Origin of the sequence: Glutamicibacter sp. ZJUTW (assembly GCF_008370855.1) — a bacterium.
GTDB classification, from domain to species: Bacteria; Actinomycetota; Actinomycetes; order Actinomycetales; family Micrococcaceae; genus Glutamicibacter; species Glutamicibacter nicotianae.
Genome location: NZ_CP043624.1, coordinates 682002 through 739672, shown reverse-complemented (window position 1 = coordinate 739672; position 57671 = coordinate 682002). Strand labels below are relative to the sequence as shown.

The 57671-nt window shown below is 58.3% G+C and carries 52 protein-coding genes and 1 pseudogene (1 of these 53 only partly in view); 29 read left to right on the top strand and 24 right to left on the bottom strand.

The genetic code is table 11. From position 1 onward, the window contains the following. The first annotated feature begins 113 nt into the window (after positions 1 to 113). Positions 114 to 782 (top strand): helicase associated domain-containing protein, encoded by a 669-nt coding sequence (locus F0M17_RS03540; protein ID WP_149596423.1) that lies wholly within the window; start codon positions 114 to 116, stop codon positions 780 to 782. A 371-nt stretch (positions 783 to 1153) separates the two neighbouring features. On the opposite strand, the gene F0M17_RS03535 is transcribed toward F0M17_RS03540, so the two are convergent. From F0M17_RS03535 to F0M17_RS03500, 7 genes are all read right to left on the bottom strand, one after another. Continuing rightward, positions 1154 to 1549: a hypothetical protein gene (locus F0M17_RS03535; RefSeq protein WP_149596422.1), complete on the bottom strand. Its 396-nt coding sequence runs from the start codon at positions 1547 to 1549 to the stop codon at positions 1154 to 1156. Between the two features lie 218 nt (positions 1550 to 1767). Continuing rightward, positions 1768 to 2262 (bottom strand): SHOCT domain-containing protein, encoded by a 495-nt coding sequence (locus F0M17_RS03530; protein ID WP_149596421.1) that lies wholly within the window; start codon positions 2260 to 2262, stop codon positions 1768 to 1770. 982 nt (positions 2263 to 3244) lie between these two features. Continuing rightward, positions 3245 to 3781, bottom strand: a complete 537-nt coding sequence (locus F0M17_RS03525) for a hypothetical protein (protein ID WP_149596420.1) — start codon at positions 3779 to 3781, stop codon at positions 3245 to 3247. Then, a complete protein-coding gene (locus F0M17_RS03520; protein WP_149596419.1) occupies positions 3765 to 5120 on the bottom strand; it encodes an RNA-directed DNA polymerase in 1356 nt (451 codons plus the stop codon). Before F0M17_RS03520 ends, F0M17_RS03525 begins: the two co-directional genes overlap by 17 nt. Before the next feature lie 551 nt (positions 5121 to 5671). Then, on the bottom strand, positions 5672 to 6205 hold the full coding sequence (locus tag F0M17_RS17590) for a hypothetical protein (RefSeq protein ID WP_149596418.1): 534 nt from the start codon (positions 6203 to 6205) through the stop codon (positions 5672 to 5674). Next, a complete protein-coding gene (locus F0M17_RS03510) occupies positions 6153 to 7148 on the bottom strand; it encodes a hypothetical protein (protein WP_149596417.1) in 996 nt (331 codons plus the stop codon). The genes F0M17_RS17590 and F0M17_RS03510 overlap by 53 nt, the downstream gene beginning before the upstream one ends. A 418-nt stretch (positions 7149 to 7566) precedes the next feature. After that, positions 7567 to 8349, bottom strand: a complete 783-nt coding sequence (locus tag F0M17_RS03500) for a hypothetical protein (RefSeq protein ID WP_149596416.1) — start codon at positions 8347 to 8349, stop codon at positions 7567 to 7569. 253 nt (positions 8350 to 8602) lie between these two features. On the opposite strand from F0M17_RS03500, the gene F0M17_RS17375 reads away from it, so the two are divergent. From F0M17_RS17375 to F0M17_RS03460, 9 genes are all read left to right on the top strand, one after another. After that, positions 8603 to 8779 (top strand): hypothetical protein, encoded by a 177-nt coding sequence (locus F0M17_RS17375; protein WP_168201940.1) that lies wholly within the window; start codon positions 8603 to 8605, stop codon positions 8777 to 8779. Between the two features lie 223 nt (positions 8780 to 9002). Then, positions 9003 to 9407 (top strand): restriction endonuclease, encoded by a 405-nt coding sequence (locus tag F0M17_RS17810; RefSeq protein ID WP_371737258.1) that lies wholly within the window; start codon positions 9003 to 9005, stop codon positions 9405 to 9407. Between the two features lie 313 nt (positions 9408 to 9720). Continuing rightward, entirely contained in the window at positions 9721 to 10800 is a 1080-nt protein-coding gene (locus tag F0M17_RS03490; RefSeq protein WP_149596414.1) for an IS110-like element ISAar29 family transposase, read from the top strand. Positions 10801 to 11113: 313 nt separating this feature from the next. Further along, positions 11114 to 12349 (top strand): IS110 family transposase, encoded by a 1236-nt coding sequence (locus F0M17_RS03485; RefSeq protein WP_149596413.1) that lies wholly within the window; start codon positions 11114 to 11116, stop codon positions 12347 to 12349. A 306-nt stretch (positions 12350 to 12655) separates the two neighbouring features. Further along, the gene (locus tag F0M17_RS17640; RefSeq protein WP_246857124.1) at positions 12656 to 13801 is read left to right on the top strand and encodes an EcsC family protein; all 1146 of its coding nucleotides are present in this window, start codon (positions 12656 to 12658) and stop codon (positions 13799 to 13801) included. Further along, entirely contained in the window at positions 13798 to 14526 is a 729-nt protein-coding gene (locus F0M17_RS03475) for a hypothetical protein (protein WP_149596412.1), read from the top strand. Before F0M17_RS17640 ends, F0M17_RS03475 begins: the two co-directional genes overlap by 4 nt. Positions 14527 to 14927: 401 nt before the next feature. Next, the gene (locus F0M17_RS03470; protein WP_149596411.1) at positions 14928 to 15506 is read left to right on the top strand and encodes a recombinase family protein; all 579 of its coding nucleotides are present in this window, start codon (positions 14928 to 14930) and stop codon (positions 15504 to 15506) included. Between the two features lie 18 nt (positions 15507 to 15524). After that, positions 15525 to 16328, top strand: a complete 804-nt coding sequence (locus tag F0M17_RS03465; protein ID WP_368495719.1) for a hypothetical protein — start codon at positions 15525 to 15527, stop codon at positions 16326 to 16328. Positions 16329 to 16576: 248 nt separating this feature from the next. Continuing rightward, positions 16577 to 17902, top strand: coding sequence for a sel1 repeat family protein (locus F0M17_RS03460; protein WP_149596409.1), 1326 nt, complete (start codon positions 16577 to 16579; stop codon positions 17900 to 17902). Positions 17903 to 18039: 137 nt separating this feature from the next. On the opposite strand, the gene F0M17_RS03455 is transcribed toward F0M17_RS03460, so the two are convergent. Genes F0M17_RS03455 through F0M17_RS03440 form a run of 4 tightly spaced genes read right to left on the bottom strand, consistent with a single transcriptional unit; the run spans position 18040 to position 24681 of the window. Further along, positions 18040 to 21075, bottom strand: coding sequence for a type I restriction endonuclease subunit R (locus F0M17_RS03455; protein ID WP_149596408.1), 3036 nt, complete (start codon positions 21073 to 21075; stop codon positions 18040 to 18042). Then, complete coding sequence (locus F0M17_RS03450) at positions 21072 to 21914, bottom strand: GIY-YIG nuclease family protein (protein WP_149596407.1); 843 nt, start codon at positions 21912 to 21914, stop codon at positions 21072 to 21074. The genes F0M17_RS03455 and F0M17_RS03450 overlap by 4 nt, the downstream gene beginning before the upstream one ends. Beyond that, positions 21911 to 23116, bottom strand: coding sequence for a restriction endonuclease subunit S (locus F0M17_RS03445; protein ID WP_149596406.1), 1206 nt, complete (start codon positions 23114 to 23116; stop codon positions 21911 to 21913). Before F0M17_RS03445 ends, F0M17_RS03450 begins: the two co-directional genes overlap by 4 nt. Continuing rightward, positions 23113 to 24681 carry a type I restriction-modification system subunit M gene (locus F0M17_RS03440; protein ID WP_149596405.1) on the bottom strand — a complete coding sequence of 523 codons (1569 nt, stop codon included), beginning with the start codon at positions 24679 to 24681 and terminating at the stop codon, positions 23113 to 23115. The genes F0M17_RS03445 and F0M17_RS03440 overlap by 4 nt, the downstream gene beginning before the upstream one ends. A gap of 225 nt (positions 24682 to 24906) precedes the next feature. Here F0M17_RS03440 and F0M17_RS03435 point away from each other — a divergent pair. Further along, positions 24907 to 25278 (top strand): annotated as a pseudogene (locus F0M17_RS03435) (LexA family protein). After that, positions 25260 to 26573 (top strand): Y-family DNA polymerase, encoded by a 1314-nt coding sequence (locus F0M17_RS03430; protein WP_149596404.1) that lies wholly within the window; start codon positions 25260 to 25262, stop codon positions 26571 to 26573. Before F0M17_RS03435 ends, F0M17_RS03430 begins: the two are co-directional and overlap by 19 nt. Before the next feature lie 520 nt (positions 26574 to 27093). Here the strand turns inward: F0M17_RS03430 and F0M17_RS03425 are convergent. Then, on the bottom strand, positions 27094 to 27336 hold the full coding sequence (locus F0M17_RS03425) for a hypothetical protein (protein WP_149596403.1): 243 nt from the start codon (positions 27334 to 27336) through the stop codon (positions 27094 to 27096). Positions 27337 to 27854: 518 nt separating this feature from the next. Here F0M17_RS03425 and F0M17_RS03420 point away from each other — a divergent pair. After that, a complete protein-coding gene (locus F0M17_RS03420; protein WP_041648428.1) occupies positions 27855 to 28058 on the top strand; it encodes an SDR family oxidoreductase in 204 nt (67 codons plus the stop codon). A 308-nt stretch (positions 28059 to 28366) separates the two neighbouring features. Here F0M17_RS03420 and hxlA read toward each other — a convergent pair whose 3' ends face one another. Both hxlA and hxlB read right to left on the bottom strand, forming a co-directional pair. Then, the gene (hxlA, locus tag F0M17_RS03415) at positions 28367 to 28990 is read right to left on the bottom strand and encodes a 3-hexulose-6-phosphate synthase (RefSeq protein WP_149596402.1); all 624 of its coding nucleotides are present in this window, start codon (positions 28988 to 28990) and stop codon (positions 28367 to 28369) included. 57 nt (positions 28991 to 29047) lie between these two features. Then, positions 29048 to 29644: a 6-phospho-3-hexuloisomerase gene (gene hxlB, locus F0M17_RS03410; RefSeq protein WP_149596401.1), complete on the bottom strand. Its 597-nt coding sequence runs from the start codon at positions 29642 to 29644 to the stop codon at positions 29048 to 29050. A gap of 161 nt (positions 29645 to 29805) precedes the next feature. Between hxlB and F0M17_RS03405 the strand changes: the two genes are divergently transcribed. Both F0M17_RS03405 and F0M17_RS03400 read left to right on the top strand, forming a co-directional pair. Continuing rightward, positions 29806 to 31104, top strand: coding sequence for a LuxR C-terminal-related transcriptional regulator (locus F0M17_RS03405; RefSeq protein WP_149596400.1), 1299 nt, complete (start codon positions 29806 to 29808; stop codon positions 31102 to 31104). A gap of 282 nt (positions 31105 to 31386) precedes the next feature. Then, positions 31387 to 31956, top strand: a complete 570-nt coding sequence (locus tag F0M17_RS03400) for a YdeI family protein (RefSeq protein WP_149596399.1) — start codon at positions 31387 to 31389, stop codon at positions 31954 to 31956. 43 nt (positions 31957 to 31999) lie between these two features. On the opposite strand, the gene F0M17_RS03395 is transcribed toward F0M17_RS03400, so the two are convergent. Next, positions 32000 to 32161 carry a hypothetical protein gene (locus F0M17_RS03395; protein WP_210416692.1) on the bottom strand — a complete coding sequence of 54 codons (162 nt, stop codon included), beginning with the start codon at positions 32159 to 32161 and terminating at the stop codon, positions 32000 to 32002. A gap of 253 nt (positions 32162 to 32414) precedes the next feature. On the opposite strand from F0M17_RS03395, the gene F0M17_RS03390 reads away from it, so the two are divergent. Beyond that, the gene (locus tag F0M17_RS03390) at positions 32415 to 33281 is read left to right on the top strand and encodes a 2-hydroxyacid dehydrogenase (protein WP_149596397.1); all 867 of its coding nucleotides are present in this window, start codon (positions 32415 to 32417) and stop codon (positions 33279 to 33281) included. 135 nt (positions 33282 to 33416) lie between these two features. Beyond that, on the top strand, positions 33417 to 34949 hold the full coding sequence (locus F0M17_RS03385; RefSeq protein ID WP_149596396.1) for a deoxyguanosinetriphosphate triphosphohydrolase family protein: 1533 nt from the start codon (positions 33417 to 33419) through the stop codon (positions 34947 to 34949). 73 nt (positions 34950 to 35022) lie between these two features. Here F0M17_RS03385 and F0M17_RS03380 read toward each other — a convergent pair whose 3' ends face one another. Next, positions 35023 to 36048: an RNase H family protein gene (locus tag F0M17_RS03380; RefSeq protein ID WP_149596395.1), complete on the bottom strand. Its 1026-nt coding sequence runs from the start codon at positions 36046 to 36048 to the stop codon at positions 35023 to 35025. Positions 36049 to 36243: 195 nt separating this feature from the next. Here F0M17_RS03380 and F0M17_RS17580 point away from each other — a divergent pair, with 195 nt between their 5' ends. Continuing rightward, complete coding sequence (locus F0M17_RS17580) at positions 36244 to 37239, top strand: hypothetical protein (RefSeq protein ID WP_210416691.1); 996 nt, start codon at positions 36244 to 36246, stop codon at positions 37237 to 37239. Between the two features lie 58 nt (positions 37240 to 37297). Here F0M17_RS17580 and F0M17_RS03370 read toward each other — a convergent pair whose 3' ends face one another. Next, entirely contained in the window at positions 37298 to 39520 is a 2223-nt protein-coding gene (locus tag F0M17_RS03370; protein ID WP_149596394.1) for an NADP-dependent isocitrate dehydrogenase, read from the bottom strand. Between the two features lie 212 nt (positions 39521 to 39732). Continuing rightward, a complete protein-coding gene (locus F0M17_RS17370) occupies positions 39733 to 39894 on the bottom strand; it encodes a hypothetical protein (protein ID WP_168201938.1) in 162 nt (53 codons plus the stop codon). 165 nt (positions 39895 to 40059) lie between these two features. On the opposite strand from F0M17_RS17370, the gene F0M17_RS17365 reads away from it, so the two are divergent. The 8 genes from F0M17_RS17365 to F0M17_RS03330 all read left to right on the top strand — a co-directional run bounded on the left by F0M17_RS17365 (position 40060) and on the right by F0M17_RS03330 (position 49454). Next, the gene (locus F0M17_RS17365) at positions 40060 to 40497 is read left to right on the top strand and encodes a hypothetical protein (RefSeq protein WP_168201937.1); all 438 of its coding nucleotides are present in this window, start codon (positions 40060 to 40062) and stop codon (positions 40495 to 40497) included. Between the two features lie 416 nt (positions 40498 to 40913). After that, on the top strand, positions 40914 to 42596 hold the full coding sequence (locus F0M17_RS03360) for a formate--tetrahydrofolate ligase (protein WP_149596393.1): 1683 nt from the start codon (positions 40914 to 40916) through the stop codon (positions 42594 to 42596). A gap of 164 nt (positions 42597 to 42760) precedes the next feature. Next, entirely contained in the window at positions 42761 to 43003 is a 243-nt protein-coding gene (locus F0M17_RS03355; protein WP_149596392.1) for a hypothetical protein, read from the top strand. Positions 43004 to 43232: 229 nt separating this feature from the next. After that, complete coding sequence (locus tag F0M17_RS03350; RefSeq protein WP_149596391.1) at positions 43233 to 43991, top strand: LamB/YcsF family protein; 759 nt, start codon at positions 43233 to 43235, stop codon at positions 43989 to 43991. Beyond that, positions 43988 to 45589 carry a carboxyltransferase domain-containing protein gene (locus F0M17_RS03345; RefSeq protein ID WP_149596390.1) on the top strand — a complete coding sequence of 534 codons (1602 nt, stop codon included), beginning with the start codon at positions 43988 to 43990 and terminating at the stop codon, positions 45587 to 45589. Before F0M17_RS03350 ends, F0M17_RS03345 begins: the two co-directional genes overlap by 4 nt. A 9-nt stretch (positions 45590 to 45598) precedes the next feature. Beyond that, positions 45599 to 47335, top strand: a complete 1737-nt coding sequence (locus tag F0M17_RS03340; RefSeq protein WP_149596389.1) for a biotin carboxylase N-terminal domain-containing protein — start codon at positions 45599 to 45601, stop codon at positions 47333 to 47335. 52 nt (positions 47336 to 47387) lie between these two features. After that, positions 47388 to 48062, top strand: a complete 675-nt coding sequence (locus F0M17_RS03335; RefSeq protein ID WP_149596388.1) for a GntR family transcriptional regulator — start codon at positions 47388 to 47390, stop codon at positions 48060 to 48062. A gap of 396 nt (positions 48063 to 48458) precedes the next feature. After that, complete coding sequence (locus F0M17_RS03330) at positions 48459 to 49454, top strand: adenosine deaminase (protein ID WP_149596387.1); 996 nt, start codon at positions 48459 to 48461, stop codon at positions 49452 to 49454. A gap of 53 nt (positions 49455 to 49507) precedes the next feature. Here the strand turns inward: F0M17_RS03330 and F0M17_RS03325 are convergent, their stop codons facing one another. Together F0M17_RS03325 and F0M17_RS03320 are read right to left on the bottom strand one after the other, a co-directional pair. Further along, positions 49508 to 50317 (bottom strand): putative hydro-lyase, encoded by an 810-nt coding sequence (locus F0M17_RS03325; protein WP_038989971.1) that lies wholly within the window; start codon positions 50315 to 50317, stop codon positions 49508 to 49510. Positions 50318 to 50330: 13 nt separating this feature from the next. Then, a complete protein-coding gene (locus tag F0M17_RS03320) occupies positions 50331 to 51548 on the bottom strand; it encodes an NRAMP family divalent metal transporter (RefSeq protein ID WP_149596386.1) in 1218 nt (405 codons plus the stop codon). Between F0M17_RS03320 and F0M17_RS03315 the strand changes: the two genes are divergently transcribed. Then, positions 51547 to 51753, top strand: coding sequence for a hypothetical protein (locus tag F0M17_RS03315; protein ID WP_073706541.1), 207 nt, complete (start codon positions 51547 to 51549; stop codon positions 51751 to 51753). The genes F0M17_RS03320 and F0M17_RS03315 overlap by 2 nt on opposite strands. A gap of 307 nt (positions 51754 to 52060) precedes the next feature. Here the strand turns inward: F0M17_RS03315 and F0M17_RS03310 are convergent, their stop codons facing one another. From F0M17_RS03310 to F0M17_RS03300, 3 genes are all read right to left on the bottom strand, one after another. After that, complete coding sequence (locus F0M17_RS03310) at positions 52061 to 52306, bottom strand: antitoxin VbhA family protein (RefSeq protein WP_121866242.1); 246 nt, start codon at positions 52304 to 52306, stop codon at positions 52061 to 52063. A 458-nt stretch (positions 52307 to 52764) separates the two neighbouring features. Continuing rightward, positions 52765 to 54435: a bifunctional phosphoribosylaminoimidazolecarboxamide formyltransferase/IMP cyclohydrolase gene (gene purH / locus F0M17_RS03305; RefSeq protein ID WP_149596385.1), complete on the bottom strand. Its 1671-nt coding sequence runs from the start codon at positions 54433 to 54435 to the stop codon at positions 52765 to 52767. 97 nt (positions 54436 to 54532) lie between these two features. After that, entirely contained in the window at positions 54533 to 55270 is a 738-nt protein-coding gene (locus tag F0M17_RS03300) for a hypothetical protein (RefSeq protein WP_149596384.1), read from the bottom strand. Positions 55271 to 55457: 187 nt separating this feature from the next. Between F0M17_RS03300 and F0M17_RS03295 the strand changes: the two genes are divergently transcribed. Beyond that, entirely contained in the window at positions 55458 to 56795 is a 1338-nt protein-coding gene (locus F0M17_RS03295; protein ID WP_149596383.1) for an MFS transporter, read from the top strand. A 47-nt stretch (positions 56796 to 56842) separates the two neighbouring features. On the opposite strand, the gene F0M17_RS03290 is transcribed toward F0M17_RS03295, so the two are convergent. After that, positions 56843 to 57412: a TetR/AcrR family transcriptional regulator gene (locus tag F0M17_RS03290; RefSeq protein ID WP_149596382.1), complete on the bottom strand. Its 570-nt coding sequence runs from the start codon at positions 57410 to 57412 to the stop codon at positions 56843 to 56845. Between the two features lie 202 nt (positions 57413 to 57614). On the opposite strand from F0M17_RS03290, the gene F0M17_RS03285 reads away from it, so the two are divergent. Then, positions 57615 to 57671, top strand: the 5' end (the start) of a protein-coding gene (locus tag F0M17_RS03285) for a histidine phosphatase family protein (protein WP_149596381.1). It continues 612 nt past the right edge of the window; 57 of the gene's 669 nt are visible here — the first part of the coding sequence; the start codon lies at positions 57615 to 57617; the stop codon falls past the right edge of the window.

The window sequence follows — 57671 nt, the reverse complement described above, 5'->3', positions numbered from 1 at the left end:
CCGGTCGGTAGTGTTGCCGAGTATGGCGAGAATTGAACGGGAGAAGACGCGAACAGAGTGTGAGCGACTCGGGCGAGCGGGGTCTTCGATCTTCGGCAGGGTCAGGTGTCGCAATGCTCTTCAAATGGGGAGTGCTGTGCAGTAGCTTGGTGTTCATGGTCGGTTGGGACGTCTCGAGGCACCCGGAATGGGACATGATGTTTACCGCGGGCCTCACTGCGCGCGAAATCGCCGACCGATGCAAACAGAACATTGCCACCGTCCACCTGCACCTGAAAAACCGCGAAAAATACGACCCAGAATTCTTCGCCAAACACACAGCAGCGCTAGAAGCTCGAGGACCGCACCGAATCACCACGAAATGGCGAAAACGCCTAAACGAAGCTCAGGAATACTATGCAACGCATGGGCGCCTGCCGAGGCGTACTGGCAATCCTGAAGAGCATTCGCTCGCAGAATGGGTTGCTGAACAGCGCCGTCTCGTCGAGCGAAATGAACTGCCGCAAGCCAAAATCGTCTTGCTTTACCCTCTCCCAGGCTGGAACATCAACGCACAGACACAAGAGCGTGAAATACGATGGCGGAACAGGCTTTCGCTCTTAGTAGACTTCGTGAACACTGAACATCGCATGCCCAGATATAGAACCTACGCCACGGAAGAAGAACACCTTCTTGGTGTATGGCTTCATAACCAGCATCAACGACGCTCCGAGAGTCGGCTCGAGCTGTGGAAACTGAAAGCGCTCAATGAAGCGGTACTCGACTGGCGAAGCAGAAACTAAGCCTGGAAGCATGCCCCCGAGCAGGTTATGGCTAGTAGCCTCTGACGAGTGCACGGAATTTCCAGAAGTTGAGCCCGGTAGGATTACCGTTTCGTCCCGTATCGTAGATACAAGTAGCACTCGGAGGGTTTGGAACATGATGATAGATGGCCACCCGCTGAGCATTACAAGGTTCCATGTGATGCAGAAAGAGCGCAAGGATCACACACTGGAAAAGAAGAGCATACAGCGCGCGAAATGACGATACGACAATTTCTCTGCTTTGAATAAGTCGACTGTCAGCTCGAAGCGGAATCTTTCCGGGAAAGAAAATTCCGGCACGTGCGCGGTTTGCGCGAAGTGCCGGAATTGAGATTAATCTATATTGTGGATTACTTTGCGCCGTCTATCGACATCTGAATGTCGATAGAATCGGAGATTTTCTTCATTTCACTGTTAGGGCCAATGATGTGGAACTTCTCGCCTCGAACTGAGTACAGCGGGACGCCAACTTGCTCGTGAATTTCTGCGAGGCTGGCATAGCTTTCTGCCTCCGCTTTAGCAGTGTCATACCAGATCACGCCACCCGACCAGCCGCATCCCATCTGTGTTTCTCCTGGATGGTCGGGATCAATGAAAGGCTCTTCACACGAGTAGCCAGCATTTTCAATCGCTGTAGTGAGGTCATCGAGGGTTTCGTATTTAGAAGACGATCCGCAGGAAGCCAGGGTAAGCGCTAAAGCAGGCGCTGAGAGTGCGGCGAGGAGACGAGTGATGCGCAATGTCATTCCTATTCATTTTCCGGCAGCTGAGTGCGCGAATTTAACTTTTTCATTTGATGAAATACAGGGTTTGGAGGGTGTTGGCGAAACGAACTAGTCTTGTTTTGGAACATAATGGAGAACAGGTTGCCTGGCGATATACATTACCTTGAGAAAATTCGAGACCAAACGCATAATCCAGCGGCTTATTCGCCGGCAATGATCTTAATCAGTTTTCCTATGGATTACATGTTGTCGAGTATTTTCTGGCGCTTCTTATCGAATTCTTCCTGGGTGATCAGTTTGCGATCTAGAAGGTGCTGAAGCTCTTCAAACTTCTGAGCGGCCGATTTTTCTGGAGTCGGAGCCGGTGCTGACACCAGAACGGATGCTGGGCGTCCCGCGGTGTTCTTCAAGATGAATGCAGCAACGATCATCACGACACCAAGGATGATGAAGATCCAGGTTGGAATCGCCTGAGCTGCAGCCTTCGCTTCGCACTTCGCCTCTGAGCGACCATTCCCCGCCATTGTGTCGTAGAACCCGGCAGCCATGTGCTGCCCGTTAAACACAGTGCCACAAAGATTCCCCACTTCAACGTTGCCGAGAATCAGTCCGATGATTCCGGAAATCAGACCAAAGCCCAGAAGCCAAGCCCAAACTTTGCTGCTTGGCTCTTTGTTCTTATTTTTGATGATCGGCGGATTGATGTTTGGCTGATCCGGTAGATTTGAAAACAAAATAATTCCCTAAAATTGCAAGTGACTACACGAGATAATGTCGCTTCAACGATCGAAAGTCAAATACGAGGAAGGGATTTTTAGCATCGCTGAATCTTGCCAAGTTCCACCTTGTCTTCCAATGCGTCGTTGACTGACTCGGTGAGACCGAATCCGGTGTTTGCAACATTGGTTCCGTCTGTATGGTGAGCAAATTGCGCCTTGACGGTAACGACGAGCTTACTAGTTGTCGCAGTAAACACCCGTTCGCCTGCCCAGAACAACACCGCAGGACGAAACCAGGAACCGTATCACTCACGACGCCCCCATAAAACCATGGAAATGCAGGAGCCCTACGCCCTCAAGAGCTCCAGAGGCAAGAGCAGCCACCGATCCTAAGAGCGGCGAAGCATAAGAAGTCCGCTTGACGGCCGATACGTTGGATTTGCTGATGTACGGGGTTCTCGCAGCTACTTCTACTCCCGTAAATGAAAAGCCGATAACCCACGTTATGTAAAGTAAAGGCTTTCGCGTTACAAAATAACTTCGCGTCAAAATATTCTTACTTATTTAATTTTCGTGTGTTATTTTGTGCTTCGATAGACCCGTTCAATCCCGGCTTGATATGCGGCGCCGGCTCTTATTCGAACTGATGTGGTGACCAGCTCGGGTCCGATTGAAGACTACTAAGAAGCTTGTCCTTTGGGGATCATATTCGTTAGAGATTGGGAAAGGTTCTAAGCGATCCATCATGGTAAGCCGGAGGAACTAGTGCCATTTTAAGCTAATCCAAGATGGCCACCGCAGCACTTTGGTTGCTTCTGAGCCCCCAACTCTTAACAGAACATTCATCGTTGTGCCGCAAAGAGGGAATTTACTGTGTCACGCCCCTGGTGCTTCGCTACTTGGCTTCCAGCCGGCGGCAGGAACGCCGTATCTGTCCGACTCTTCGAATGTTCTAAAATGCCTGCTACTCAAGCTGGGGCGGATGAATCTGTAGGCACTATTGGGAACCCATACATTTTAGATCTGCCTCGACAAGATATTTACTGGCAGCATCACAAACCTTGATGCGGTTGAGTCCGTCAAGTAGCAGCTTTTGACCTTGAACTTCGACTGAAAGATCTACGCCTAGTTTTTTCTTCAGAGTCAAGACTGCTGTGAGGCTCTGGGATTGTTGGCTCGTAAATGAGCCGTTTCCATGCATCAAGGCGTTCCTCACATCGACAAGGAGCTGGAAGTCTTGGCCGATTTTTGAACCGCTAACGCTGAACCCAAAAACGTCCTTCAGGATTTTCTCGCGTTCCTTCCAGGACTGAAAGTAAGAGTCAAGGTTGTCTTTGATTAGGAAAGAACCAAGAGCTGTGGGAGCAAACTTGGCTCTGCTAACCAGTTCCCGGATCATCTCCTCAATCCTCGACTCAACCTCAGGAACAACAGTGAGGATCAAGTCTCGTGCGGTGATGGTGCTTATTCCCGCTTCTCTGATTCGACCGATCGTCAGTTCTGTAGCGAGAGTTACATTAGGAATCCTTGCCAAAGGATTCACCCCATTCGAAGGCGCAGGTGTTCAATGCTGAATCATTTCTTATTGCCTTGTCCGCTTTTCCGTATGGCGTTTGGCTTACTCGCCCAGCGACAGCAGCGAGTCCGATTTGGGAGGTTCTGGAGGCACGGGAATACAAACTCTGCACTTCTTCAGAAGTTATGTATTCGTTAACGGCGAGTAGCCATGCGGCCTCCAGCCTTACTGCTTCGTGACTATCTTTGAGCTGCTGCGATGCAAAGTCTAGAAATTCGGTTTTTGCAGTGCTGTCGTTGTCCCCAAGTCTGCTCGCGGTTGAAAAGAGCCAAATCTTGTGCCAGGGAGTGCTTCGTTCCTGCGCGGCGATTTCGTTGAGAAGTTTCCAATTATCTGCTTCAGCAGTGCGCGTCAGCAGATACTCCATCACCTTTCGAAGCCGGACTGGTTCCTTATCGACTATTCTGGCCAAGATTTCATTTGGTATCCGTTCACCAAGTGATTTTGCCCCTGAAAGCGCGACAATTCCAGCGTGGGACATGGCTCTACTACGCGCGTTATCCGGGTCACCCCAATCTGACAGGAGCTGTTTGACAGCCGCAAAATCAACATCTTCCTGATCGGGCTCTTGCAATTCGACTTCCCAATCGTCATAGCCACTTGAAACTAAGATAGCTTTAGCGAGATCTCCATATACCCGCTTTGTGTACTCTTCACTTAGCCCAGAACGTTTCTTGATATCCGCGGCTATTTCAGGAGCTTTTCTAACATGGATCTTTTGCTCAGCTAGTGCGAGATGTACTCGCCGCGCTTCCTCCATAGCAATGTCAATTACCTGAAATGCTTCTTTACGCGAGTGTGTAATTACGCGAAAGTCGTCTGCGTAGCGCCCTACTGTGTATCCGTGGCGAGTCAGACTTCGCTCAATCACGTCTAAGTAAGCGTCGGAAAGTCTATGGCTCGATGCCACTCCCTGGGGGAGACCGATTTGTCTGCCATGTACAGCGCCGAGCGTTCTCCGAGTGATTTCCACTGCGTCGGAATTTGCACCTTGAAGAATCAATTCTCCGGCGAGCACACTATGATCAATGAATTCGTAGCAAGCTGCTATATCGAAGTCGACTAACCAGGCCTCGTGGTCTTCTGTTCCAAAAGCCTCAAATTCTTGAAATTTGATGGAGCGTGAGCTGGGAGGCAGGGAGTCTTCTAGAAGTGCTATTAATGCTTCAAGCACGACTCGCGTTTGAGGGCTAAGAACAGCCAGAGGTCTATTACCGAAGCCCAGCTTAGGCATAGAAACTAATTCAACAGAGGGTATCAGTCCTGTCTGGAGCTCTGATTTTGTTTGTTTCGCCAAGTTTCCCTGAGCCTTTTCTAAGGCTCTGTCCGAGAGTAATCTCGGCAGATCAGTGAGTGATTTCGTTGTAACCAGCTCGGCGGCCTTGCCGAGATCAAGTTTTGCTACGACGGAAGCCTCTCCGGTGACCCTGTGAGAGGGGGACTGACTTGAGAAATTCGTAAAATAACCCTACCTGCGATTTCGTGCGGATCAGACAAAGAGAATGAATCCCAGAATTCTTGCCTCCGTACCTGTCGCTAGCGGGATCCCACTGGCTATTACAGGCTTCCCGCCAATAACGGCACATGTGAAACTAGAAGCCTTATGTATTGCGTCTAATGCGCATCGGTAGGTTTCAGATAATAGTCCGAATCGTTCCTCAGATGCCTGTAATAGTCGCGGGGGTTACCTCATATTGGTTGAAGCATCACGTCATTTAGGTCAGATCAAGCCATCCGGCTGCTATCCACTCGATGATAGCTGTTGATCGCGCATTTTTACGTCGTGTAGACCTGCCAAAACTAGATTAGGGAGGTGCAGCCTTTGGGTGCAGTCCCCGTTAGCCACATCTAGTTTCGTCCCATAGCTATACGCTCGTAAGCTCGATGAATTCTCTTGAGGCACATAGTGAGGACCATCAGCAGATGTCCCCCGGACGTTATGGATACGCACGAGATGATACGAACTATTGTCTCTTCATTGGGATCGAGGCTTGCGGGAGCACCGACCCACTCGGTAGATCCAACAACTACTAGGAAGAAAACCAGGATCAGTCCCCAAAGCATGGCCCATAGACAGTTGAACATTATCTCATCCAATAGTTCTAAATCGGCATCGATAATCAGAGGGTTATTGGGCAAAGAGGTTCGTAACTGGAAGAGGAACACCACAACAGCGAAGAGAAGTCCGGAAACTATAGAAATCCCCGCAACAGCGTTATCTACTTTTACCAACCTGAAGTCCAGAAACCAAGCGAAAGTACTTGCAGCTACGGGTATGCCTAGTTGCATCAAATAGTCCGGGACATGAATCTTTCCAGTTTGCCCGTTCCTAAGGGTTCTGAAATGATTTCTGGGAATTCGCCAGAGGGACAGCTTTCCCATGTTTTGCTCCTAGACTATCGCTCCAGCGTGGTTCCCAGTTTATTTTTCCAGTTATTCCCGTAATATCAGATAGCTGCTCAACGCACTTTGCCACTAGATCGTCCGTATTTAGCTGCTCTGCACTGTCTTCGTTTAGAACCAGACGAAAGCTCGGTGCACCCCCGCCCTCAACTAAAAATTTCTTTTGCCGCTCTCCGTCTACCAATGTGACATAAACATCTTCCTTTTCATGCTCCTCATCGACTGGAATCCCGACGACTCGTTTTGCTGTGCTCTTGTCAGTTGCCAACTTCCCAAGAAGATCTCGATTAAAGAAAGCACGACGATGCGGCCTTGCGATATGAGATATGACCCCAACGTCGACGTGTACTCCGTCTGCAGCATCGACTGATTTACCCTCTACCCTGAGCTCAACCTCTTTCAACTTGGCATGTTCCGCCCAAGCGTCGCTTTCCGACACAGCGGAGCAATCCATCTTAATGAGCCGTAGTAGGTCAGTTATATGTTCAGAGAACAATTGGCGAAGACGTATCCCGCCGGAGCCACGGCGTGAAGATTCCGTCATCAAGAATGCGGATCGTCCTTTTTCGGGAACCAGAAGAAGTGTCCGAGTTGTTCCAGTGGGTGCATGATGCGCTGCAAGCTGGAATTCGGATTCGCCGGTTTCTGAATCGACTACTTCCCCGGATTCGCCGCTGGAACCGACTGAAGTTTCTACTACGATGATCCGCGAAGCGTACCTAGATGCAGCTGTCACATTGACCCAGGTGTTTTTACTTTTGTCTACGGTATCTTCTCTTGTCAGCTTACTCAGCCAATTGGAGAATATATCTAACAGATCGTCGCCTAGTAGGTCAACCGGTGCGAAAACACGTCCAGCTCCTTCGCGTTTCCCCTTCTCGCGAAAAGTCAGTTCATGAATAGTAAGGACTCTTCTAGCCATCTGCTCCCCATAACAATCGAAACTAGATCTCAAATGAAACCTACAGCATCAGGCCGACAATCTGGGATAGCTGATTGGAAAGTGGTGAGCCGCCGATAGCGTTTCATCCCAATGGGTGAACAGCATGTCTAAGGTGTATCGAAATCGTTCGTTTTTGACACACCGAACCGTCACCCGCGGCGAAAATTTTGGCAGTTGAAAATTCGACAGATTTTCAGAGCCATAATGACAAAATACCCAGTGCCACAAACTATGTGCCGTAAGTACACTTCACGGCCCGAGTTCGACAAGCTCGTGGACCAGATCCGTCCTGGCGACCCTCTCGTGGACTGGCGGCTGGTCCGTCTAGGGCGATCTATCCTCCATCAGAACCTCCGTTGAATGTCTCCCTCGTGGTGCGTGCGATGCGGAGAGCCTCTCAGGCTCGCCTCGCCGATGCATTCCGATCGCGTTGGTCTCCCTGATCTCTCATACGGAATCGTACGGACAGTACTAGCATTGGAAGCACGATACTAAGGGTTACCCCCCACAGCCACGTCCACCCGAGCGCTCCAGGTACAATTGCGATCGCTGCCAACCCGAGCACCAATGAAGCTTCTGTCCAGTAGTCATAGCGTTCCAGCGCCGCACGCCGTTGCGCTTTGAAATCCTCATAGTCAGACGTCGATACTCTATTCGCGCGCCGTTCCTTGCGGTTCATCTGTTCTAGTGGATTTTGTTTCGTCCGGTGGAGGGACATCCTGCGAATCAAGAGCGCGATGATTGAGAAGGCTGTGAAACCAATGCAGGCAAGGAATACAACGGTCAAAGATTGGTCGGGCTTCGGTGCCAGTGCCGACGGTATTTTGCTGAGCAGCCAACCTGCAAAATATCCAGATCGCGCGGTAACGTTGATCAGGCTAACTGCCAAGATTAGCAATAGGATGGTTAGTCCGTAGCGGCTCCACGACGTCCAATGGAATGTGAAAAAGAACCTGATCGGGTTGCCTCCGTCATACCCGAGTGCAGTAAGTGCCCAGAGGCACAACACGGCTGCAATCAAGAGGCCCATGAAGGTCGCGAGCCATGCGGCTTCTGCATTCGACATTAATCCGAGCGCCACAACCAGAAGCAGCAGACCCCATTGCGGAGCCCGAATCGTCTGCCATACCGCATCAAGAATCCGTTTGAACCAACACCATTGCGCGGTTGCCCTTTTCATTGAATAACTCTTCTTCCCTCTCAGCGACACAAAAACAAAACTATTTTCCGCTAAGAAGTGCTGAGCTCCGGGGATGCCTCGCCGCGACGTTGCAACGGGATCCTGTGCACGTTGGGGTGACAGCTGATTCAGGACAGGCTTCGAAGAGCTCAGCGGCGACCGGATTTCAACGGCCTACCGTGCTCGGTCCGCGAATCGGGGTGTTGCACGTCGAACACGAGACTTTTTCCCCGCCCAGGTCGCCACCTGTTAGGTGAGCCTAAGCATCTACTTCTTGGAATGCCATGTCGTGATCGGCCCGGCCGGCGCAGGCTCCGGCTGCGCCGACTACCTACAGATCGGTATCGTCCAGCCAACCGAAACGTTCCAGGTCTTCCGCGGATTCCTCGTCGGGGAATCCTCCGAATCCCGCGGCCTGCTCATCACTTAGTGAGAAAATCGACTGCCCCGGAATCCATTCAACAGGCCGATGACGTCCTAGCATGAATTTCCGGGCAATTCTTCCCCCAGTCCTCCCATCTTCCTCTGTCCCTCTTTGCCAGCGACACACGCTGGTGATCTAGGCTTTCTCCTCTACCTAAAGCGCTGATGAGAGGAAACAAGTGAAATCTTTAAAAATTAAGCCGTGTCGCAATCCTCTTAATAACAGCGCTATGAATCGTCCCGGGTTTGAGTGCGAGGTATCGCCTCCCGGACCAGACGGCGCAGTAGACATCAAAGCCGGCATGGGACCACTAGGCATGGACGCCCCGATTGTCGTTGTTGAAGTAAAGTCAGAGCCCAACGCCATTGACTCACGAGTCGTCCGCGGTCTGCACTCAGCCAGAGAACAACACAAAGCCGATCAGGCACTACTCGTCGCTTGGGGCGGACTCACCCGACCAGCAAACAGGGAGTTTCGCACCGACAGCGCCTTCCGAGTATGGGATGGAGACGCTCTACTCAGGGAACTCTTCCACGTCTACGAAGATCTACCAGCCGAAACCAAAGCTAAAATTCCCCTAAAACAAACATGGATCCTCGACGAAGCCCTACGCGCTGGGGTGGGTTTGCTGTGAGGCGTTGGTACCGTTCAACCCTGACACTGTGAGACTTGGTGCAGCTGGTCTGGGACTGGCTGGCAGGATAGGGACTGGCCGTCCCGCCTCGTGATTGTGACTCACCTGACACGTGACCCATTGGTGTCTTTCCTACGACTTGTCCAACCATGGGGCGGCCGGCCGGTACCCGTCCGGCCCACCTCGGTGACTTGATCAGAAGGTTGTCCGCCTCAGGGCGTGGCTCATCACAGTGTTGTTCCGAAGTGACCTCTACCCGGACTGGTATCGGCCGGCAGTGGCCATGCCCATATCCGTGAAGAGGAAAGGAACAATGACCGCCATGTCTATCGTCGCGCATTCACATGCGTTTGTCGTCGGTGTCGACACCCACGCCCGCAACCACGTTTACGCCATCATCACCGCCACGACCGGTGAACTCGTCGATACCCGGGACTTCCCCACGACCGGCGCCGGCATCAACCGAGCCACCGCGTGGGTGGCACGCCGCACGGGTGCTGATCTCGCCGTGCTCTGGGTGATCGAGGGCGCAGCCTCCTACGGGGCCATACTCGCCGGAACCGTGGTTACCAAGGGATACTCGGTTGTCGAGGCAGCACGGATGGACGCCAAATCCCACCACGGCGTAGGCAAATCCGACGTGCTCGATGCCCAACGAATCGCCCGGGCCGTGCTCCCGATGCAGGAGAAGCAACTGCGCCGGCCGCGGCTGAATGAAGGCGTCCGTGCTGCCCTGAGGGTTGTGGTATCTGCGCGTCATTCCATGACCGGGGAGCGGACACGGGCGGTGAACGGGCTGACTGCCTTGGTGCGCGTCAATGAGCTCGGCCTGGACGCCCGCAAGGCTCTGACCGGAGCGCAGATTGCCGAGGTCTCCCGGTGGCGTGAGCAGGACGAGGAACTGGCGCTTTCCGTGGCCCGCACCGAAGCGGTCAGGTTGGCCAAGCGGATCGGTGACCTCGACAAAGACGTGGCGGGCAACACCCAGCAGATCACCGACCTGGTCAAGGTCAGCGAGGCGGCACCGCTCTTGGATGTGAAGGGCTTCGGCGCCATCACGGCCGCCACATGCCTGACCGTCTGGTCCCATCAGGGCCGGGTGCATTCGGAAGCCGCATACGCCTCCCTCGCCGGGGTAAACCCGATCCCGGCCTCATCGGGGAACACCGTCCGTCACCGACTCAACCGCGGCGGCGACCGGTCTCTGAACAGCGTGCTTCACATGGTCGCCATCACGCGGATGACTCACGACGAGGAAACCCGCGAATACGTGCAGAAGCGGGAAGCCGAAGGACTTAGCACGAAGGAAATCCGACGATGCATCAAACGCTATCTCGCCCGGCGCGTCTACCGCATTTTCAACTCACAAGCGGAGGCTTTGATCGCCGGTTGACAGACATAGAAGCTTCCCAGCGGGCTTCGCCAACGCCGAGGATGATTGAGAATTACCACTCTGCTTGCGTTCGTAACCTGGACTCTTGCGCTGAACCGGCGACAGGCGCATTCTGAGGTTGTTGGTGGTGTCGACATGCCGGTATGACTCTGGTGCCTTGAGCCCGGATAGAAGCTTGGCCTGCGCGGATTTTCACGAGAACCGTGGATTGTTGCTTCGAGCACGAGTACTAGATTTCAACGTTTCACTCCTTAATCCCACGACACCACCAACGCCAGGATCCAATGATCATGTCGGAAGGAAGTGAAGCACGATGGAGATCGTGCATGAGCTCGGCGCAGGAATCGACATCTCCAAGCGGGACGCCAAAGTTGCCGTGCGGAAACCGGGGCATCGCCGAGGAACCTACCGCACCGAGGTGAAGACCTTCGGAGCCACCACCGCCCAGATCCGCGAACTTATCGGCTACCTGGACGCCGATAAGGTCAGTGTCATCGTCATGGAAGCGACCAGCGACTACTGGAAGCCGTTCTATTTCCTGATGGAGGAAGAACAACTGCCGGTCATCCTCGTCAATGCCAAACGGGCGAGGAACATTCCGGGTCGGAAATCCGACGTCATTGACGCGACCTGGCTCGCTGAGCTGGCGGCCCATAACCTGCTGGCCGCCTCGTTCATCCCTCCTGAACCGATCCGGCATCTTCGCGATCTGACCCGGGCTCGCTCGGCGGTGGTGCATGACCGGACCAAGCTCTACCAGAAGTTGGAGAAGTTCTTGGAGTCGTCCGGGATCAAGCTCTCCAGCGTTGCCTCCAGCCTGACTGGGGTGTCCTCGCGGCATATGCTTGACGCTCTGGTGGCTGGGGAACGAGACCCGCAGATCTTGGCGGACCTGTCGATCCGTTCCATGCGGCGCAAGATCCCTGAAGTCGTAGACGCGTTGGAGGGGCGGTTCACCGACCATCATGCCGCCATGGTGAAACTTCATTTGCACCACATCGATACCCTCAATGAACAGCTCCAAATGCTGGATCAGATGATCACCGAGGCGATGGCACCATTCGATCAGGCCTGCCAGGCCTTAGAAACTGTGCCCGGGGTCGGCAAGCAGACGGCGCAAGTGATCATTGCCGAGGTCGGCGTGGACATGACTGTTTTCGCTGATGCGGCGCACCTGGCCTCATGGGCCGGAGTCTGCCCAGGACAGAACGAGTCAGCAGGCCGGCAACGCTCCTCGCATACTCGTGGTGGCAACGTGTATTTGCGGGCGGCGCTGGGAACCGCCGCGCTGGCGGCGATCAAGCACAAGGAATCGTTCCTGGCCGCCCGGTACCGGCGGTTGTATCTTCGCCGTGGAGGAAGCCGCGCGCTGGTTGCCATTGAACACACCATCATCGTGGCTATCTGGCATTTGCTGGCTAACGGCGAGGTGTTCAAGGAGCTTGGGCCGGACTACTACGATCAGCTCAACAAGGATCGTGCGAAATCCCGGGCGGTCAAGGAACTTGAACGGCTTGGCTACGAGGTCCATCTGGACTCGGCTGCCTGAACGCTTACATCATCACCTACGCTCGATAATTTGGAATCGAAATCAGCATTCCTAACCCAGCCAGGCCTCGGCTCTTGCCAGAGGCTTGGTCGATGGCATGTGCCTTGACGGTGGAAGCGTTGGTTGCGGACGCTCCAGTATTCTCGTACTAGGGTCGTAGGGTTGGGACTTAATCCGTTGTTTCATTTGATTCCTTCGACACCGGGCCGTTGCTCCCGCTGGTCATATGGGGATACGAAAACTTTATCTCCTGCGCGCGGCTGACTTACTTCTTAAGGTGTCGGGCTGGAGCGTTACACTCGCGGTATGACTGAACCATCGGAATACGAGCTCGCGGCATGGCGCGACATCCAACGATTCAAGGGCCGTCCGCTGTCTAAAATGATAAGAAAAGTTGGCGAACAGGCCGCCACTGGCGCTACGCAACTGGGCAATCGTGCTGCGCAATACTTGGAGAAGCGGCCGAGAGCTCAGGCAGCGGTGTCCCGTGGACAAAACTTCGTCGGCAAGGGCGCTAATGCGATCGGTACCGGAGCCCGCAAGGCCGCAGGGGTAATCCCCGACGGGCTGGCTGATTGGAGCGGATCTGCTTTTGGATCGATGCGGAAGACAGTGGGACGCGTCTCGCGCGCGGGACTCTCACCCCAAAGAGTCGTGGCGAAGCACAGAAAACGTGGACATGATGTTGCCTTGCTACACGACTTGCGCCGCCTTGATCTCCAACAGATTGATCTTGTTCGTGGACAAGGAACAAGTTGGGGCTATCCGATCGCTGCAGCGTTGTCCGGTATGGGAGCAGGGCTGGTGATCTCCGGTGGAGAACTGGCCGTCCCGGTTTCCGGTGGGGTTGCGGCGGCTCCTTCGGGTGTAGCGGTCGCTGGTGCCTTTGTTGGTGACGCGGCGTGGGTTCTAGGTCTCGCATCTCGTTCCGTTGGCCATGTCTCGCTGCTTTACGGCTACGATCCCGAAGAGCCAGGAGAGAAGGTATTTGTCATGTCTATCGTTAACGCGGGGACGGCAATGTCGGCCAGCGCGAAGAGCGCTGCAATGGCCGACGTCTCGCGGCTCACCCAAGCGCTCGTCCGTGGCAAAACCTGGGCTGTATTGGACAAGTCAATTCTTGCGCAGGTTTCCAGGCAATTCGCGAATAAATTTGCTCTTCGATTCACCAAACAGGGGCTTGGCAAAGTCGTGCCCTTGGCTGGCATCGCCATTGGCGGAACTTTCAACTGGGCAACATTGGAGTCAATCGTCGATGCGGCCAGTATTGCGTACCGACGGCGTTTCCTTCTAGAAAAGTACCCACGCCTCGCAGAAGAGGAGGCGCTTGATCTCGTTCCTCATCCAGGTCAGGATGACTCGGTTAGCACTGACGAAGTAATCAGCGTACTTGACGAGCTGGCAAAGGTGGGTGGGCCCGACCTGCACACACGCCCGTCTGCTTCCCAATGACCGACAATTTACCGGTGCGGGCGCACCACAGCAACGGCGATTCAGAGACAGACAGAATTTCCTCCGTTGTCGAGCGTTTCATGGGAGGCCAAGGAGGAGCTGCCAGTCATGCCAGAGTTCTGTCGTGGGACTTCTGTTTTGAGCATTTTGCCGACTTGGACCGTGTGCGAAGTGACCGTCAGGCAAGTTGTATGCAGCTGGGCTACTATCTGGCCAGTTGGGGGATGTTGCGAGGCTCATCGTACTTGTTCAAGAACACCAATGCTCGGCACTACCTGCAGGCACTTGACGTGATTGAACGATATAGCTCCGAGATGAGGGAGCTTACCCCTGCAGGCTTCGGTACACAACAGAACCAGGAACTATTAGTTTCCGCGTATCAGGAACTTGGAGATGCGCTACTGCCTGAAGGTGGACGGCGGATCACTTTGGTAACCAAGACCATGATGGGAGTATGGGGTGTCTTTCCCTCACTCGATTCATACTTCGTGCAGACTTTCGGGGCTATCGCTAAGGAGCGGAACAAAAGCAACTTGTTCTCTAAATTTAGTGCGAAGACGGTGGAACTGATCGGAGAATTCTATGACACTCATCAAAAGGAGATTGATCGGTTAGCGGCTTCACATCAGACCGTTGATTTTGTCTCTGGTTTACCTTCGGGGCGGAGTATTCCTGCGGCGAAGGTCATCGATATCTACGGGTTTGGCGCCGCGTACTATCGCTGAGCCCATAGCAATGTTAAAACCTAGTCAGGAGCGCCTGCTCGTAGCATTCGGCCCATGGTTCCACGACGTTATCTCGCTCAGATGTTAGGGAATTCCTGTGTTTTCCTACGTTCACGGATACTTGCTCGCCTCGATCATTGGTGGGCAGGTTCGCTTCGAGTAATCAGGGTACGGTCCTGAGGAACAGTTCAGAAGTGCGGCCATGGCATTCGTTGGATTAAAATCAGTCATCGATGAGACGTCTCGCAACCCATGGGTTGCAAGACGTCTCACCACCCACCACTCCCCTGCTGAAAAATCCGCGGAAAATCCACAATTCGAAGTTCTCGCAACTATGTCTCGCAACCAGTGACGTAGAATCATGTCTATACCCTTAGTTGCGAGACACTTTCGAAGGACCGATGACTAAACTGATCGGCTACGCCCGCGTATCCACCAAAGCCCAAGACACCGACCGGCAAATCCAGGATCTACTCGCTGCCGGAGTACGGCGCGATGACCTCTACACCGACCACGGCTTGTCCGGTGCGTTGGCGAAGCGGCCCGGACTCGATAAAGCCCTCAACGCCCTGCATCCGGATGACACCCTCGTGATCACTACCTTGGACAGGCTCGGACGCTCCACCCAGAAAATGCTCGACCTCGCCCAAGAACTGCGCGAACGCAATATCGGACTACGAGTACTGAACCTCGGCGGCGGTGACGTGGACACCAAAACGCCCATGGGCGCCATGGTCTTCACCGTCATGGCCGCACTCGCCCAAATGGAGCTAGAGATCAAGCGCGAACGCATCACCGACTCCGTCACCAAACGCCGCACCAGCGGCGGCGACCTCGGCGGCCGACGCCCCACCTTCACCGACTCCCAAATCCGCACCGCAGCCAAACTGATCCAGGCAGGCGAACCGGCAACCCAGGTCGCCAAAGACATGGGCATGTCCCGAGCAACCTTGTACCGACGGATCAAAGAGCTTCCATAACCAGCCGTTACTCGTCAGGTGTCATCGCGTTACTTCCCCTTGCATATCGCTCTAGAGTCCAGATCACTCGTCGGAGCAATAGGCTACGCTGAGCAGCATACGAGACAAACTTTCCACGACTGGAGCTGGATCTTGGCCAGAACAAGAAAGACCACCGCCGAAGTTGTAGACCTCCTGCGCAATGGCAGGGGTATACCCACTGCCTCAGAGGTCGAGAAACACACTATCCGGTTCTACCCTCGGCACTGGCTTAACCGGTGGGATGAAAGCATGCCGGATATTCCTTCCGTCCTCCAAATCGGAGAAAAGGACAGCAAAGGGCGACTCACCCTTAGCAGAGGCGATCTATTCACTCTGGGTAGCAAGGTGGAAACTGCACAAGATGCGGTCAACTTCTACGTCGCGGTCTGTTCATGGGGCGCCGGCGCCAAAGCCCGGGATATCTACCGTCGAATTCCAACATTGAAAGAGCCGGACGTTGGAGAAAAACTCCTCGGCGGAATCATGCTCGCCAAAGACTCGAACGTCGAAGCGGAAGATGCCTACCGCTCCTTCAGGACAAGTGACCAGTACAGACTCAAGGGTCTCGGCCCAGCCTTCTTCACCAAGCTTTTGTACTTCGCCGCTGGCCCCACGGATAGCAAGAAAATGCGTCATCTCATTCTGGACAAAAAGGTCGCAGCTTCCATTAGCTGGCCTGACAAAACCTGGTGGACACCATCGGAGTACCGAGAATACTTAGAACTGATCAATAACGTCGTGGAACACCTGCCCGAAGCAGAACGCTCCGACTGCCTCGAAATGCAACTATTCAATCCCTAGTGCAACTCAAGGAATCTTCCCGAAACGCTATGATCCCAGTTTTAGGCCACGAGCTTCCGGTTACGAGTTCCGGGAAACCGAAAACGATGCAAGGTCAGTGTTGAGTCGTGGAGATAGTGCATTAAGCAGGCGAATGAGCGTGCCAGCAAATCATGAATCGAATGTCCACGAAGCAGCACAACTCCAAACGCTATGCAAAACTGAATAATAAATAAGAATCAAACGTATCAAAGAAAGTTTTAGACAATATGGAATCTCAAGATATCATTCAAGATGGAACCCTATTAAACGCATACCCAATGGACGTCATTAGCTCGATCACAAAGATTACCGAAAGCGAAAAAGTCAGCCACTTAGTGGAGGTTGGAGAACTGCCTGAAGCAAGGGAATTTGCAAGCCAACCACTTCAGTTTAGACTGGAATTAACTTCAATGTTTCAGGCTATTGCGAACAGCCATAGCACAATTTGCGCCAACAAAAAATTATACGGCGCCGCCCTAGAAGGCGACAAATTCGCAGAGAAGTTTATGATGAGACAAGGCCCGCTTTTCGAGTTCCCGATCCGTGGAAAAATCAAAAAAGTGCGGAACGAGATTTACGAGATGGGACTGTCGGAAAAAAATCCAGCTGCGATCTATGCTAAAGCCATGACGCTTCTTCGCTCCGATGATTGGGACGAAGAAAATGAGGGGCGGCTCTTACTCATCGACTCGGCTGATTCAGGTGATGGCCACGCCATCGCAGAGGTCATAAGACTTAACTTGATAGAAAGAGATCACGAATTGGCACTTTCCTGGGCCAAAAAATTGGAAGCATCTGAGGATACAGAAGCTCTGGTCGATGCAGCATCTGAATTGATAGGATGGAGAAAATTAGAACAGGGAATATCATTACTCCGAGTTGCATGCGAGCGAAATAATAGCGACGCTCTTACACTGCTAGGTGAAGTCGCCCACATTTCCGGTGATGACGCGCATGCCAGATATCTTTGGAAAAAAGCCAGCAATTCAGGAAATCCACACGCGATGTATTACTTGGCAAAGGGTAATGTGTGGGAAGAATTCCCCATGCCGATATCTGATCCTGAGGTGCTGGGAGCTCTCCACCAATCAGCTAGATTAGGTTCTTCGTATTCTCATGACGCGCTCAAAGAGAACTATAAAAATATAGATTCTAACTTTGAGATTAGTTCTCCTGAATGTTGCATGACAGAAGCGTGGCATGAAAAATATGATTGCGTAATTCTACACGAAGACCACGGAGATGCCGAAGATTTTGTGCGCGCCTACTGGTTTGAGGAGGCGTGTAAAGGCAATGTAATTGCTCAAATCAATATGGCACTGGCATTGAAATGGGATTTCAATTCAGAGGCAGCTGAGAAGATCTTCGACAATCTGCTTCAGGCAGGGCCTGAGACGGCTGCAGAGCTAATCATTAGAGTTCGAAACCTCGAATATGTAGAAACAAGAAGACTTCTAGAAAAGGCACTCAGGCTTCATCCTCAAATTGCCCGTATAGTTCCTATTCGTGTTTATATGAGGAGGAACAACATTGAACTTCCCGCACAGCCTTAATTGAGGCTTGCAAGCCTCATTGGGCCCTCACGGAAATCATACTGCTAATAAACCGGCGGTATGATTTCCGTGACGATTCAGACTTTCACTACTGATTATGGGGCGGTCAGTTCATTATCGTCCGGGCTCAGCCATCCCTATCTTTTCGTGACCAGCCCAAAGAACCTCTCAAAGAACTCACCGAGCTTCTGAACCACCCGACGCTTCTTCTCCCCATGGTTCTTCTCCTTTGAAAAACGAGACACCGGAGGCAAGACCTTGGTGATCGCTGTTCCCGAGGCCCGAATGCTTCCCTCACGAAACGCAGCATCGATGAACTGAACTGTTTCTTCCGGCTTCAAATTCTCCGCGGCGATGATCTCGCCCAGTTCCTTCTCCCGCTGAGCTTCCAAGTATGCAGTCCACTCGTCCTCCAAGGAACCTTCCAAAGAGACCGTATCGACGAAGTTCTCGATCAGATCCTTCTTATTGCGCAAGGTCGGGCTGGAATCAATCGCCCGTGAAATCCCGGCACGGATCTCCTGATCCTGGCCATTGCCACGTTCTTCACGATACTTCTGCACCAGCATGAGGATATAGTCCACATTGATCTCGACCTGCTTAATCAGTTCAATCTCGAACACCAAGTCACTGACGATCTGCTCCTTCTCCGAATCCTTTCCAGGTTTCCGATCATTCCAGATATCCAGGTAGGTCGACTGGTAATCTTGCACGTCCCGCGGTGAGAGGATCTCGTTCTTCTCAAACTCATCGAACGAGGTCAGGATGTTGCGCAAACGCAGAATATCGCCAAAAAGCTTCACGAACGCATTCTGATTCGCTTCACCCACGACCCATTGCCCGGGCTGGTACTGTTCCATCAGCTCGGTGACCTTCTCGGCATACTCCTGGTAGTACTCCCCATACGGCTTCAACAGGACCACGCCAGTAGCTTCCTTATTGCCAAAGAGCGCGATCGCATCGTTCGTCTCTTCCTCCAAATTTCGGAAGCTCACGATATTGCCGTATGTTTTCACCGAGTTCAAGATCCGGTTGGTCCGCGAATACGCCTGAATCAGACCATGGGACCGCAAGTTCTTATCTACCCACAACGTATTCAACGTGGTCGCGTCAAAGCCCGTGAGGAACATGTTCACCACGATCACCATGTCAAGATCACGGTTCTTCAAACGCAGGGACAAGTCCTTGTAATAGTTCTGGAAGCTATCCGAACTCGTATCAAAGCTCGTGCCGAACATGGCGTTATAGTCCCGAATCGCTGATTCCAGGAACGAGCGCGCATCACCGGATAACGACTGGGTATCAAAGCCCTCCTCATCAAGGACCCCTTCCTCGGCATCCGGATTAGCCGCATAAGAGAAAATCGTCGCGATCTTCAGCTTCTGATCCGGCAGCAGTCCTTCTTGCTGGTGCTTGAACTCCTGATAGTAGGTGCGAGCCGCGGCAATCGACGCGGTCGCGAAAATCGAATTGAATCCCCGCACCCGCTTATCCCCCAGCGCATACCCCTCAGAACGCTTCGTCTTCTGATCGAAATGTTCCAAGATGTACTTCGTCACCTGGGAAACCCTCACCGGGGAAAGCAAAGCAGATTCCGTATCAATGGAAGACACCTGCTTCTCAGCTACCTGGCCCACCTTGATCGTATTCACGTAATCAATGCGGAACGGCAATACGTTCTTATCGGTGATGGCATCCACGATCGTATAGGTATGCAGCTTGTCACCAAACGCCTGGGCAGTAGTCTTCAACTGCGGGTTGCCGCCGTTCCCGGAATTCGCGGCGAAAATCGGGGTCCCGGTAAAACCGAACAGGTTGTAGCGCTTGAACGCCTTGGTGATGGCGGTATGCATATCCCCGAACTGGGAACGATGGCACTCATCGAAAATCAGGACGATATGCCCCGAATAGATCTCATGACCCTTATTGCCCGCAATGAAAGTCGAAAGCTTCTGGATCGTCGTGATGATGATCTTCTTTGACGGGTCCTCCAACTGCCGTTTCAGGACGGCGGTTGAGGTGTTGGAGTTCGCCGAGCCTTTCTCGAACCGGTCATACTCCTTCATCGTCTGGTAATCCAGATCCTTGCGGTCAACCACGAACAGGACCTTGTCCACACTAGTAAGCCGCGAGGCCAACTGTGCGGCTTTGAAACTGGTCAGGGTCTTGCCCGAGCCGGTTGTGTGCCAGACGTAGCCACCCGCGTCCAGCGTGCCAAGAGTCTTGTAATTGGTGGAGATCTCGATCTTCTGCAAGATCTTCTCCGTCGCCACAATCTGATACGGGCGCATCACCAACAGCAACCGGTCATTCGTGAGCACGCAGTAGCGGGTAATGATATTCAACAGGGTGTGCTTGGCGAAGAACGTCTTCGCAAACGCCGTTAAATCCAGGATCGGCTTGTTCTGCGCATCAGCCCACCACGAGGTGAACTCGAAACTATTGGACGTCTTCTTCGTCCTGCGGGAGCCGTGCATGTCGAGGACATGTTGGCGACGCGTGGTGTTCGAATAGTACTTCGTCTGCGTACCGTTGCTGATCACGAATAACTGCACATACTCGAACAAGCCGGAACCGGCCCAGAAGCTGTCTCGCTGGTAGCGGTCAATCTGGTTGAAGGCTTCACGAATTGGCACGCCGCGGCGTTTCAACTCGATATGCACCAATGGCAAACCGTTGACTAATACAGTCACGTCGTACCGGTTCGAGAAACTTGCCCCACCTTCGCCGCGGTCCACCGCGTACTGGTTGATCACCTGCAAGCGGTTGTTGTGAATGTTCTGCTTATCCAGCAAGGTGATGTTCTTCGTCGTGCCATCATCACGGGTCAGCAGCTGGACGTGGTCTTCCTGGATGCGCACCGTCTTTTCAACAATGCCATCCCCGGTGCTCGCGACCCGCTCCTTGAAAAAGCGTTGCCATTCAGTATCCGAAAAAGTGAAACGATTCAGGGCTTCGAGTTGGGCGCGAAGGTTAGCGACGAGATGTTCCTCGCTCGTTAGTTCTACGTACTCGTAGGCTTGGCCTTCCAGCAGGCGAATGAACTCTCGTTCCAGCTGTGCTTCGGACTGATACGAGGACTCCTTGGCAGAATCCGGAACAAACTCAGCTACGACGGTGCTCTCGTTGCCTACCGCTATGGTGTCGTATTTGCGTGCCTGTGCTTCGATCATTTGTCTGCCTCCTCCGTTTGTTGTTCCAGCCATTGTTGTCGCAACGTATCGAGAGGTGGTCCCGACTGGCTGCCGACCTTCCACGTCGTCCAGCCGTTAGAGGATTGCAGTTCTAGGGCTTTTGCGGCTGCGGTGCTCGGGGATTTATAGGAAACCCCTCGCACGATGATCTCGCCATCCGCCGTCACACTGCCTTCTGCTTCTCTTCCAGCCTGGCTTAGGTACAACGCGTGACCTGCTTGGAGTAGACCGCTGGAAACCAGGTCAGCAACGGTCACAGTTTTATTCGGCTTGTTAGATGGCACTGGCGCAGTTGAAGGTTGTTCGTCTTCGGTCAGCGTTTGAGGGTTGCTCCGGCTAATATCCAGACCAGCCAGACGCAGGGCACCGAGGATGCTTTTCACGAAAGCATCCAGGGAGATCATCATGTGCTTTGGCAGCGTCTCATCACCGCTTGTTTGTCCTTCAATCACTGTGATCTGGTGGAGGGCGTTCAGTTCGGCAGCGATACGGCCTTCCAGGTACCCGATCTCGGCAGTGTTGAACCCGGCGGTGGTATCGCGTTTCACAGCCAGCGCACGTCGCCAAGGGAGCTTTTCGTTGCTGTTGTGTTTCTGCAAGCGAGTACGAAGTCGGCGTGCTTGCCCAACGTACACACGATTAGACCCGTCCGATGTCATCAAGACATACACACCAGGTTCGTCCCAATCGCTTGAAGGCAGAGACGCCCAGTGTAGGCGATCAAAATACGCTACACGCAGGGCGTGCTCAACAAAGTCAGCAATGATCGGCGCTTCAGTATCCGAAGGAATCTGCACATTCACCGGGGTGGTACTCATAACGAAGGCTCCAGCTCCTTAAAACTCAGAAGCTTGTCACGGTAGTACTCGTACTGCTGGCGACGCGCAGACAGTTCAGTGGGGAGACTATATGCCTGATCGTCTATTAACGCTTCCATAGCTTTAAGCGCACTAACGATTCGATCCTGTTCGTCACGGGGAGGGAAGCAAATCGTAAGCTTCCGTAAAGAGTCGACTGTCAACGATACGTTCGCGCCACCGCGCATTAGAGGGACTAGTAGGAAATCCTTTCGAGACTGCAAGAAATAAGTAATAAACTCAGCGGACAGTTCGCGAAAGTCATTCGGAATAATCGCACATAAAATATTTCCTAGTGCAAATTTTCCTTCCTGAAAATAAACTTTCGAAATGCTTGCAACTCCGTGCCCTTTGGATGAAACAAGTGGCACGCAAGATGCTGCAGTGTCAAACTGATACTCAGACGACGAACGTCGTGCAGATGCTGTAACGACTAATGGATACTGGCCAGGAATCGCCTTTTGAATAGGTGTTCGCCCTTTCTCCAAGCGGCACAATTGACCGATTTGGGAAGCCTTCCAACCAACCTTTATCCGGCCGTCGATTTCAGAAGGGTCAGTTAACTTTCGCAAATAGTAGTCATACTGTTGCTTCCGTGCGTCCAGCTCCGCTTCCAGCTCCGCTTCCATTTTACTAAAAGTATCAAGAATCCGAACGATTTCACGCTGAACTTCCAACGGCGGAACAGGTACTTTGAACTCACGAATACGACTGTCAGGAATTGATGGGTAGTTTCCTTCGACTTGATTCGATTCAACATAACGACTGAAATTACCTGTGCCAAGAATATGAGCCAGAAAATTAGTTAGGATTACGTCGTTGTTCGGTCGCAATACACAATATCCGGTACTCGCGATCTGCTCATCGTATTCCTCCGGGATGACAGCCCAACGCATCTGAGTAGGACGAGTCGTAGCAAAGATAACATCGCCTGTTCGTACGACCTGACGAGCCCTGCTTGGTGCATCCGCGGCCGTGACAGAAACTGTTTCCCCGATTCGTCGGGTAACCCTGTCTACGGAAGATAGGTCAATGTACTTGAATGAAGCATCCGCGACGGAGGCCCACTTGATACCCGTACTCTTGCTCGTAATTTCGGCAAGCGGCCTAAAATCAACACCCTCAGGACAGTGTTCGGCAATCAACTCATCTATGCGGCTCACTTTGCGCCCTCCAGATCAGCCACGATCGCGTCAATGGAGGTGCGCAGTTCGGCCTGGCGGGCAACGATTTGCTCGATCCGCGCATTCAACTCAGTAATATCGATGACTTCGCGGGTGTCTTCAGCTTCGACGTACGACGAGACCGCGATGTTGTAGTCATTCGCCGCGATAGCACTGTTCTCGACCAGTGTCGCGAAGTGGTCAGAGGATTCACGCTTCGTGAATGCATCAAGCAAATTCTTTTGATTGTCGTCGCTCAGCTTGTTCTTGTTGCCGCCGCGCACGAACTCAGCCGAGCCATCGATGAAGAGCACATCATTGGTTTTCTTCGACTTCTTCAGCACAATAATGCAGGTCGCGATTGTGGTGCCGAAGAATAGGTCTGCAGGCAGCTGGATTACCGTATCAACGTAGTTATTGTCGATCAGGTACTTGCGGATTTTCTTCTCTGCTCCTCCGCGGTACAGGACGCCAGGGAACTCAACGATCGCTGCGGTGCCGTTGGTCGCCAACCAATGCAGCATGTGCATCGTGAACGCGAGGTCTGCCTTTGACTTAGGCGCCAAGACGCCGGCTGGCGCATAGCGTGGATCGTTGATCAGGATTGGGTTGGCGTCACCCTCCCACTTGATCGAATAGGGCGGATTGGAGACAATCGCTTCAAACGGCTCATCATCCCAGTGATGCGGATCCAACAAGGTGTCACCGAGCGCGAGGTCGAAGTTCTCGTAGTTGATGTCGTGCAAGAACATGTTGATGCGAGCGAGGTTGTAGGTGGTGAGGTTGATTTCCTGACCATAGAACCCGCCGACGTTCTCCTTGCCGAGCACCTTGGCGAACTTGAGCAGCAGGGAGCCAGACCCAGCAGCCGGATCATAAACCTTGTTCACTCGTGTCTTGCCGACGGTGGTGATCTTCGCCAGAAGCTCGGAAACTTCCTGCGGCGTGTAGTACTCACCACCTGATTTACCGGCGCTCGATGCGTACATCTGCATCAGGTACTCGTACGCGTCACCGAACAGATCGATGGAGTTATCCGAGAACTTGCCACCCAGAGGGAGGTCCCCGATCGCGTCGAGCAGCTTGACCATCTTGGCGTTGCGCTTGGCCACGGTGTTACCGAGCTTGCTGCTGTTCACGTTCAAATCGTCGAACAGGCCGTTGAGGTCGTCTTCGCTATCGGTACCTGTGGCTGAACCTTCGATGCCTTTGAAGATGCGTTCCAGCGTTTCGTTAAGGTTCTCATCCTGTGGCGCGTTTTTGCGCACGTTCTCAAACAGTTCGGAAGGTCGGATGAAGAAGCCTTTTTCCTTGACGATTTCCTCACGAGCGAACTCGGCTTCATCATCAGCAAGCTGTGCGAAGTCGAACTCAGCATTGCCGGCCTCGTGCTCACCGGTATTGATGTAGCTGGTCAGATTCTCAGAAATGAATCGATAGAACAGCATTCCCAGCACGTAGCTCTTGAAGTCCCATCCGTCCACTGAGCCTCGAAGGTCATTGGCGACCTGCCAAATGGTCTTGTGCAGTTCTGCTCGTTGCTGTTCTTTCACGTGCTGGTCCATCTTCTTTTATTCGGCGCTTACACGCCACACCCATTGTTATAACCTAAGGGTATCCCAGCATTCCCCCAGAAAACGCGACCAGAGTTCACTGCCGCTTTAGTGAATTGTCGGCCAGACCTCCTACACTCAAAAGTTAGAATATAGATTCTAAGATTAGGTGTTGCAATGAAAGTTGATCGAATACAAGTTTGCGAGCTGGCGACCCCGCCGCAACGGGTGGTCGCTATGGCCCTGGACCGTGTCCCGGCCGGTTATCCTTCCCCCGCCCAGGACTACTCAGATACGAAGATTGATCTCTCCGAGATGCTGATCCGTGATCAGGTCTCCACGTTCATTGTGCGGGTGTCTGGTGAGTCGATGTAGGGCGCGGGGATCAGTGATGGGGATGAGCTGATCATTGACCGCAGTGTGCAGCCACGCGATGGGCATGTGGTGATTGCAGTGATCGACGGGGAGATGACCGTCAAACGGCTCTCTACTGGCCCTGCCGGGGTGGTGCTCAAGGCAGAGAACCCGGACTACCCCGACCTGCACGTGGCAGAACTGTCGGATTTTAGGATCTGGGGTGTGGCCACCACATGCCTCCATCACCTCTAGACTCCCCCAACCCTCACCTGCGGGGCGAATACATCGCGCACGTGGATGTGAATAGCTTCTATGTCTCCTGCGAACGGGTCTTTGACCCGAAACTCGAAGCCCGCCCGGTGATCGTGCTGTCCAATAATGATGGCTGCGCGGTCGCGCGCAGCAGCGAAGCCAAAACGCTCGGCGTTGAGATGGGGGCGCCCTGGTTCAAACTCGCGGCCGACGCTGACCGCCTCGGACTGGTTGCGAAGTCCTCTAATTACGAGCTGTACGGGGAAATGTCCGCCCGCGTCATGAAGCTTTTAGGCCGCTTCTCGGCCTGGGTAGAGGTCTACTCCATCGACGAAGCGTTCCTGGGCGTGTCCGGCACCCCGGATCAGCTGCAAACCCTGGGAGACCAGATCAAGTCGGAGGTGTTCTGGCTGACCGGGTTGCCCGTCTGTGTGGGGATCGCCAAGTCCAAGACGCTGGCGAAAATGGCGAACAAGACCGCCAAACACATCAAAGAACTGGGCGGGGTATGCGTGTGGGATCGCGCCCCAGTACAGACCACCGAGAACCTATTGGCGCGTCTACCGGTGGTGGAGGTGTGGGGTATCGGCCCGCGGCTGACCAAGCGGCTGCGCGGGTTAGGGATCTGGACGGCTAAAGACCTGCGCGATGCGAACGAGGTGCGGATCAGGGATAAGTTCTCCATTGTGCAGATGCGCACCGTGCTAGAGCTGCGCGGGATTCCCTGCATCCCGATGGAAGAAGAACGGGTGATCAAGGATCAGTTGATCTTCTCCCGTAGCTTCTCCGATCCGATCACTGATCGGGTGGGCATGGAGCAGGTGATGGGGATTTATGCGCAGCAAGCCTCCGCACGGCTGCATAAGCACCAGAAACAGGCCAAGATCCTCTCTGCGTGGGCGATGACCAGCTACTACAACCAGCACCAGGATCACCAGCCAGCGATCACGGTGAAACTGCCAGGGCCAACGGCTGATCCGGTGGTGCTCACCCGCGCAGCGAAGCAGCTGCTCCCCCAGATATTGGTCGGGGTGAAATATGCGCGGGCGGGGGTGGTGGTGATGGATCTTCAACCGTTAGCCATGCAGGAAACTTTTGATCCGTTCGTGTCAGCGCATGAGGCGAAACAGATTGGCCCGCTGATCCAGCAGATTCGTTCCGAGCACGGTGTGAAGTCCATCGGTTTAGACCGTGCCGGCCTACAGCAGGGGCCGGCGTGGGAGATGCGGCGGGAGATGATGAGTCCGCGCTACACCACGCACTGGCGTGAGCTGCTGACCGTCAAAGCGGCCTAACCCCGGGAGTGTTTCTTTGGGATCAGATAGTTAGAGGTTACCGCTGATTTGCGAAGAGGTTCTAGGCAACTTTTCGCTGTGCAAGCCATCCCGGAAGGGTAATGATCAATCCGAGCAGCCCAGTCCAGAGCATAAGCCACAGAGGCGTACTGGGAACATTTGCGAGGTGAGATTCATCAGCGATCATCCCGAGGTTGATGAGTGCGATCACCGCACACACAAAAACGAGAGAGCTGCCTACTAGTGCAGTAAGCCAGTAATTCTGATTTCGCGTATTCAACTTTTCTCCGTTGCATTCGACCGGGTTGTGTAGTCCCAGGATAACGATCTTCAAGATCGCCAGTAGTGCTCACAGCGTTGCAGAGGCCGTGCACGGGCCACGATCCCCCGTCGTAGGCGAACTCAGGTACCGCAGCTTGTGGCTTGTGTGCGGGCGGTCGATTGGTTCCTGCTGTCCACGTGGGTGCAGGAAAAGCAGCTCAGCGATTGAGCTTTTGCTGTGCGCAGGTGGACAGGAGGCTTAACCGCGCTGCCCCGGTTTCGTCGCGCTCGCTTCGGCTTCGGGCAGGGTTTCCATCCAGCAGGTCGCGTTGATCGCGACCTGTAGCGCGGCCAGGGCTTGGGCGACGGCTGGTTTCGTGTCGGGATAGTCTTTGTTCCACGAGTCGGTGCTCATAGTGATGCGTCCGGTAGCGGCGAGGTCTTCCAGCTCGTTGGCCAGGGCTTTGAGGTCATCGAAAGTCTCTGAGGCGTTGCGAGTCATGGTTGCTGTCCTTCGGTGGTGAGGTACGGGGGAAGATTATCGAACGTGACCGACAAGTGCGGCAGCCACGTCCCGTATGTCTCCCCTTTCTCGTCCTCCCAGACCACGTGCACTAAGTGCGGGGTGCGGGCGGTGGCCTGTCCGTGAATTTGTGGGGTTCCGGTGGGCGTATGAATGAGAGCGGTTACGGCTTGATGTGGCTGGATGGGGTGGCCTGGGTAGTCTCCGGGCTGTAGCCGCATCACTCGATAGGGTTTGCTCTGGTGAGTGAAAACGTCCCAGGGGTTCGGTACCGGGGGTGAGGTTTGAGCGCGGCGGCCGGGGGAGCTGGCGGCGGAGGCCGCCGCGCGCGATTTCTGCAACCGCTCAGTGTCCGCTTGCAGGTTTCTTTCCCAGATACTGGGGTCGCTAGTCATAGGTTTTATTGTCCTTGGTGTTCTGGGGATATGGCTAAGTGAGGGGCTTGGTTGCCCCTCACTTAGCCGGTTATTTACTTATCGGGTGTACTGGCCTCCCCCATGGCGCTGACCGACGGCGTCAAGGCCTGGAGCGAGGCCTTCCCAGACCTGTACAAGCAGTCGCTGGCCAAGGTTCCGCTGGGCCGCTTCGGCGATCCGGAAGCCGACGTCGCACCAGTGGTCGCGTTCCTGCTCTCGGATGACGCCAAGTACGTCACCGGCCAAACTCTCATGGCAGATGGTGGAGCCAACAAGCTCTACTAGTCCCCGGAACTCTTTCCTGCACACCAGGGCCGGGATATTGTCCCGGCACTGGAGTGCTTTAACGTCCACCGGCTAACGCTTTCGCGCACCCATCCCAATGTGCACGATGTCGATTATTGGCTACTCTCGGTGGGGTCGCCAATGGCACTGACCGGCAGAGCCATGGCCTGGAGCCAGGCTGTCCCAGAACTGTCCGAGCAGTCTCTAGCCAAGGTCCTGCTAACTGTAGTTCCTCTGGACATTGTGAACACTAGGATCGGCGGCCTTGCTCCGTCAGATCGTATTCACGACCCCACGGGGAACTGCGTCTAGGCAAGCGCGGCCTGCAGTTCCTTGGCTGCCTGCGCCGGGTCGGCGGCGGAGTAGATGGCGCCGCCAGCTACGGCTACCTGCGCGCCGGACTTCTGGACGTTCGCGATCGTGCTGATGCTGACGCCGCCAGCCACCGAGAACGGCACCTGGGATGCCGTGCCAGCGCTCAGCAGCACATCCAGGTCGTAGCCCGGCTGCGCCTGCTCATCCAGGCCAGCATGGAATTCGACGAACTGGACGCCCAGCGCAGCAACTTCGCGGGCCCGGGCTGGCTTGTCAGCGATGCCGATCAGATCCACGACGATGCCCTTGCCGCGCTCGGTAGCGGCCTTGACTGCGCCGGCGATCGTGGAATTATCGGCGGCCCCGAGGATGGAGACCAGATCCGCGCCAGCGGCGAAAGCGATATCCGCTTCCAGTTCCCCGGCGTCCATGGTCTTCATGTCCGCGAAGACGGTCTTGTCCGGGTGGGCCTGCTTGATGGCGGTGATCACCGACAGCCCTTCGGCCTTGATCAGCGGGGTGCCCAGCTCGATGATGTCCACATACGGGGCGACTTTTCCAGCCAGCTCCAGCGCTTCGGCGGTGCTGAGCAGATCGATGGCAACTTGGATTTTCATGATAGTCCCTTTCAGAGGTTATTGGTGGTGGGTTGGTATTGGCGCCAAAGCACCGGTCTACTCCAGGTTCGCGTGGCGCTGCCACAGCTGCTGGGCGGTGGCGTCATCCGCGCTCCAAAGCGTGTGGAACACGATTTCGATGATCAGGAACAGCGACTGCTCGAACAGGCTGCCGGAGTATTGGCGGGTAATGGACGATCCGTGGTCCGTTTTCCCGGCGGCCGGGACTTCGACGAGAACGTGGGCGGCCGACCCGATGGGGCTGGATGGATCGGTGGTGATGGCCGCGATCCGGGCACCGACCCGCTGGGCGGTGCGGACACTCTGGACCACGCCCGCAGTGGTTCCGGATCCGGAGGCCACGAGCAGCAGGTCCCCCTCGCTGATGGCCGGCGTGGTGGCATCCCCGGCGACGTGCACGGCCAGGCCCAGATGCATCAGGCGCATCGCCGCCATGCGCAAGGCCAGCCCGCTGCGCCCGGCGCCGGCGACGAACACCCTGGGTGCCGCGCGCAGCTGCGCTGCGAGCTCGATGACCTGCTGCGGCTTCACGCCGCGCACGGTTGCCTCGATCTCCGAGTGGACCAGGTCCATGGTGTCCAGCACATCCTGCGGGGATATCGCTTCGGTGAGGGGTTCGGCCATGGTGTTCATGCCATTCCTTTCGATAGCGCCTCCCGGCGGACCGGATAGGCTTTGATGGGCATGAGTCAATTCTCCGGCCAGAAAGGGGTGGCCGCTACGCCATTTACAGGCAGTTGAACCTATCCTTTCGGATAGTGGCTGGTCCCCCGAGCTGCGACACACTGGCCTGCATGAGCATTCTGGACTCCTCTATCGTCCCTAGCCTGCAAGCTGCCGAACCGGCACCAGGGGTGCTCGAATCGATCGCGCGGCTGGCCACGGCTGCGCTGCCGCAGATCGCCGTTCGCCTGCGTGATGCCCTGGCTCCGGAAATCCGTTGCGCGGCCCTGGCCATTTTCACCGAGGAGTGCACCGATAGGCCCAGGAAGCTTGCCGGCGACCAGCACATCACGGATCTGGTGGGCATTGCGGAACTGGATCGGATCCGCGGTTCCCATCCCGGTGAGAACCGCTGGAGCGAGCGTGCCGAGATCGGCGGCGCTCCGCGGGAGATCCTCGCCCTGCGCTACCCGCCCAGCAATGCGTTGCTGGTGCTCATCGAGCCCCGCCCCGCCGGTGGCCAGCCCGAGTTGATCGAATACCTGTGGAATCTGGCCGCCAACCGGATCCGCGAGAAGGTGGCCGATGCCCCTCCGTCCTATCTGCGCGAATCGCGCGCGGTCTCGGCAGAGCGGGTCCGGGTTACCGGCGAGCTGGTGGAACAGTATGCGACGAGCCTCGATATCCTGCTGGCGACCTTGCGCTCCACGCAATTGGACGATGCGGCCGCGCGCGTTGCCGCCATCGACCTTGCGGCCAAGACCCTGGTCGGGCTCAAGACCGTGGATGACCGCACCAATAGCATCGTGGAGGAACCGGTCGCTTCGGCTTTCACCCGCTTGCGCGATGACCTGCGCCCCTTGACCACTTTGAGCGGCGTGGACCTGCAATTCGTCGAGCCGCCCAAGAACGGCAGGGCGCTGCCCGGCGAGGTGGCCCATGCCGCCCGGGCCATCGTGCGCGGCCTGGCCCTGGCGATGATGGAGCAGGAAGACATCCAGCGGATCCGGGTGCAGTGGGACTGCGACGGCGAGAATTTGCTGATCAACGTCCGCGACGATGCACGCGCGCGCATCGATCCCTCCGCGGCTGCCTTGGACCGCCTCGTGCGGCGCGTGGAGGCATTGAACGGGCTGATCGAGATCGAGGTCATGGGCGGATGGGGCACGGAGGTCGCGGTGCGGCTCCCGCTGGATGCCCCGCCGTCAGACGCGGCGGACATCGCCGAATGGAGCCTGGGCGGCCGGGAATTCGAGGTCCTGCAGCTCCTGGCTGCGGGGCAGCGCAACCGGGCGATTTCGCAGGCGCTGGGGATCAGCGAGAACACGGTGAAATTCCACGTGCGCAATCTCTTCAAGAAGATGGGCGTCAGCTCCCGCGCCCAAGCTGTCGCGCTGGCGCACAGCCATGGGGTGGCCAGCTCCACGTAGCCTGACGGCATTGATGCTGGGCTTGGAGATGACCAGGCCTGCGGGGACAAACTGGTGAAGGAAAATGCAGCGGTCGAGCCCTCATCGCTTTGGCCCTCCGACGGCTGGCCGCGCTCTTCGCCACGATTCGTGACGGGTCATTTCATGATGTTCCGGAGCAGGAAATTGCTCCACGGTCTCCAGCCACGACCCGGCGTCCTTCGAGCAAGCAATGGCAGGCATCATCCCGACGGCGAGTCCAGGCTCTAGCAACTATGGGCTACGAGGTGCAGGATAGGTTCCATGGATCCACAAGATGCTTTGATTCTTCCTGATGTCACCGCTTGGCGCGCTTGGCTCGACGAACATGAAGAAACCAGCGATGGCGTTTGGCTGGTAGTGGCAAAGAAGGGAACGACTTCCCCCACCTCGCTCACTGTCGCACAAGCATTGCCCGAGGCGCTTTGCAGCGGATGGATCGATGCCATCCGCCGCAAGCGCGATGAGACGACCTTCCTCCAGCGCTACACTCCTCGCCGGAAGAATTCTGTCTGGTCCCAGAAGAACACTGAATTCGCCCAGGAATTGATTGATCAAGGACGCATGCGGCCACGGGGCTTCGCGGAAATCCAGAAGGCCAAGGAAGATGGACGGTGGGAGCGTGCTTACCAAGGCCAGGCCACCGCCCAGGTTCCTCCGGATTTGCAAGAAGCGCTGGATCGCTCGGCCGTGGCGGCCAAGAACTTTGCGGCCTTGAAATCCCAACCGCGCTATCACATCCTGCATCAGCTGATGATTGCCCGGACGGAGAAGACGAGAACTGCCCGCTTGGCACGGTTCGTTGCAGAACTTGAGCAGGGTCCAGAAGGTTGATCCTTGGTCCGGTATAGCACTACACGGATGGTGCTGCTGAGTGCTAGCTTCCGGAGCGGTATATCGCTTCGGCGATCATGGCGCCTGCTTGCAGAATCGCTGCCGCAAGAATGACTAGCGCGGCTGCAGTGGCCCCTCCAAGAATCAGCATGACTACTCCGACAAGGCCCAAGGTCCAGGCAATGAACATTGCTGCTGTAGTCATTCCCAGTCCGGCCTGTCGGCTTTTCTTCATGCTCTGAGTCATATTGCCAGTTTAGACGCAGGGCCAAGTTCTCAGGAAAATGATTCCGTGAACTGCTCCGCCATCAAAATCAGGTTGGACGCGGAACTGATCATTTCATTCAGCACCTTGGTACGGTGGAATTCAAAGCCCGGGCCACCCCGGCACTATCTCATCTCAAGATTGGATTCATGGTTTGCGTGTATTAGTTCCGTGGCAGAGCTTGGTCGACAGCATGCAGATTCCCGGGGTCGAAGCCGTCTTGTGGAATATCAACGATGGCGAGCCGCCAGCAGCCGACGTGCTTGTTACCGAACGACCGGTGGATCCATCGCACCGAATGAGGGTGGGCAGAATTGCTGGATTGAAGCACGTCCATTTGCTATCCATCGGCTACGAATGGGTGCTGGATCATTTGTCCGAGGATGTCGCGCTTTCAAACTCCAAGGGCGCGGTTGAAGACGCAACTGCGGAGCATTGCCTGGCATTGATTCTTGCCTCACTGCGCGAACTTCCCAGGGCTTATCAGCTCCAGAAGGAAGAATCCTGGTCGCGGCTTTGGACCTCATCACTGCACGGATCGAATGTTGTAGTACTTGGCGTTGGAGGCGTGGGCACAGCCATTATCGAACGGCTCAAGCCATTCAAGCCTGCACAGATCACGGGAGTTGCCAGCACCTCGCGCACCATCAACGGCGGGATCGACGTTGTCTCCTTTGCAAACGTGCATCAGCTATTGCCCTCCGCGGATATAGTCATCTGCGCTTTGCCCCACACGCCCCAAACTGAAGGCCTGATTGGCACGAAGTTCATGGATCGGATGCACAACGGCGCCCTTTTGGTCAACGTTGGGCGAGGACCAATCGTTGCCACGGCAGCTCTGATTAAAGAGCTGGAGTCCGGGCGACTGCGTGCTGCATTGGACGTTACAGACCCAGAACCGCTGCCGGTTGGCCACGCGCTGTGGAACGCCCCGGGATGCATCATCACCCCGCATATGGCTGGTGATACAGGACAGTTCGTGGAATTGGTTTCAGAACTAGCAACTCGACAGGTTCAGTTGCTTTCTTCGGGTCAGACACCACTGAATCTCGTTCGCTGATCTTATTGCCCTCATTAGGCGCCTTATTTCAGTAGGAACCTGCGGATAAGATTGGCGGTAGAGGCAGTTCCGCTAAAGAACTCGCATGACAATCCCGTGGTATCTCGCGGCCTTTCGCCTAGGCTAGTTCATACGATGGAAACTAGAGCACAGACGCATCAGACCGGCGGCCGCGACCGCGCTATCGTCGAGCGGAATCGCACCGGTGAAGATGACTTCCGCATTGATATTGAGCGCATCCGCTTCTCCCCATATTTCTCCCGCTTGTCCTCGGTGACGCAGGTGATTCCACAGGCGGGTTCAGGGACCCTGGTCCACAACCGCCTGACCCATTCGCTCAAGGTTTCCGCTGTGGCGCGTTCCATCGCGATCAGTCTCAGAAGAAGTGACGAACCGACTAGGAGACTTATCTCCGATTTGGGAGGGTGCGACCCGGTAGTCGTCCAGGCGGCGGCAGCGGCCCACGATCTGGGCCACCCGCCCTTCGGCCATCTGGGAGAGCAGGAACTCGACCGGGTTGCCCGCGATACCTTGGGGCTTCCTGATGGATTCGAAGGCAATGCGCAGACCTTCCGGATCCTCACCGCTCTGGACAGCTGCGATGCCACACCGCGTGGCATGAACCTGACTCGCGCGGTACGCGCGGCAGTGCTCAAATACCCCTGGACGCGCAATGAATGGCGCAGCCAAGGCCCGGTCGCTCCGGAGCTGCTCCCCCGCGGCGTCGGCGCGAATCCGGCTGCTGGCGCTATGAAGTATTCGGCCTACGATATCGAGGCCGTGGAAATGGACGATGTCCTTTCGGTCTTCCCTGGCATCGGAAAATACCAGCAGACGCTGGAAAGCTCGGTTATGGATATCGCAGACGATATCGCCTACGCGGTTCATGACCTCGATGATTTCTATCGAGCCGGCATTCTGCAATACACCAGCGTCTCCGCTGAACTGCGAGCGTGGCTGGACAGCTCCGTCCGCTTCCAAGCCCTGAAGGCTCCAGAACTGGACCAACGGCAGCCAGGCCATGCATTGGAAATCACCTGGCGCCATGTCCTTGCCAAGGATCCCTGGATTGCCAATCCCGAAGCATTCCGCGCCTCGGTGCAACGGGTCGGCCATGACCTCGTCGATGGCTTGCTCGCGGTTCCCTACGACGGCGGCCTGCAGGCAGACCGCGCGGTTACCGCCTTCACCCGGCGATGGATTGACCGATTGCAGGAATCCATCACCGTTGAACGCACGCCTAATGTGCGCAGCGGCCATATCCGCTTGAGCGATGAAGCGTGGCATGACGTCGTGGTTCTCAAGTTTGTCCATGCCCGCTTCGTCTTGGACCGTTCAGATCTGGCGGTCTACCAGCGCGGGCAAACGCGAATTATCCGTTCCCTCGCAGAAGGCTTCAACACCTGGCTCAACGACCCGGAGGATGCCGGTCGTGCACCGCGACGGTTGCTGGACTCGGTGGAAGCCACCACCGAGGAATACCGCCAACTGCGCGAGAGCACCCCAGAGCTGTTCTCGCAGTCCGGCCCGCATGAAATCCAGCGGCTGGGCCAGGCCCGGGCCATCGTTGATTACATTGCTTCCTTCACCGATGCCCAAGCCGTCTCGTTGAATTCGCTGCTAACCGGCACCTCGGACAATCTCTGGGAGGCCGGGCGGGGGCTGTAGCGGCCGGGTGCTGCACCGAGCTGGCGGGGTAGCTCACCTGCTCATGGGCCCCGGCCGCAGGCCGCGGCATGTTTCATGCCGCGAGTGCCTGCTGGGACAGTTCCTCGCGCACAATCTGGGTCATCATCGACTGTGTCAGGTGCGGATTGATCCCGGCGCTGAAATGCCGCGACATCAGGATGGCCATCCGGTTGGCTGCTTCGTTGTGCCGATTTCCATCGTGTCCGCGAACCCAGCGGGCGCGGGTGCGCCCGGTACGAAGTTCTAGACTCTCGCGCAGCTCATGATGGACTTTCACAGTGCGCTGCCGTCCTTGCACAAGATCATTGACCGCTTTCACCAGGGCACGGCTGTCGCTGAAAATGGTCAGGTCCGATTCGAGCGGGGCGTGGGTCAGCGCCAGCAGGGCGCCTGTGGTTTCTGCCAGCAGGGTGTCCTGGACGTAGTGCTTCGGCGAAATTGCGCAGGCCCAATGTCCTTGCGAGGTCACCATCGCTCCAGCGCTGCGGAACTTCCTGTTCCGCGGCACCGATCCGTCCGTATAGGCAATGACTGGAAGGTTCGCCGTGTAGTCCTGTACCAGCGGGGCCAGCGCTTGGCTATTGGCCTCGTTGGCAACGCCCAGATCCAGCCCGAATTGCCACGACGGATTGAGGCAGAAAACGGGATTCAGCGATAATTCTGCCAATCCGAGATCGTCATGGTCCGGGACCAACAGGTCGATCGATGACGGCTGCGAGATTTTGCAGGTACCGGCGTACTCCGCGATAGCCTGCAGGATGGCCTGGTCCAATTCCCCGTTGACAGCAGTGCCCGTGAGAGTCAGCAATGGACGGTTCACGAAATCGCACAAGGTCAGCGCAAAATCGAAGTGGAGACCGTGCGTGCTTCGCTGGGCGAGGTGCTTTTCCTCGACAATCCGCTCCGCAAATGGAACGTACTGCTGCTTCTTACCGTGGGCATCTCGAATGAACGCTGAACGTTCGAGAACGGCGATCAGCCGTGAAGGCTGCGGCTGCCGCTGTGCGCCGGCCAACCTCCGCACACCATCCGGTTCGAGCGCAACGGGCATCTGCGGACGTGGAACTGACACCAGCATTGAGATTCCTCCTGCCTGTTTTGGTGATGTCAGGCGATACTATCGACTGGCACCTACGATTTAGCCCCGGGCCGAGTGTTCTGGTGCGGGCACCTGGGCGAGCTCGGTCTCGCGCCCGCCCGATACCCAGGCCGAAATGTCGGTGCGCCATGGCATGATCGTGGTAACGACATCACCCCCACGGCAAGGAGCACAGTGGACACGCAACTTCCCCTCAGAATCATGGAAGCAGTCGGCCTGCTTCACCGGCTGGGCTACCTCGGGCTGCGGATCCTGCCCGGCATCAATGCCTCGGGCACCGCGTGGCGGATCGTCATCCACAACGTCACCGAATGGAACCCCGAGGACAAATTCGGCGACCCGTTCAATTCTGAGGAATCCTGCGTCTACAGCACCGCCGGGGACAATGTCTTCAACAACGACGTGCAGATGCCCGAGGATGTCAGCCGCGTGAGCGTCGCAGAAGCAATCCTCGAAGCCATGCCCTCGCTACAGCGCAGCACCCCGGGCGAGACCGGAAACCTGGACTACGTGCGCTGGTACGCGCAGCTGCTCTCGCAGGTCACCCGGCTCGACGAGTTGCCGGTGGCGTATGCGGACTACTTCGATGATTCCGAGGGATGGGAACTGGGGTGGGGCAGTAACCGCCGCTTCCCGGCACCGCCGAGCTATCGGCCGGAACCCGCGGTACCGCCTGCGCTGGCCAAGCCCGGGCAGCGCGATGAGTATTATGTTCTGGAGCTGTGCGCCGAGGTGCTGGGAATACCCTTTTCGGGCAAGCAGACCTTTGACTGGTTGCTCGGCGATCCATCACTGAAGAACGGCAAACGCAAGGCGCTGCCAGTTGACGGCTATTTCGAGGAGCTGGGCTTGGTGGTGGAGTACCACGAGCGGCAGCATTCTGAATCCGTCCCGTTCTTCGACAACAAGATGACCTCCGCCGGCATGCTGCGCGGGGCGCAGCGCAAGCTCTACGATGCCCGCAAAGCGGCGCTGATTCCGCAGCACGGATTGACGTTGCTGGTCATCGACTACCGCGACTTCTTCCACAAGAAAGGCAAGATTGTGCGTGATCCAGCGCGGGATCGGGAGATCGTGGCGGCGCTGCTGGCCAGAGCCGCGGAATGCAGCGACCCCGGGGTCGTTACGAACTTCCCGGTGCCGCTGGCGGAAACACCCGCAGAACGTTAAAACAGGCAGGCGCCGTTCCCCGATAAGGGAACGGCGCCTGCCTGTTTAGCTCAAGAGACTACTTGGTCAGCAGTTCCAGAGCCTTGTTCAGCGTGGCGCTCGGGCGCATCACAGCGGAGGTCTTGGCCTCGTCCGGACGGTAGTAGCCAGCGATGTCCACGGCCTGGCCCTGGACCTCGGCGAGCTCGGCCACGATAGCCTGCTCGTTCTCGTCCAGCACCTTGGCAACCTCGGCGAACGCGGAAGCCAGCTGCGCATCCTTGTCCTGCTTGGCCAGCTCTTCTGCCCAGAACTTGGCCAGGTAGAAGTGGCTGCCGCGGTTATCCAGCTCGCCCACCTTGCGCTTTGGCGACTTGTCTTCCAGCAGGAAGGTGCCGGTAGCTGCATCCAGGGTGTCTGCCAACACCTGGGCGCGGGCGTTGTTGGTGGTCACTGCCAGGTGCTCGAAGGAAGCGCCCAGTGCCATGAACTCGCCCAGCGAATCCCAGCGCAGGTGGTTCTCGTTCACCAGCTGCTGCACGTGCTTCGGAGCGGAGCCGCCGGCACCGGTCTCGAACAGGCCGCCGCCAGCCAGCAGCGGAACGATGGACAGCATCTTGGCGCTGGTGCCCAGTTCCAGGATTGGGAACAGGTCGGTCAGGTAGTCGCGCAGCACGTTGCCGGTGACCGAGATGGTGTCCTCGCCCTTGCGGATGCGCTCGATCGAGTACTTGGTGGCCTCGACCGGGGACAGGATCTCGATGGTCAGGCCATCGGTATCGTGTTCCTTCAGGTACTCGTTGACCTTGCTGATCAGCACTGCGTCGTGGGCGCGGTTCTCGTCCAGCCAGAACACTGCCGGGGTCTGGGAGGCGCGGGCGCGGTTCACTGCCAGCTTCACCCAGTCGCGGATGGCAACGTCCTTGGTCTGGCAGGCGCGCCAGACGTCGCCGGCGAAGACCTGGTGCTCGATGAGCACGGTGTCGTTCTCGTCGACGATCTGCACGTGGCCGTTGGCTGCCAGTTCGAAGGTCTTGTCGTGCGAGCCGTATTCCTCGGCCTTCTGGGCCATCAGGCCGACGTTCGGCACGGTGCCCATGGTGGTCGGATCGTAGGCGCCGTTGGCGCGGCAGTCATCGATGACCACCTGGTAGATGCCTGCGTAGGAGGAATCCGGCAGCACGGCCAGGGTGTCTGCGGTGTTGCCCTTGGCATCCCACATCTTGCCGCCCAGGCGGATCATGGCTGGCATGGAAGCGTCAACGATGACATCCGATGGGACGTGCAGGTTGGTGATGCCCTTGTCGGAATCGACCATGGCAACTGCCGGGCCTTCTTCCAGGCCCTTGGCGATCAGCTTCTCGACGCCGGCGCGGACCTCGTCGGACAGCTCGTCCAGGCCGTTCAGGATAGCTGCCAGGCCGTTGTTCGGGTTCAGGCCGGCCGCTGCCAGTTCCTTGCCGTAGGTCTCGAACAGCTCGGAGAAGTAGGCCTTGACTACATGGCCGAAGATGATCGGGTCGGAGACCTTCATCATGGTGGCCTTCAGGTGCGCCGAGAAGAGGATGCCCTCTTCCTTGGCGCGGGCCACGGAGTTCTTCAGGAACTCGGACAGCGCTGCGGCGTGCATGACGGTGCCGTCGATGACTTCGTCCTTGAGCACGTCGAATGGCTTCTTCAGGACCTTGACTTCGCCGTCTTCGCCAACGAAGCGGATCGAGATCTTCTTGTCCGCGTCGATGACCACGGACTTCTCGTTGGAAGCGAAGTCGTCGGCACCCATGGTGGCCACGTTGGTCTTCGAGTCGGCTGCCCACTCGCCCATGGAGTGCGGGTACTTGCGGGCGTAGTTCTTCACGCTCAGCGGGGCGCGGCGGTCCGAGTTGCCTTCGCGCAGCACCGGGTTCACTGCCGAACCCTTGATCTTGTCGTAGCGTGCGCGGATGTCGGTTTCCTCATCCGAGGACGGGTTGTCCGGGTAGTCAGGCAGTGCGTAGCCGGCAGCCTGCAGCTCGGCGATGGCGGCCTTCAGCTGCGGGATCGAAGCCGAGATGTTCGGCAGCTTGATGATGTTCGCTTCCGGGGTCTTGGCCAGGTCGCCAAGTTCCGCCAGTGCGTCACCGATGCGCTGTTCCTCGGTGACATAGTCCGGGAAGGTAGCGATGATGCGACCGGCCAGCGAGATGTCGCGGGTCTCAAGTTCCACCCCGGCGGTCGACGCGAAGGCCTCCACGATTGGCAGGAACGAGTGGGTCGCCAGCATTGGCGCTTCGTCGGTGTGGGTGTAAATAATCTTTGCCATAGGTGTGGCGTCTCCCTGAACGTCGTGCGGAAGCGGTGTTACCGCCCTGAACTCAACGTTCCAAATCTACCTGATTTTGCCCAGCACCACACTTTCCGGCCAGCAGAAATACGCGCGGCAATCCCCCATTTTCGCTGAAATCCCGGGCTGGACTGCCCGCAAGCAGTTCGTCACATTTAAGTTAATCGGCGATAACTCAAGATTGGTCTTCGCTATTCGGGCACAGGCCCGGCCAGCAGCACCAGATTCATCATTGCCGCATCGAAGAGCTCAACCGGATCCGCAGGCTCCCCGGCCCGCTCCGCCTGGCCGAAGCACTGCCAGGCCACCCGCCACAGCGCGGCCAGGGTTTCGCCGATGATCAAGGCGGGCATGGCAGGCAGCAGCCCGCGGCGCTGCAGCTCCTGCGCGGTGGCCGCCGAGAAGGCCTCCTCCTGCCGGGTAATGGCCAGCAGCAGCTTCTTCAGAGAATCCCGCTCTCCTCGCTGCTCTCACAACCGCAGTCGCTTTCCTGATGCTCTGCGGAGGCGGCTTATTGCTTGATCGGCGACGCAAGAAGAAACATTCAATCTCTTGAAGGTCGCACCATGAATCGTTTAGCTAAAGCGGCTACTGCCTTACTTGTCACGACGGCCTTGTCGGCCAGCTCTGCAGGAACGGCTTTTGCCAACCCGACTGCACGCGAGACGTCAGATGAGTCCTCGTCCTTCGCTTCAGGGAAACGGAGCGAAGAAATTAAAGCAGGCTTGGACTATGTCTTGCAGACGAAAAAACCTGCCGTGGTCAGCGAGACTTCGTCCACGATTGAGAAGGACTACGAGTTTTCGGAAGGGTCGACCCTAACCATCGTTCAAGATGCCAAGGCAGCTATTGACGTTGCCAACCCTGCCCTCAGTGCAGGGCAAGACTCGACTGGCTTCTACATTGACATGTCGCCAGCAGATCAGCGATCTATTATCAACGGGGCAGCGCTCTGATTCTGGCCTCGATACGGGCGCTGATGGGGCCGTTTGCGATTGCGGTTCTTCCAAATTTGGGCTCGTATATAACTCCACAGCTCGAAGGCCTTACTTGTGCTAATGAAAATAGGACAATGCGGTTCTATTACACTCTCGACGGCAACGCGGTGTCTTCCAGACGCATCTAAAGGCGAAAGGTTCGCACGCAGGTTCTTGAAACCGCGGGTCAGAAATAGGTGACTGCTCAGATGCTGTCTTCAGGGGCGCACTGCTGACGCCCTTGCCGATTCCCGAAAAAGCTCCGTTCCAGGTTCTGCCCAGCCATCCTTCTCCCCTCGCCTGCAAGGTGATAGCTTGAAGGCCAATCAGGGAAGACCAATTGCCTTGGTCTTCCTCATCCCCGGATCACCGGGCCGCCAGATAGGGGACGCAGCATGGCAGCAGTGCAGGACACCGACATGAGCGATCTCGCGATTGCCTCGCGGGCAGTGCTCGCACCGATCTCCCGAATCGCCGAAGCCGCCGGAATTCCGGACGCTGCGCTGGAGCCCTATGGCAAATACAAGGCCAAGATCGATCCGGCGCTGCTGCCCAGTGGAACCCGGCGCGGAAAAGTGGTCCTGGTCAGCGGCATGTCCCCGACACCGGCAGGGGAAGGCAAATCCACCATGGTGGTGGGCCTGGCCGATGCGCTGGCGGCCACCGGGACCAAGACCATGATCGCCTTGCGCGAGCCCTCGGTCGGCCCGAGCTTCGGCATGAAGGGCGGCGCCACCGGCGGCGGCCAGTCCCAGGTGCTGCCCATGGACGAGATCAATCTGCATTTCACCGGGGATTTCCACGCGATCACCAGTGCGAACAACCTGCTCATGGCAATGCTCGACAACCACCTGCAGCAAGGCAACGCGCTGGGCATCGACCCGCGGTCCATCACCTTCAAGCGGGTGCTGGACATGAACGACCGGGCACTGCGCCACGTGGTGATCGGCCTGGGCGGTACCGCCAACGGGGTTCCCCGTGAAACAGGCTTTGAAATTACCGCCGCCTCCGAAGTCATGGCGGTGTTCTGCCTAGCCACCGGGCTCGCGGACCTGCGTGCCAGGCTGGGCAGGATCACCGTCGGATACACCTACGCCAAAACGCCGGTCACCGCCGATGACCTGGGCGCGGCAGGTGCCATGGCGCTGCTGCTCAAGGAAGCCATCAAGCCCAACCTCGTGCAGAGCATCGGCGGCACTCCTGCGCTGATCCACGGCGGGCCCTTTGCCAACATCGCCCACGGCTGCAACTCCGCCATCGCCACCAACACCGCCCGCGCACTGGCCGATGTAGTGGTGACCGAGGCCGGCTTCGGCACCGACCTGGGCGCCGAAAAATTCATGGACATCAAGGCCCGCTACGCCGGGTGCCCGCCGGACACGGTGGTCATTGTCGCCACCGTCCGGGCGTTGAAGATGCATGGTTCGGTACCCAAGGAAGAATTGGGGACCGAAAACGTCGAGGCCGTGCGGGCCGGGCTACCGAACCTTGAACGCCACGCGTCGATCATCTCCAAGTTCGGCATCAAGCCGGTGATCGGCATCAACCGCTTCACCACGGATACCGATGCCGAGCTGGAAGCGGTCACCAGCTGGGCCGCGCAGCAGGGCATCGCCTGCGCCATCGCCGATGTCTGGGGCCACGGCGGGGCCGGGGCCACCGAGCTGGCCGCCACGGTGCTGCGCGCCATCGAGGAACCGGGCAACTTCTCCCCGCTGTACGAGCTGGAGCAACCGGTCGAGGACAAGATCCTGGCCCTGGTGCGCGAAATCTACGGGGGCGAAGGTGTCGAGTACTCCGCCAAGGCCCGGCGGATGCTCCAGCAGATCAATGGCAATGGGTGGTCTCACCTGCCGGTCTGCATCGCCAAGACGCAATACTCCTTCTCCGATGACCCGCAGCTGCTCGGCGCCGCCAGCGGCTTCACCGTGCAGGTCCGCGAGCTGATTCCCAAGACCGGTGCCGGTTTCATCGTGGCCATCACCGGGGCGCTGACCACGATGCCGGGCCTGCCGAAGGTTCCGGCCGCCGTGCACATGGATGTCGATGAGCAGGGCAACGCCATCGGATTGTCATAGCGGGCCGACTCGCCGCGGATACTGCCCGCGGGCACCGTTCCACTGCGGGCGAACATGATAGTTCGCTGAGCGCGCCAGACTCCACGCAGCTCCCCCGGCTAGGCTGTGTGGACCAGTACCCTCCAGCTGGCATCAAGACAAGGCACGGAAGAAGGGAAGCAACCATGGGAACCGCAAACCACGACGAAACCACAGGACCACGCCAGACCCCGGATCCAGAGGGCGAGAATACTGCTGTCCCTGATCCGGACGACGCACAGAGCGCGCCCATCCCATTCGGCCATGAAGGTGCCGACGGCGAAGAAGAGGGCGAGAATACTGCTGTCCCTGATCCGGACGACGCGCAGAGCGCGCCCATCCCGTTCGGCCATGAAGGTGCCGACGGCGAAGAAGAGGACGAAGGCTAAGCGGCGCACAGTCCAGCACGAGACCGGCCCGGGGCCGGGGATTCCATACGGAATCCCCGGCCCCGGGTTTTCCCTTTCTTGGCGCAATTCTCCTGTTCGGCACGCAATTCGGGGCAATTCCTCCGGTCCTTCGTAGAGCTGTCCTCCAAACTCGACGTCAAGATTGTTGAACAATTACGGAAATTGAGGCATTCTTTTACCAAGAGGTTTTCACGAGACGGGGATCACAATGCCATATATAGACCTGAATTCGGACGTCGGAGAGTCCTTCGGCAACTGGAAGATGGGCGACGACGCCGCCATCTTCACCTCCGTTTCCTCCGCCAACGTCGCCTGCGGCTTCCACGCCGGAGATCCGAGCACCATCGCCCAGACCTGCCGCGATGCCGTGGCAGCCCAGGTCACCATCGGCGCCCACGTGGGCTACCGCGACCTGGCAGGCTTCGGCCGCCGCTTCCTGGATTGCTCCGCCAGCGAACTGGCCGATGACGTGCTCTACCAGCTCGGTGCCCTGCAGGCGCTGGCCCGCAGCGCCGGCAGCGAAATCAAGTACGTCAAGCCGCACGGCGCCCTGTACAACACCATCGTGCACCACGAGGTGCACGCCCAAGCGGTCATCGATGCCATCAAGGCCTTCGGCACCGACCTGCCGGTGCTGCTGCTTCCCGGCTCCGTTGCCCTGCAGAAGGCCGAAGCCGCCGGCCTGCACGGCGTCGCCGAAGCCTTCGCCGACCGCAACTACACCCCGGAAGGCACCCTGGTCTCCCGCCGCGAAGCCAACGCCGTACTCCACGACCCGGCTGTAGTCACCGAGAACATGGTCCGCCTGGCCACCGAAGGCACCATTGTCGCCGTGGACGGCAGCACCATCAAGATGCCTGCCGAAAGCATCTGCCTGCACGGCGACACCGCCGGAGCCGTGGCCATGGCCAGCGCCGTACGCGCCGGCCTGGAACACGCCGGAGTGCAGATCCGGAGCTTCGCGTGAGCATCCGCGCCATCCACCGGGCAGGATCGCACGACCTGCTGGTCGACCTCGATTCGCTCGACTCGGTGCTGGCGCTCACTGCCGCGCTGGAAGCTGACCCGCTGCCCGGGCAGCGCGACCTGCTTTCTGCAGCCCAAACCCTGTTCCTGAAATTCGGGACCTCCGAAGAAGCCGCCCAGGCCAGCGAGCAGCTGCCCGGACTGGACATCGGCAGCGTTGCGCACGCAGCTGGCAAGATCGTCGAGGTTCCGGTGCACTATGACGGCGAGGATCTGGCCGCCGTGGCCGAACTGACCGGCCTGGGCATCGACGGGGTCATCAAGGCCCATTCCAGCCAGTCATGGCGTGCGGTGTTCGGCGGCTTCGCCCCGGGCTTCGCCTACCTGCTGGGCGAAAACCAGCTGCTGAACGTCCCGCGCCGGGATACCCCGCGCACCAAGGTGCCCGCCGGTGCTGTGGCGCTGGCCGGCGACTATTCGGCCGTCTACCCGCGCCAATCCCCCGGCGGATGGCAGCTGATCGGCCACACCGATCTGCAGCTGTGGGACCTGGACCGCGAGAATCCCGCGCTGATCCGCCCGCAGGACACGGTGAAGTTCGTCCCTGCCACCGAAAAGATTTCCGTCCAGGCACCGGCTGCCAAGCCCGCCACCGTGCAGGATCCCGGCGTCGGGGGCCTGCGGATCCTTGATCCCGGCCTGCAGTCGCTGCTGCAGGATGCCGGGCGCATCGGCTACGGCAACCTGGGCGTTGGCGCCGCCGGCGCAGCCGACCCGGCAGCCTTCCGCCAGGCCAACCGCCTGGTGGGCAACCAGCCAGGGCAGGCAGTCATCGAGAACCTCGGCAGCCGCCTGAGCATCGAAGCCGATCAGGACCAGGTGCTGGCGCTCTCCGGAGCCGAAGCCGAACTGTGGATCACCCCGGCCGAGGACGATGAGCTGCGCACACCGCGCCAGGTGGCGATGAACGCACCGTTCGCGCTGCTGCACGGCGAGCGCCTGGACGTCGAGCCAACGGGCCGCGGGCTGCGCAGCTATCTTGCGGTGCGCGGGCGCATCGCGCAGGAGCCGGTCCTCGGCTCGCTGTCCACCGATACCCTCTCCGGGCTGGGCCCCGAGCCGCTGCAGGCCGGGAGCATGCTTGAGGTGCAGCGCCCGCGCATTGGCCACATTGTCGGCAACAGCGAACCGAGCACCCTGCCGGTCCCGGACGAGAACGGCGTGTACACGCTGCGCGTCATCCCCGGTCCGCGCGCCGACTGGTTCGGCCCGGCAGGCCTTGAGCAGCTCACCGCGCAGGTCTGGGACGTCACCAGCGAATCCAACCGCGTGGGCGTCCGCCTGGCTACCGGGCAGCAGCCGCTGCAGCGCGTGCGCGAAGGCGAGCTGGCCAGCGAAGGCGTGGCCCGCGGATCCCTGCAGGTGCCGCCCTCCGGCCTGCCGGTGCTGTTTCTCGCAGACCACCCGGTGACCGGCGGCTATCCGGTGATCGCCACCGTCATTGCCGAAGACCTGAGCGCAGCCGCGCAGCTTCCTCCCGGAAGCAAAATCCAATTCATCCTCCAACCCGCTGCCGGCCACGCGGCATCTGACGCCTAAGGAATTGCCATGAAGAAAGTACTCATCGCCAACCGAGGCGAAATCGCTGTCCGCATTGCCCGGGCTGCCGCCGACGCGAACATTGCTTCGGTAGCCATCTACTCTGATCCGGATGCTGACGCCTTGCACGTGCGCCGCGCCGACGAGGCGTACCCGCTGCACGGTTCCACCGGGGCCGAGACCTACCTGGATATCGAGAAGATCATCGACATCGCGAAGCGCAGTGGAGCCGACGCCGTGCACCCGGGGTACGGCTTCCTCTCGGAGAACGCGAACTTCGCCCAGGCCGTCATCGATGCCGGCATGAGCTGGATCGGCCCGTCGCCACAAGCCATCGAGGCCCTGGGCAACAAGGTCACCGCCCGGCAGATCGCGGTCCGCGCCGGCGCCCCGCTGGCCCCCGGCACCGACGGCCCGGTGGCCGATGCCAGCGAGGTGCGCGCCTTCGCCGAAGAGCACGGCGTTCCGGTGGCCATCAAGGCCGCTTTCGGCGGCGGCGGCCGCGGCATCAAGATTGTCAACGCCATGGAGGAGATCTCCGATGCCTTTGAATCCGCCACCCGCGAGGCCACCGTGGCCTTCGGCCGCGGCGAGTGCTTCGTGGAACGCTTCCTGTCCAAGCCGCGCCACGTCGAGGCGCAGGTGCTGGCCGATACCCACGGCAACGTGGTGGTGGTCGGCACGCGCGACTGCTCGCTGCAGCGCCGCCACCAGAAGCTGGTGGAAGAGGCTCCGGCACCGTTCTTGACCGATGAGCAGCGCGCCCGGATCCACGAGTCCGCCAAGGCGATCTGCAAGGAAGCCGGCTATGTCGGGGCCGGCACCGTGGAATATCTGGTGGCCCAGGACGGGCTGATTTCCTTCCTGGAGGTCAACACCCGTTTGCAGGTGGAGCACCCGATCACCGAGGAGACCTCAGGGGTGGACCTGGTCGCCGAGCAGTTCCGCATCGCCGACGGCCTGCCGCTGTCCATTACCGAGGACCCGCAGCCAACCGGCCATGCCATCGAATTCCGCATCAATGCCGAGGACCCGGCCCGCGGCTTCCTGCCGGCACCTGGCACCGTTGAGCGCTTCGAAGCGCCAACCGGGGCCGGCGTGCGCGTGGACTCGGGCGTGCGCAGCGGCTCGGTCATTCCTCCGTACTACGACTCGATGATCGCCAAGCTGATTGTGCGCGGTGCCGACCGCGACCAGGCCATCCGCCGGGCCCGCCTGGCCCTGGAGGAAATCAGCATTGCCGGGGTCCCCACGGTCTTGCCCTTCCACCGTGCAGTGATCGAGCATGAGGCGTTCAACGGCGATTCGCTGGGTGTCTACACCACATGGATCGAGGACGAGTTCCTCAACGAAGTCGAAGCTAGTGACGAAATGGATCTGGACCAGCGCGACACCAGCCGCGAGACCATCACCATTGAGCTCGATGGCAAGGCAGTCCAGCTGGGTCTTCCCGCGGCGCTGACCAATGCCCTGCGCAATACCTCGGGGGGCGGCACCGCCGCGCAGCAGGATGAGGATGGCGGAGCAGTGGATGCCGCCGCGGTACGCAGCACCATGGACGGGAACCTGGTCCGCTTCGCCGTGGAAGATGGCAGCGAGGTCACCGAAGGGCAGAGCGTAGCCATTGTCGAGGCGATGAAGATGGAATCCACCATCACCGCGCACCGCGGTGGCATCTTCCAGGCCGCGGATCTGGGCGCCGGGGCGGCTCTGCGCCGCGGCGACACCCTGGGCACCATCGGCTAGCGTCGTGGCCACGCCGTCCAACGGCACAGGCCAGTTGGGATAAATTGGAAGCATGAACGCCACGAACAGCATCTCGCAGCAATCCAAGGCTCCCCACGCGCACAGTGGACCTTGGGCGGCAAGCGTGTTGCGCCGCCGCATCGCCGAAGGCGAGCTGCTGCCCGGGGACAAGCTTTCCGAGCAGGCCTTGGCCGAATCGCTGGGGCTTTCGCGCAATACCTTGCGCGAAAGCTTCACCTTGCTCAATAGCGAGCTGATCATCACCCGCATCCCCAACCGTGGTGTTTTCGTGGCCTCGCCGGATGCTGATGACGTACGGGAAATCTATGCGGTGCGCCGCACCGTCGAACCGGCTTGCCTGGCCTGGGGTGAAGGCCTGGACGTGGACCGGCTGGAAGAGATCATCGCCGAGGCGCGAGCCGGACTAGCTGCTGGCGATGTGCCGCGGATGGCCAGCGCCAACCAGGCATTCCACGAACAGCTGGTGGCCTCCTCGGATAGCGACCTGCTCCAGGAGCTGATGGGCCGTGTGCTGGCCCGCATGCGCCTGGTCTTCCATGCCATGAGCGATGCCCCGGATTTCCATTCGCACTACGTAGAGCGCAATGCGCAGCTGCTGGACTTGCTGCGCGCTGGAAAACGCATGGAAGCTGCACAGACCTTGCGCGACTATCTCGACACCGCTGAAGCCGAATTGCTCAGGCACATCGAGGATCGCTCCAACTAGCTTTCCAGCTGGTCATTGCCTTTCCTGCCTGCGATTTCCCTCTCATTCGCCTTTGGATTTTCCCACTGGCCTGCGGGTGGATCCGTGTTTCCAGAATTCAATCCGTCGACGCTGCAGCGCGCATCTTCCGCTGTGGCCCTAGACGCGAATTCCGGGATCTTCGCGGGTATTCTCCACTGCAGCCACCGTTCCATGCGGTTCCACGATGTATTTTCGGTGTCCTTGCCTCCCTACGCGAGCAGCAGCTGGATGCCTTTCCAGCTGCTGCCGCTGAGCCAACCACAACCCAAGCAAGCACATAGATAGCCGACGTATGGTTTAACGAAACCATTGCGTGCCGTCGCCGTTTCATTACGGCCTAGGACGTTCTCCCCAGCTTGGAAGGTCGCTGAGTCCGTGAAATTGCCCGTAGCCGAATTGCATATCCATCTTGAAGGAACGCTGGAGCCAGAGATGATCATGGAGCTAGCGGCAAAGAACGGTGTCGAGTTGCCGTACGCCTCCGTTGACCAGCTGCGCGCAAAATACGAATTCAGCAATCTGCAGTCATTCCTCGACCTGTTCTACGAGAACATGGTGGTGCTGCGCACGGCTGAGGACTTCCGTGAAATTACTCTGGCCTACCTGCAGCGCGCCCATGACTCGGGCGTGCGCCATGTGGAACTGTTCTTCGACCCGCAGGCCCACATCCAGCGCGGCCTGGGCCTGGGCGATGTCATTGCCGGCATCCGTGCCGGCCTGAATGTGGGGCTGGAGCGCTGGGGAATCTCCCACAAGCTCATCGCCTGCTTCTGGCGCCATGCCCCGGCGGCCGAAGCAATGGACTTGATGAAGCTGCTGGTCGCCGAGAAGCACGACATCGATGGCATCGGCCTGGATTCCTCGGAGCTGGGATTCCCGCCCGAACTGTTCCAGGAAGTCTTCGACTACGCCCGCGCCCACGGTCTGCACGTCGTAGCCCACGCGGGCGAGGAAGGACCGGCAGACTACATCTGGCAAGCGCTGGACCTGCTGAAGGTTGAGCGCGTGGATCACGGCATCCGCTGCCTGGATGACCCGGCGCTGGTCCAGCGCCTGGTCGAGGAGCAGATGCCGTTGACCGTCTGCCCGCTGTCCAACATCCGATTGCGGGCAGTGGACACCATGGCAGACCATCCGCTGCCGCAGATGCTCGAAAAAGGCCTGAAGGTTTCGGTGCATTCCGATGACCCTGCCTATTTCGGCGGATACATGGATGCCAACTTCGCCTCGCTCATGGAAAGCTTCAACTTCAGCACCGAGCAGCTGGCCACGCTGGCGAGCAATTCCTTTGAATCCACCTTCCTGGATGAAGCATCCAAGCAGGAGCTGCTTGCTGAAGTCCAGACCTGGGTACAGCAGCGGACCACTTAAAAAATGAACGCGGCAGCCTCTGGGGGAAGGCCGCCGCGTCCAGTCTATGGGGGCTAGGGAACCTGGTACTGGGAATCCCTGATATCCGTGATGAGCATGTGCCCTGGCGCATGGCCGATGGCCAACGCCGGGCGGGACTCCATCACTGCCGCCTGCGGAGTGACACCGCAGGCCCAGAACACCGGAATCGTCCCTTCCGGGATCTGCACTGCATCGCCGAAGTCCGGTGCGCCCAAATCCTTGATGCCCAGCTCTTCCGGGTTCCCGATATGCACCGGCGCCCCGTGAACGGCCGGATAGCGGGAGGTAATCCGCACCGCGTCGGCCACCTGCGAGGCAGGAATCGGGCGCATGGAGACCACCATCGGACCTGACATCGCTCCGGCCGACTGCGAGCGGATATTGGTCTTGTACATTGGCACGTTCACGCCCTGGTCGATATGCGCGATGGAAATGCCGCTTTCCATCAATGCGCTCTCGAAGGTGAACGAGCAGCCGACAATGAAGGTCACCAGATCATCACGCCAGTACTCGGACAGGTCGGTGGGTTCAGCCACCTTGACCCCGTTTTCGTAAACCATGTACTTCGGCACGTCGGTGCGGATATCTCCGCCTCCCAGCAACTCGTTGCTGGTCTGCCCGGCTTCCAGGACACCGAGGATCGGGCAAGACTTGGGGTTGCGCTGGGCAAAGAGCAGCACATCGAAAGCCAGCTCCTGGGGAACGATGATCAGGTTTGCCTGCGCGTATCCGGCACTGATTCCCGCGGTCGGGAGCACCTGTCCGGCACGGAACAGCTCGCGGGCCTCGCTCGGGGCCATGGCCGCACGTTCCGCCTGCCCGAGGCTCGATAAGTCCTTCATGATTGCCTTTCTCCTAGCTGTTCCAGAGTGCTGCCAGACCCGAAATCGAGTTCCAGCCGAGATAGACGCTGAGCAGCCAGGTCAAGGCGCCGATGACCAGCAGGACCTTGGGGTAGTTGTATCCGTGCATCAGATCGCGGCGGCGCCAAGCGACCCAGAGCAGCACCGCGAATCCCACGGGAAGGATCAGGCCGTTGAAGGCTCCGGCAAAGATCAGCAGGGTTGCTGGCGCCTGGCCCAGGAACATGTAGATGATGCCGCAGACCACGATGAAGGCCACGGTGATCAGGTTGCGGGTGCGCTCCGGGGTGGTGCGCTTTGTGATGAAGGAAACCGAGGTGTAGGCGGCACCGATCACGCTGGTCAGTGCGGCAGCCCAGAGGATGACGCCGAAGGCACGGATGCCGATCGGGCCAGCCGCGTGGCCAAAGGCCTCAGCCGCCTTGTTGTCGCTGGTCAATGCGACGCCACCGGCCACAACGCCCAAGATCGCAAGGAAGAGCAGCACGCGCATGATGCCGGTGACGATAATCGCCAGGGTGGAGGTATTGGAGATCGCCTTGACGTGCTCCACGCCTGAGGTGCCCGAATCGATCATGCGGTGGGCGCCGGCGTAGGTGATGTAGCCGCCGACGGTGCCGCCGATCAGGGTGGTGATGATCAGGAAGTCGATCTTCTCGGGGAGCACCACGTTGCGGATCGCATCGCCCACCGGAGGGGCTGCCACAATTGCCACGTACAGCATCAGCAGGATCATGACGGCGCCGAGCATCACCACGATGCGGTCCAGGGCCATGCCTGCCTTCTTGGACAGGAAGATCAAGATGGCAACGACCGCGGAGATGGCGCCACCGATCTTTGCGTCAACGCCAAGCATGGCGTTCAGGCCCAGGCCGGTACCGGCGATGTTGCCGATATTGAAGACCATGCCGCCGATGAAGACCAGCGCGGCCAGGAACCAGCCGATGCCCGGCAGGACCTTGTTGCCCAGTTCCTGGGCACGCATGCCGGAAACGCCGATGACGCGCCAAACATTCAGCTGGACGGCGATGTCCACGAGGATGGAGACGACAATGGCGAAGGCGAAGGCCGCGCCAATTTGTACCGTGAACTCTGTGGTTTGGGTGATGAAGCCCGGGCCGATGGCGCTGGTGGCCATCAGGAACATGGCACCGAGCAGCGCTGTGCGCCGTGCCTTGCTGGTTTGGGATGTTGACTCAGGAAGTGCCATGCTGACGTTCCAATGCGATAGTGGTGACAACCGTCACAAGGTCAATATGATGGAGACGACTTTACAGGTTGTTGAACAACTTTGGCAACAGGTTGTTGAACAATTTACCTGCCGGACACAACACGCAGAGCAGCTGCGGCGATTAGTGATTCAGCACCAACGGTTGGCGTCTGAAGAAAAATCCCGCTTCACCAGCACAAAATAGCGCAATAGCTCGTAGCCGTCCCGAGCTTGCCGCGGTTAGACGCCAACGACAAATTTTTTTATTTCGCAGTGCTTCCGCTTGGAATATTAGGCATCGTCCACCTAGGGCGGGGCTCTTTAGGTCATGACTTCAGGCACTGACGTTGCTTCCGCGTTAGGACGCGTTTGGTTCTCTGAAGTCGAACAATTATCGGCAGATTGGGAAAATATTTTGGCGAGGATGGCGGCCGAGCCGGATCTCGATCAACTGAAGAATGTCCCCCGCAGCTATTGGCTTAGGCCAACTCCCCGGAACCCAACTCTCTTATTTAGCCCTTGCCCGCAGTGGACTCCGATGAGGCACGGTGAGCAGCCTCACGCACACGACGCAAATACTCAGCATTGTCGATCGCGCCGCGGGCAACGTCGGTCAGGTTCTCTACGCCCTCGCGGTTGGGAACCCATCCCTCGTGCCAAGCTGAGGCTAGCGCCTGACGAATGGCATTACGCTGGTTGGCGTCGAGCTGCGTAAACAGTTCCGGCCAGCGTTCCTCGATATCAAACTTCTCGGCCAAGGTCGGCTCCTTCCATGAAAGTTGCCCTACTCAATTTTACCGAGTCGCCCGAGAACGATCCATCGATAGTCACCGTTGGTTTCGGTATCGGGGATAAGGTTCAGGCAGTCTCGCCCTGGCGCGCCACCTGCATTCCATGCCATCACCAAGGAGAGCCGGTTCGATACAACTGTTGTCCCATAATGCGGGACAAGAGTTGTTAGACAAGTAGTCAAAATAGCTGTATAAGCAAGTTTCCTTGCAGACTGAAACGTAACGACGGGAGCTCTGTTGTTCTAAACGACAGAGAACCGCAGCAAAGCCTGGTGCTGGGAATAGGCGAAGGCAGACCGATTCCGGCTGCTCCCGATGCGGTGGTGGTCCGTGCCTCAGCCGTGCAGATATCCATTAAGCGCCGCGGGCCGTGCAGCCAGCGCGGCAAGCGCTGGCTGCACGGCCCGAAACGGCGTGGCTAGTTCCTAGTGGAAGAAGTGGCGTGCACCGGTGAAGTACATGGTGATGCCAGCTTCGTTCGCGGCCGCGATGACTTCCTCATCGCGTACCGAGCCGCCTGGCTGCACAACAGCCTTGACGCCGGCGTCGATCAGGATCTGCAGGCCATCGGCGAACGGGAAGAACGCATCCGAAGCGGCAACAGCGCCCTGTGCGCGCTGCTCGGAAGCTGCGCCATCAGCGTTTTCGGCACCGCCGGCGGCATCCGCGCCGGACTCGATCTGCACGCCCAAGGTGTTGGCGCGCTCCACTGCCAGCTTGCAGGAGTCGATGCGGTTGACCTGGCCCATGCCGATGCCCACGGCGGCACCGTCCTTGGCCAGCAGGATCGCATTGGACTTCGCGGCGCGCACGGCGCTCCAGGCGAATTCCAGATCTGCCAAGGTCGCGGCGTCAGCCGCCTCGCCGGCAGCCAGGGTCCAGTTCGCCGGGTTGTCGCCCTCGGCGTCGATCTTGTCGCCTGCCTGGACCAGCATGCCGCCGGAGACCTGGCGGAATTCGTTCTTGTTGCGGCCATAGCCATCTGGCAGGGCCAGCAGGCGGATGTTCTTCTTGGCCGAGAGGATCTGTACTGCTTCCTCTTCGAAGTCCGGGGCGATGACTACTTCGGTGAAGATGCCCTTGACGGTTTCGGCCATTTCCTTGGTGACCGTGCGGTTGGCGGCAATCACGCCGCCGAATGCGGATACCGGGTCGGTGGCGTGCGCCTTGCGGTGCGCGTCGGCAATCGGGTCTGCAGCACCATCCGAGGCCACTGCCACACCGCAAGGGTTGGCGTGCTTGATGACGGCAACTGCTGGCTTCTCGAAGTCGTAGGCGGCGCGCAGTGCGGCATCCGCGTCCACGTAGTTGTTGTAGCTCATTGGCTTGCCGTGCAGCTGGTCGGCCTGGGCGATGCCGGCCGGGGCGGCCTCATCCACGTAGAGCGCTGCCTGCTGGTGCGGGTTCTCGCCGTAGCGCAGCACCTCGGCGCGCTGCAGGGCCACGCCTGCGTAGGCTGGCCAATCGATGACGCCGTCGCCGTCCTCATCGAGGAACTGGCTGGCGGTCCACGAAGCGACCGCGGTGTCGTAGGCTGCGGTGTGCGCGTAGGCCTTGGCGGCCAGGCGCTGGCGGGTCTTCAGATCGAAGCCGCCTTCGGAGGCGGCGGAGATGACCTGCGGGTAGAACGCCGGGTCAACCACGATGGAGACGGCGGCGTGGTTCTTCGCTGCCGAGCGGACCATGGCTGGGCCGCCGATGTCGATCTGCTCGACCACTTCGTCCTGGGAGGCGCCGGAGGCGACGGTCTGCACGAACGGGTACAGATTCACCACGACCAGGTCGATCTGCTCGATGTCCATCGAGGAAAGGGTGTCCATGTGCTCGGCGACGCGGCGGTCGGCGAGGATGCCGCCGTGGATGCGCGGGTGCAAGGTCTTGACGCGTCCGTCGAGCATTTCAGGGGAACCGGTCACCTGCTCGACCTCGGTCACGGGAATTCCAGCGGCGGCGATCTTCTTGGCCGTAGAACCGGTGGATACCAGCTGGACGCCTGCAGCGTGCAAACCAGCGGCCAGCTCCTCCAAGCCGGTCTTGTCGTAGACGGAAATCAGCGCGCGACGGATAGCGACTTTGTCCAGCACGGTCTTACTCACGAAATTTTTCTCCCGGCGGTGAGAATGAATGGGGCGGGCAGCGCAGAGGCCACCGCCAACATTCTAACCAACGAAGGCACCGAAATTTCAGTTCGTGTCAAGCCCCTTCGGATAGTGCGGAAAGCTGCGGGAAATACGTGGAAAGCTGCTTGTCAGTCAGGCAAAGCTGCAGGAGCTTCTCGGCATGCTCCTCATCTGCGACATAGGCCACAAGATCGGCTTTGGTCCGTTCGTTCAATTCCTCGCGTAAGGACCGGGCCACCGCAACCAGCGTGTGGTAGTAGCGCTTGATGGTCGGTTCCCAGCCTTCGCGTGCGGCCAGCCCGGTCATCGCATCAGACCACAGGGTAGCCGCCGGGTCTTCGCATAAATCAATGGATGACCAGTGCCAATCGCTGGGCTCCCACTTATCGGAATAGAAGCTTTCCGCATCGTCTTCCTCCAAGTCCGCTTCCAGGGAGGCCAAGACGTCATCGAGGTCTTCCCCGTCGGAGTCCTCGTCATCTTCCAGCTCGTCGTCCTCGTCCTCGGAATCCGAGATCAGCAGCGAATCTTCTTCCAATGTGACGGTTTCAGGTTCAAGGCTTCCATCGCCTTCGGCATCGGGACGGTCTTCGTAGTCGGCAGGCTCATCGGTGTCCTCGCCGCGTTCCACCAGTTGCTCGCGGGACTCGGTGAGGCGGTCGCGTTCCAGAGCCTGCACCGAGTTCAGGGCCAGCAAGGGCATGGCGATGGTTTCGCTTTCCTCGGTGCTGACGCCATGAAGGGCAATGGCATAGAAGTCTTGGTCCGGGTGTCCAGCTATCACTTCCGCTGCGTGTCGAAGGGCAGTCACCCGGATAGCCTCTTCGAGAGCGGTCCAATCTACTCCCATGTCCGAAGATTACTCCCTTGCCGTCGCTTGCAACAGGCCTTGACGCGGCGCGATAAGAAGCGTAGAGAGCTACACCTGCACCCCGGTTTTCGGCTATGCTTCACGCGGTACACACCAATTCCGCTCGCACTCCGAAAGGTGCACCACTGTGTCTTCCGCACCCCTGCCCTCTGGCACGACCATCGTGCAAGAGCTGCCATTCAAATGGAAGGTGCAGGGCACCATTTTCATTATCGGCGGCCTCGGCTTCATGTTCGACGCCTGGGACGTCACGCTCAACGGCGCGTTGATTCCCCTGGTCGCCCAGGAGTGGGGACTTGATCGTCCCACCGCGGCCCTGCTGGGCACCTCCAACCTGGTGGGCATGGCCGTAGGCGCGTTCCTCTGGGGCGGGATCGCCGACAGGTACGGTCGCAAGAACGCGTTCAGCCTGACGCTGCTGATGTTCTCGCTGTTCACCGTCCTCGGCGCGCTGTCGCCGAGCTTCGGCTTCTTCGTCGCCTTCCGCTTCCTGGCCGGTGTCGGCCTGGGCGGCTGCATCCCGGTGGATTATGCGCTGGTCGGCGAATTCACGCCCGCCAAGCTGCGCGGACGCGTGCTCACCGCCATGGACGGCTGGTGGCCGGTGGGCGCGGCGCTGTCCTTCTTCGTCTCCGGCTGGGTGATGGCCACCGCGGATAATTGGCGGCTGATCCTGGCAGTCATGATCCTGCCAGCGTTCATGGTGTACCTGGTGCGCCGCTCCATGCCCGAGTCCCCGCTGTTCCTGGCGGCCAAGGGCCGGGATGCGGAAGCCCGTGCGGTCATCGACCAGCTGGTGGAACGCACCGGGGCAACCAAGCGCGACTACGCGATCGAGCCGGTGGAGCTGGAAAAGGCTCCACGCTGGTGGGAGCAGGTGGCCTCGTTGTGGCGGTATTCATGGAAGATCACCGCCACCAGCTGGCTGCTGTTCATGACCATTCTGCTGGTCTACTACCTGGCATTGACCTGGTTGCCGTCGATCCTCACCGAAGCAGGAATGGCCCAGTCCGCCTCCTTCTTCGCCACCGCGGTGATGGCGCTGATGGGCCTGGCAGGCGTCGTGCTGGCTGCCCTGCTGGTGGAGCGGGTCGGCCGCAAATGGCTGCTGGCGATCTCCGCCCCGCTCTCCGGCCTCGTGCTGGTCATCGTCGCGCAGAACCTGGACGTCCCGGCGGCCGCGATTGGCTGGGTGCTGGTGTTCGGCGTCATTGTCCAGGTCGCCATTCCGGTACTGTATGCCTACGTTTCGGAGCTGTACCCCACCGAATTGCGGGCCAGCGGCTTCGGCTGGGCCTCGACCATGTCTCGCTTTGCCGCCGGCTTCGGCCCGCTTATTTTCGCGGCGCTGTGGCCCGTGGTGGGGCTGGGCTGGCTGTTTGCCGGCGCGACCGCGCTGGTGCTGCTGGCCATCCTGTTCATGGCACGCTTCGCCCCGGAAACCCGCGGACTGCGACTGGACTGAATCTCTCCCCCAATAGCGAATGCCGGCACCATTGGTGCCGGCATTTTCTAGTTCTGCGCAGGTTGCGGGCGCAAGCCGTCACGCATGATCTGCACGATGCGCTCTTCCAGGCCGGGCTGGGAGTTGCTGAAGGCCCGAGGCAGCGGGCGGGTCATGGACCCGACGGCGGCAATCAGTTCCAGCCCGGAGATGTCGGCGCGGACCAGCTGGGCGTTCTTGGCCAGTTCCAAGGCGGAGTTCAGGGTCTTGGCGGCCTCGTTTTGGGCTTCGAGGATGCGCGGGCTGACCTTCTTGGGCAACTGCAGCCCCAGGGCTTCGCTCAGCGCCCCGAGGTTCTGCTCGATCAGCGTGCCCAGCAGGACATCCCAGCCCACTGCGTCATTTGCGTCAAGCCGCTCGATCGCCTGCTGCGAGGCGCTGCGGATATCCTCCAGCATGACGAGGGTGACTTCTTCAACCAATGCCAGCCGATCAGCGAAGTTCCGGTAGAGTGTGCCGATGCCGACACCGCTTGCCTCTGCAATGGTTTCCATTGCAATCTGTGCGCCGTGTTCGGCAAATAATTCACGAGCAACTCGAAGGATGTTCTCACGTCGCCGAAGAGCATCTGAACGCATGAGCGGATTCCGATCTGGGGGAACTTCCAGGTCGCGGCTTGCCACCTGTCGAATTCACGATAGCGGACGGGCAGTGCTGAAACGAAGCGGAAATCATCATTCCAGATCGAAATGCTCCTTCCGTGCGAGAAGCCATTCCGCGTTTGCGCGAAACCGTGCTATCCCTAGGATCCAGGACCGCTAGGCCAAGGAAGCAGGGGATATGCGTTTTCAACTCATCAGGCATGGTCAAACCCCGTCGAATGTTGCCGGGAAGCTC

Excerpts from the sequence above, each read along its gene's own strand:
- F0M17_RS03540 (WP_149596423.1), top strand. The coding sequence starts at position 114 with ATGCTCTTCAAATGGGGAGTGCTGTGCAGTAGCTTGGTGTTCATGGTC.
- F0M17_RS03535 (WP_149596422.1), bottom strand. The coding sequence starts at position 1,549 with ATGACATTGCGCATCACTCGTCTCCTCGCCGCACTCTCAGCGCCTGCT.
- F0M17_RS17590 (WP_149596418.1), bottom strand. The coding sequence starts at position 6,205 with ATGGGAAAGCTGTCCCTCTGGCGAATTCCCAGAAATCATTTCAGAACC.
- F0M17_RS03510 (WP_149596417.1), bottom strand. The coding sequence starts at position 7,148 with ATGGCTAGAAGAGTCCTTACTATTCATGAACTGACTTTTCGCGAGAAG.
- F0M17_RS03500 (WP_149596416.1), bottom strand. The coding sequence starts at position 8,349 with ATGAAAAGGGCAACCGCGCAATGGTGTTGGTTCAAACGGATTCTTGAT.
- F0M17_RS17810 (WP_371737258.1), top strand. The coding sequence starts at position 9,003 with ATGAATCGTCCCGGGTTTGAGTGCGAGGTATCGCCTCCCGGACCAGAC.
- F0M17_RS03490 (WP_149596414.1), top strand. The coding sequence starts at position 9,721 with ATGACCGCCATGTCTATCGTCGCGCATTCACATGCGTTTGTCGTCGGT.
- F0M17_RS03485 (WP_149596413.1), top strand. The coding sequence starts at position 11,114 with ATGGAGATCGTGCATGAGCTCGGCGCAGGAATCGACATCTCCAAGCGG.
- F0M17_RS17640 (WP_246857124.1), top strand. The coding sequence starts at position 12,656 with ATGACTGAACCATCGGAATACGAGCTCGCGGCATGGCGCGACATCCAA.
- F0M17_RS03475 (WP_149596412.1), top strand. The coding sequence starts at position 13,798 with ATGACCGACAATTTACCGGTGCGGGCGCACCACAGCAACGGCGATTCA.
- F0M17_RS03470 (WP_149596411.1), top strand. The coding sequence starts at position 14,928 with ATGACTAAACTGATCGGCTACGCCCGCGTATCCACCAAAGCCCAAGAC.
- F0M17_RS03460 (WP_149596409.1), top strand. The coding sequence starts at position 16,577 with ATGGAATCTCAAGATATCATTCAAGATGGAACCCTATTAAACGCATAC.
- F0M17_RS03455 (WP_149596408.1), bottom strand. The coding sequence starts at position 21,075 with ATGATCGAAGCACAGGCACGCAAATACGACACCATAGCGGTAGGCAAC.
- F0M17_RS03450 (WP_149596407.1), bottom strand. The coding sequence starts at position 21,914 with ATGAGTACCACCCCGGTGAATGTGCAGATTCCTTCGGATACTGAAGCG.
- F0M17_RS03440 (WP_149596405.1), bottom strand. The coding sequence starts at position 24,681 with ATGGACCAGCACGTGAAAGAACAGCAACGAGCAGAACTGCACAAGACC.
- F0M17_RS03430 (WP_149596404.1), top strand. The coding sequence starts at position 25,260 with ATGCCTCCATCACCTCTAGACTCCCCCAACCCTCACCTGCGGGGCGAA.
- F0M17_RS03425 (WP_149596403.1), bottom strand. The coding sequence starts at position 27,336 with ATGACTCGCAACGCCTCAGAGACTTTCGATGACCTCAAAGCCCTGGCC.
- F0M17_RS03420 (WP_041648428.1), top strand. The coding sequence starts at position 27,855 with ATGGCGCTGACCGACGGCGTCAAGGCCTGGAGCGAGGCCTTCCCAGAC.
- hxlA (WP_149596402.1), bottom strand. The coding sequence starts at position 28,990 with ATGAAAATCCAAGTTGCCATCGATCTGCTCAGCACCGCCGAAGCGCTG.
- hxlB (WP_149596401.1), bottom strand. The coding sequence starts at position 29,644 with ATGAACACCATGGCCGAACCCCTCACCGAAGCGATATCCCCGCAGGAT.
- F0M17_RS03405 (WP_149596400.1), top strand. The coding sequence starts at position 29,806 with ATGAGCATTCTGGACTCCTCTATCGTCCCTAGCCTGCAAGCTGCCGAA.
- F0M17_RS03400 (WP_149596399.1), top strand. The coding sequence starts at position 31,387 with ATGGATCCACAAGATGCTTTGATTCTTCCTGATGTCACCGCTTGGCGC.
- F0M17_RS03395 (WP_210416692.1), bottom strand. The coding sequence starts at position 32,161 with ATGACTACAGCAGCAATGTTCATTGCCTGGACCTTGGGCCTTGTCGGA.
- F0M17_RS03390 (WP_149596397.1), top strand. The coding sequence starts at position 32,415 with ATGCAGATTCCCGGGGTCGAAGCCGTCTTGTGGAATATCAACGATGGC.
- F0M17_RS03385 (WP_149596396.1), top strand. The coding sequence starts at position 33,417 with ATGGAAACTAGAGCACAGACGCATCAGACCGGCGGCCGCGACCGCGCT.
- F0M17_RS03380 (WP_149596395.1), bottom strand. The coding sequence starts at position 36,048 with ATGCTGGTGTCAGTTCCACGTCCGCAGATGCCCGTTGCGCTCGAACCG.
- F0M17_RS03370 (WP_149596394.1), bottom strand. The coding sequence starts at position 39,520 with ATGGCAAAGATTATTTACACCCACACCGACGAAGCGCCAATGCTGGCG.
- F0M17_RS17370 (WP_168201938.1), bottom strand. The coding sequence starts at position 39,894 with ATGCCCGCCTTGATCATCGGCGAAACCCTGGCCGCGCTGTGGCGGGTG.
- F0M17_RS03360 (WP_149596393.1), top strand. The coding sequence starts at position 40,914 with ATGGCAGCAGTGCAGGACACCGACATGAGCGATCTCGCGATTGCCTCG.
- F0M17_RS03355 (WP_149596392.1), top strand. The coding sequence starts at position 42,761 with ATGGGAACCGCAAACCACGACGAAACCACAGGACCACGCCAGACCCCG.
- F0M17_RS03350 (WP_149596391.1), top strand. The coding sequence starts at position 43,233 with ATGCCATATATAGACCTGAATTCGGACGTCGGAGAGTCCTTCGGCAAC.
- F0M17_RS03340 (WP_149596389.1), top strand. The coding sequence starts at position 45,599 with ATGAAGAAAGTACTCATCGCCAACCGAGGCGAAATCGCTGTCCGCATT.
- F0M17_RS03335 (WP_149596388.1), top strand. The coding sequence starts at position 47,388 with ATGAACGCCACGAACAGCATCTCGCAGCAATCCAAGGCTCCCCACGCG.
- F0M17_RS03325 (WP_038989971.1), bottom strand. The coding sequence starts at position 50,317 with ATGAAGGACTTATCGAGCCTCGGGCAGGCGGAACGTGCGGCCATGGCC.
- F0M17_RS03315 (WP_073706541.1), top strand. The coding sequence starts at position 51,547 with ATGCTGACGTTCCAATGCGATAGTGGTGACAACCGTCACAAGGTCAAT.
- F0M17_RS03320 (WP_149596386.1), bottom strand. The coding sequence starts at position 51,548 with ATGGCACTTCCTGAGTCAACATCCCAAACCAGCAAGGCACGGCGCACA.
- F0M17_RS03290 (WP_149596382.1), bottom strand. The coding sequence starts at position 57,412 with ATGCGTTCAGATGCTCTTCGGCGACGTGAGAACATCCTTCGAGTTGCT.